Below are 56,460 nucleotides of genomic sequence, written 5' to 3' on the forward strand. Positions count from 1 at the left end.
GTCATCGAGCACCACCAGGCCGTGATGGCGCACGCCGACTGGCTCATCGATCTCGGCCCCGGTGCCGGCCGCGACGGCGGGCGCGTCGTCTTCGAGGGCACGCCCCGCGCACTCGTCGATGCGGCGGCGACGACCGACTCGGCGACGCTCACGGGCACGCACCTGCGCGCGTACGTCGGCGCCTGACGTCGGCGCCTGACGACGGCATGCGACGAGGCATCCGCTCGCTCGCGATTCACAGCCCGAAATCAGGTCGATCTGCTCTTCGCGCGCGCGTGCGCCCGAAGGGCGTAACGTCGGAATCATGAGCAGAACGTATGTCATCACCGGAGCAGGATCAGGCATCGGAGCGGCCACCGCAACGCTTCTCGCCGAGCGCGGTCACCGCGTCATCGGCGTCGACCTGAAGGGGGCCGATCTCACCGCCGACCTCTCCAAGCCCGAGGGGCGGGCGGATGCCGCGGCCGCGGCCATCGAGGCATCCGGCGGGCAGATCGACGCCGTCATCGCGGCGGCGGGCATCTCCGCACCGATCCCGCTGACCGTGTCGGTGAACTTCTTCGGCGTGACCGAGTTCCTCGACGCGCTCGCTCCGACGCTCGCGAAGGCCGACGCGCCGCGCATCGCCGTGGTGAGCTCGATGGCCAGCCTGCAGGCGAACTCGCCCGAACTCGTCGACGCGCTGCTCGCGGGCGACGAGGCGAAGGCGCTGGAGCTCGGCGCGGCGCTCGCCGAGCGAGGCCCGGAGACCGGCTACCTCAACTACCCGTCGTCGAAACGTGCGCTCAGCCGATGGGTGCGTCGCGAGTCGATCGCGTCGCGCTACGCCGGTGCCGGCATTCCCGTGAACGCCGTCGCCCCGGGGACCGTCGTCACGCCGATGACCGCGCCGCTGCTGGCCACTGAAGAGGGTCGTGCGATGGTCGACGCAGCCGTGCCGATGCCGCTCAACGGCCACTCCGACGCCGTGGTGATCGCCCGGCTCCTCGCCTGGCTCACGAGTGACGAGAACACGCACGTGACCGGCCAGACGATCTACATCGACGGCGGCGCCGACGCCTCGCTCCGCGGCGACGACATCTGGAGCTAGCCGACGCGAGCGAACGCCGCCCGGCGAGTGGTCAGCGCCGCGCCGCGCTCGCTGCTCGCACGAACGCGGAGACCGGCGCGGCCAGCCCGGCCCCGATCTCGGCGGCCGGGCGTTTCGCGCCTTTGATCTCGAATGAGTGGCCGGCGCCCTCGACCCACTCGAGCGAGGCGTTCTGGCCGATGCGCCGGGCGACCTCGTCGAGTTGTTCGTTGGGGGTCGCGAAGGGGTCGTTCCGCCCCTGCAGGAAGAGCATCGGCACGGTGATGCCCGGCAGGTGGTCGCTCCGCGGCTTCTCGGGCTTGCCCGGCGCGTGCAGCGGATAGCCGAGGAAGACCAGCCCGGCGACGGGCATGCCCTCGGCGACCGCCATCGACGCCATACGCCCGCCGAACGACTTGCCGCTCGCCCAGATCGGCTCGCCGGGGCTTCCGGCGTCGGCGGCGCGCGCGGCCGCGGCATCCATCACGGAACGCCACGTCGCGATCGCGACCGGCGGTCGATCGGGAAACTTCCGGCCCGCCTCACGGTACGGGAAGTTGAAGCGCAGGGTCGCGAGGCCGTCGTCGTTCAGTGCGCGCGTGAAGCCCGTCATGAACGGATGCTCCATGCCCGCGCCCGCCCCGTGGGCCACGACGATCGTGGCCGCCGCGCCCGGCGGGCGCGCATACACGCCGGAGACGGGCGTGCCGTCGACGTCGATGGTGATGGAGAGTTCGGCAGCGGTCATGCGCGGCTACAGGTTGAAGAGTTCGAAGACACCGTCGATGACGTTGCCCGCGCTGTCGGCGAGATCGCCGACAGCCGAGGTGAGCTCGACGACGCTGCCGGCCGCCTCGATCGCGAGGGCGATGTCGACCGTGACGTCGACGAGACCGACAGTGTCGAGATCCGTCGCGGCGAGCTCGGTGTGCTCGAGCTTGAGCTTCGCGACCCATTCGCGCTCGAGGCCGAACAGCACGGCGTAGGGCAGCAGGCGCTCGTGCAGGTGGAAGCGCGTGATCGGGTCGGACTGCTCGGGCGCCGCGGCATCCGTCGTGCGCAGCTCGGCGCCGCTCGGCGACTGCAGCATGCGCAACCGGTCGGCCTCGGCGAGGTCGATGTACTGCTTGAGCCCGGCGAGGTGTTCGCGGCGCGGCGTCGCGGCCGGCAGGAACCTCCGCCACGATGACGGGGTCACGAGCACCGTCGCGATCGTCGCGGCGACGGCGATCAGGGTCGTGACGAGCGCCGCCCAGTCGGCGCCCACGATCGTGACGACGAGGAACACCGCCTCGACCAGCAGGCCGAGGTACGCGAGAATCGTGAGGGTGACGCCCGGCCACGTCACGCGGCGGGGCGCGACGAGATCGTCACGAGCGAGGGCGTGCTCGGTGCTCAGCAGCAGGCTCCTCAGGCGACCGGCGAGCGCACGCCGATCGGCCGAGAGCCGGCGCACGCGCGTGCTCGTGTGCTCGGGACCGAAGAGCGACTCGAGCAGTGCCCCTTCTTCGGTGGTGAGCACGGCAGTCGACACGAGTTCGACGCCGATGGGGTCGCGCTTGCCCGCGCCCGCGATGAGACGGATCTTGCGTTTGACCGCGAGGTCGATGAGGGCAGCGGATGCCGCGCGCCGGTCTGCATCGATGAGCAGCGCATCGCGCAGCACCGTCGAATCGCGCTCGGGGGTGTACTGCACCACCCGCGGCGTCGCGCGTTGCGCGGCGACAGCGCGCGCGACCAGCCCGAGCCCCAGGATGAGGAACGCGGGAACGATCGCGATGATCAGCACGGCGGTCAGCACGCGCCCAGTCTAGGGACCGCTGGGCAGTCGGCAACGCGCGCGGTGCGGTGCCGGCGATGTCGGATGCTCGGCGTACCGTGACTGCCATGACGAAGCAGATGCAGCACTCAGCTCCCCACCTGGTGATCGATGAGCCGTGTCCGCGCTGCGACTCCCTCGCGGTGCGCGCGATCGTCTACGGTCCGCTCGACTTCGAAGTCGAGGCCGGCGACGCGGCCGCCGCCCTGGCACTCGACGAGGGCCCCATCTTCGACTGCCGCGAGTGCGGCTTCCAGTGGGGCGCCGCCGTGCGCGATCGGCTCGCCTGAGTCGGCACGCTCCACTCCCACCTTGTGCGCGCGCTCAAACCGCCGATTCGAACGGGCGAATGGTGAGTGTATTGACATCGACGCCCGGTGGTTGATCGAGGACCCACGCGGTTGCTCGGCCGAGGTCGTCGGGGTTGAGCATGGTGCTGTCCGGGCGGCCGCCGAGATCGTCCCAGAACGGACTGTCCACTCTGCCTGGCGCCAGGAGCGTGACGCCGACCTGGTCATCGGTGAAGGCTCGGCGAGTGTTCTCGGCAAGACCGGTAACCGCGTACTTGGTCGCACCGTAGAGATTCCCTGGCGTCGGCACCATCCCCGCCACGCTGCCGACCAGAACGATTCGCCCGCGGGACTGGACAAGCTCAGACCTGGCGTAATGAATGAGGAGTGCTGGGCCGAGGATGTTCGTCAGCACCATCTGCCGCCAGGCCTCGGGGTTGTCGTGTTCGAGCCATCCGGTCGTCGCGTGCCCTGCGTTGGCGACGGCGGCCGTCAACCCGCCGAACCGCGCCACGGTGGCTTCGACCCACATTCTGACGTCGGCATCGTTGCTGGTGTCGCCCACGAGAGGGAAGACTCTGTCTGGAGCAGGCAGCGTGTTCATTGCTGTGTCGAGGCGGGTCTGGTCTCGTCCGGTGATGGCGACTGACCAGCCGTCATCGAGGAGGTGCTTGGCAACGGAGCGGCCGATGCCGCTGCCGCCGCCGGTGATCAAAGCTATGCGTTGTGTTCCCATGATCTGGGAGGCTAAGCGCTCGAGTGCGCTCGAGGTCAAGAGAGGCGGCCGGGGATCCGGTCTGGGCGAGGCCGATTCTCGGGTTGACCGATGCCCGGACGTCAGGGGATGAGGAGCCAGCGGCCGCGCTGGCTGCCGGCAGCGACCTCGTCGTACGCCTGCGTCGCCGCGTGCAAGGGCACCAGCCCGGCCACTCGAACCTCGAGCACGCCCTCTGCGGCGAGGCTGAGCAGTCGGCTGAGTGCCGTGCTGTCGGGCTCGACGCTGACGGTGTGCACTGTGATTCCGCGCTCGGCGGGGACCGGCGCATCGGGTGCCATCCCGACGAATGCTCCGCCGTCACGCACCGCGGTCAACGCTGACCCGAGCAGCACTGCCGCGTCGAGCACCGCGTCGAACGACGGGCCGGGCACCTCGGTCACGAGTTGTGCGCCGGCGCGCGCGATGAAGTCGGCGTCGGCATCGCGGGCCAGCGCGGAAACCTTCCAGCCGGCGCGCGTGGCCAGCACGAGGGCGTGTCCGCCGACGGCGCCGGCGCCACCAGTGACGAGGAGGGTTCGGCCCTCTGCAGGGCCGAGCAGATCGAGTGCCTGGTGCGCGGCGAGAGCGGTGATCGGCAGCGAAGCGGCATCGACGAGGTCGAGGCCGTCGGGCACGCGGGCGACGGCGTCGGCGGAGAGGACCGTTTCGTCGGCGTGGGTGCCGACGCTCGGCCTGAGGGCGAGCAGGTGCAGCATTCCGGCTACCCGGTCGCCGGGGACGAGGTCGGTGACCTCGCTGCCGATCTCGATGATGGTGCCGCTGACGTCCCAGCCGAGCCCGATCGGGTCGGGCAGCCCGAGCGCGGCGCGCAACGGCCCGGTCAACACCTTGACGTCGACCGGGTTGACTGCCGCGGCGATCACCCCGATCCGGACATCGGTCGGCCCGAGTTCGGGCGGAGCGACATCTTCGAGCGCGGGCGAGGTGCTGGTGGAGTATGCGAGTAGTGCGGGCAAGTGAGCCTCCTTGTCGGTAGTGGAGACACCAGAATGGACGACGTACGCTCAACTGGGAAGAAGGAACCCAGAAGTCGGGTACATACCTGGAGGAGAGCCATGCCGACGTTGACCGCACAGCAGCACCGAGACGAGGCGAGGGGCGAGTTCGACGCGTACCTCGAGTCATGCCCGAGCCGCAAGCTCCTCGCCAGACTTGCGGACAAGTGGGTGGCCCTTGTGCTGAAGTCGCTGGCCGAAGGCCCCAAGCGTTACTCCGAGGTGTCTCGGCAGTTGGCCGGCGTCAGTCAGAAGATGCTCACTCAGACGCTCCGCAGCCTCGAACGCGACGGGATTCTCACCCGCACGGTCACGCCGTCGGTGCCGGTGCGCGTCGACTACGAGCTCACGCTGTTGGGTGAGTCGCTCGCCGGCATTCTCGGGCAGCTCAAGGTCTGGGCAGAGCAGCACATGCCCGAGGTCGAGAGCGCTCGCGCCGACTACGACACGCGGCCGTGATCGAAGGCGGGGTGTCGTAGTCGGCGTCTGATCAGCCGCCGAGGGCTTTGCGCAGCAGCGCCGTCAGGTGATCCTGCTCCTCGGCCGACAGGCGCTTCATCGCCTCGCGCGCGAACTCGAAAGCCGAGTCGAATCCGGCGCTGACCGCGTCGCCGTCCGGCGTGCGATCGATCAGTCTCGCTCGTCCGTCGGCTGGATCCGCGTGCCGCGTGACAAATCCGCGAGACTCGAGTCGGGCAACGATCTGGGTGATGTTGGATGCGTCGCACCCGAGTTCCGTCGCCAGTGAACTCATGCCTCGTCGCTGGTCGAGCCGGACGAGCACGCAGGCCTGAGCGACACTGAGCTGTTGGCTGGCCGCGGCGGCCTCATAGGCGCGGTCGTATGAATCGACAAAGTCGTAGAGCGTGTGCTCGACCTTGCTGGCGCCTGCCGTTGGCCCGGAAGTAACCGTCATTCCGCAAGTTTACAGAATCTACTTGATCCGCTCAAGTATCTGTGATGTACTGTAATTACTTGATTGACTCAACTAGTTGGGAACCGAAATGACCCACGACGCAGATGCTCGCTCCGCACCGAGGTGGCCGGCCGCCACCGCAGGTCGCATCGACGGGGTTCGAGCGGTGAACGCCGCCCGCACCCTCGTGACCGGCGGCCGAGGAAAGACCGGGCGCGAAGTGGTCCAATTGCTCACCGAAGCCGGCGCGCCGGTCAACGCGGGCACACGCAGGCCCGGCACTCCTCACGACCTGACGACCCCGGTGCGCTTCGACTGGCAGGACCGCCGTACTTGGGCGGAGGCCGTCGCCGACGTGGAGTCGATCTTCCTGATGCGGCCCGATCTCGAGAACGCCCCCGAATTGGTGGGCGAGTTCGTGGCGCAGGCGCCCGGCGCGCACGTCGTCCTGCTCTCAGAGCAGGGCGCGGGCACGCTCGCCGACTCGAGCTGGGAGCGTCAGGTCGAGATCGCCGTGACCGACGCGGCCGCGAGTTGGACGCTGGTGCGCCCATCGTGGTTCCACCAGGTGATGGACGACCCGCGGTTCTATCTGACGGCCATTCGCGACCACGGGGTGCTGCCGATCTCATCCGCGGGCGCGACCATCGCCTTCGTCGATGCGAGGGACATCGCGGCGATTACGGTGGCGTCACTCAGCGATCGCGCGCTGGCGGGGGAGGCGATCACGGTCACGGGCCCTGATGCGCTGTCCATCGCTGAAGCAGCCGCAATCGTCAGCGACGTCTCCGAGAGAGAAGTTCGCCCAACGGATCCCTCGCGAGACGAAGCGACGGCCGCGCTCGAGCCGTGGCTCGCCGGCATCGTCGGCAACATGATCGAGCGAGTTCACGAAGGTGTCTTCAGCGAAGTCACCGACGACGTTCTCCGGCTCACGCGGTTCGAGCCGCGCAGTCTGGCGACCTTCGCGAGCGAGCGTGCAGACGTCTGGCGTCCAGTCCGCGGATAGCCCGGCGCCTCGCCACCATCCGGCGCACCCGCACCGCTCAGCCCATCCGTACCGCTCAGCACAACCAGGCGACCGCCCCATGCGGCGCACGAAAGGCACGAAGATGACTTCCCACACCCAGCAGCTTCACCTCCTGAACCGCCCGGCCGGCGAGCCGCGTGAGAGCGACTTCGCCCTCGTCACGGTGCCGGTTCCCGATCTCGAATCGGGCGAGGTGCTGGTGCGCAATACGTGGTTGTCAGTAGACCCGTACATGCGCGGCCGCATGAACGATGCCCCCTCCTACATCGCACCCTTCGCGTTGAACGAATCGCTCGAAGGCAGCGCCGTCGGCGAGGTCATCGAGTCTCGCAACGCCGAGCTCCCGGTCGGAACCCGGGTGAGCCACTTCGCCGGGCTCCGCGGGCATGCAGTGCTCCAGGGCGAACACGCGATGCCGATCGACGTCGGCGAGGCGCCCGAAACCGCCTATCTCGGGCCCCTCGGCACGACCGGCCTCACTGCCTACGCTGCCGTCACCCGCATCGCTCCCGTTCGAGACGGTGATGTCGTGTTCGTGTCGGGAGCAGCCGGCGCAGTGGGCAGTGTCGCCGGGCAGCTTGCTCGGCGCCTCGGCGCCTCACGTGTCATCGGCTCCGCCGGCGGGACTGCGAAGGTCCGCACCCTTCTGGAGGACTTCGGGTACGACGGCGCCATCGACTACCGCACGGAACGCGTATCCGATCGCCTCGCCGAGCTCGCCCCCGAGGGCATCGACGTGTTCATCGACAATGTCGGTGGAGCGCAACTGGAGGCGGGGATCGGTCAGATGCGTCCGCACGGTCGAATTGCGATGGTCGGCGCGGTGAGTCAGTACAACCAGGTCGGCTCGCACGCGGGACCGAGCAACCTCTACGAAGCAGCGACCAAGGAAGTGACGTTGCGTGGCATGCTCGTGACCTCTCACTTCGACCTGATGCCGGAATACCTTGGCAAGGCGATCCCATTGCTGGCCGATGGCTCGCTACGCACTCGCGAAACCGTCGTCGACGGCATCGAGAACACTCCGGCCGCTCTGCTCGGTGTCCTCAACGGCGCCAATATCGGCAAGATGCTCGTGCGGGCAAGTTAGTTCAGACGGAACGCGGCAATGCGCGGTCGAAGGCGACGCGAACCACGCGGTTGCCTTCGAGCGCACTCGAATCTCTAGCGTGGCAGGCATGGACACAACACCTCGGACGAAGACGTGGATCATCACCGGTGCGACCTCCGGACTCGGGCGTGCGCTGGCGGAAGCGGCGCTCGAGGCCGGTGACCGAGTCGTCGGCACGGCCCGCCGCCCGGAGCGGCTCGACCCGCTGAAGGCTCGCTACGGGGAGCGACTCTCCGCCATCCAGCACGACGTCCGAGACATCGAGGGCGCTGAGGCGGTCGTGGCCCACGCGGTCGACGTGTTCGGCGCGGTGGATGTGCTTGTCAATAACGCCGGGGCCGGGCAGGTCGGTGCTGCCGAAGAGGTCACCGATGCTGAGCTGCGGGACATGTTGGATCAGCATCTGTTCGGCCCCGCCGCGTATGTACGCGCTGTGCTGCCCGTTATGCGGGAGGCACGATCCGGGGCCATCGTCCAGCTGAGCAGTCAGGGCGGGCGGAGATCGTTCCCCGCGGTCGGCAGCTACTCGGCCGGCAAGTTCGCCCTGGAAGGGTGGTCGGAGGCTCTGGCCGGTGAGGTCGCGCCCTTCGGCATCCGGGTGCTGATCGTCGAGCCGAGCCGGTTCCGAACGCAGTTCAACGCAGACGGCGTGCTGCGCGCCGCCGCGCGGAACAGTGCCTACGACGAGGTGATCGGCGCCGTGCGGGCGGATATGGTTGGGGCGGACGGCATGCAGGAAGGCGACCCCGTGCGGGCCGCCGCCGTCATCCGCCGGATGCTGAACGAGCCGGACGCTCCGCTGCGGCTCGCCCTGGGGGCAGAAGCGGTCAAGAACCTGACCGCCGTTCACCAGCGGGACCTCGCCGATCTCCGACAGTGGGCCGGGGTGAGCGAATCCGCGGATTTCCCGGGGCTGAACCCCGCCGTCCGAGCATTCTGACTGAGAAGGAGGGTGTGACAGTGCCGACGGAAGACCTGATCGAGCAGGTGCTCGACGACGAGATGATCGAAGAGCGAGACGCACCGAAGGGCATCACCGAGGTGGCTCGCCTCCTCACACTGTCCCCGTACACGCTCAGGTACTACGAACAGGAGGGCCTCGTTCTCCCCGCCCGCAACGCATCCGGCTACCGGGCATACTCGGCTTTCGATCTCCGCCGCCTCGTCTTCCTCACCCGCATGCGACTCTCGGGCATGACGATGCACGATCTGAAACGCTACATCGCGCTGGTCGAACACGGCGAGGCGACGATCGCCGAACGCCGCCGGATAATGCTCGACCAGCGCGACCGCATCGAACGAAGACTGCGCGAGTTGACGCTCGCTCTTGAAACGACCGAATACAAGATCCGCACCTATGGGGGTGCCCCCGACGGGTGACATGACGCCTTTCTGCGGAACAACGAACACGGCACATGAACAAAGGATTCCGCTCATGACTCCAGACGCCCTGGCCACGACTATCGAGGCCTGCAAGAGATTGATCGAACGACGCTTCCCGGGTGGGGCAGCCGGCGCTGCTGCCGTGCTCCTCGCTGACGGGTCGATCGTCACCGGCACAAGTCCCGACTTCGCGAACTCCAGCACGACGGTGTGCCACGAGGTCGAACCCTATTGCGCGGCGTACCGCCTCGATCAGGCGATCGTCGCCTCGGTCTGTCTGTATCGCACAGAGGAAGGGCGCTTCATCGTGCTCAGCCCGTGTGGGATCTGCCGCGAACGACTGGCCGATCATGGGCCCCGAGTGCAGGTCGCCATTGCCGAGCCCGGAGACCCGACCGTGCTGCGATGGATTTCTCTCCGCGAGGCATTGCCGCACTACTGGCTGACGGCGCTCCCAGAGGAAGCGGGAGACTGGGTCGCCTGAGACAGCAGCGTCGCTGAACGGACCTGCCGACCGGCGCTGTTCGAGCCAGGAGCCGAACGGCCCCACGAGCAGGGTCGGTTGTGGTGTCCGCCCGGAGATCAGCGCTGGAACGAGGAATGTGTCATCGCCAGGAAGACGATGTTGACGAGCATCCACCATCATTACTCGCTGCGGCTTGCCCGGCCTCGGAGTCGGAATGTGCCGACAACGAATCGAGCCATGGCCTGCGGCAGGGATGCACTCGGCCACGGGGCGTTGCCCATAGCGCCTACTGCGGTGTCAGTCACTAGCTGATCCTAGAGGCCGCGTCAGCGTCAGAGACCGTTTCGCCGGCGTTCCGGCGGGACGCTTTCGAGCAACGTCATGGGAAGGATCAGCTGGTCCGAGGTTCGGTCGAGCCGGTCAAGGAGTGCCGCGTCGTTCGTGAGCCGAGCGATCACCCAACGGGCGAACATGCACGCCGCAGCAACGACGTACGTCGCCTGGTAACGGTAGCCGTAGTCCTGGTCGTACTTGATATGGAGCTCTTCCTTGCCCGGCTCTACGAATGAGGTCACCGCTGCGTGGGTCACGTGTACCTGCTGCGAAAGGATGTGATAAGTCGTTTCCAGGAGCTTTTCCTAGTCGAGATCGCGCAGAATGCTCATGAACGGAGGCATTCGCTTACCGACGGGTGGCGGATCGAGCTTCTTCAACTCTTGAGCCAGCTCATCGCTGTTGAGCCACGTAGCAAGGTTGGAGTAGTGCTCCTTGCGTTTGTGCGCCGAGTCAACGCGGAATCGATCGATGCCGCCCTGCACCACGAAGATCCACTGCAGCGTGACGGCATGTTCGAGCGACGCCCGGGCAAGCGCGACCGCCTCCGAGCCGTAGCCCGTTCTCACGCGTACTCGGTATCCGTCGGCGTAGCGGACAGTGCGTGCGATGATCCCGTAGATCAGCAGGAACTCGTTCGCATGAGGTCTGAGTACGTCATAGCTGTCGGCGACGCGCAGGTGCGCGACGCACTCATCGATCCAGGCTTCGAGCGCTGCCTCAGACGGTTCGGTCACTTGCCGAGCATACGAAGACGCTCGGTGGGCCAGGTCACCGCTCCTGCGTGGAGCTGCTTCGAACTCTTGACGCCGGAGTCGACTCGTCTAATAATAGACCGACGGTTGGTTTATTGGCAGGGGAGGCGCGAACATGGCCCGCACGATCGACGTCAGGGCTCATCAGAGGAAGCGCGGGGCGATTCTGGACATTCTCGAGCGCCTCATCGCGACCAAGGGTTACGACCAGTTGACGATCGCCGACATCATGAGCGGCGGCGCCATCTCGAAGGGCGCCTTCTACCACTACTTTCGGTCGAAGTCCGAGGTGCTCTCGGCGCTGCTCGAGCGCCGCGTCAACGCCTGGCGGGACGTCCTCATCCCCGTCGTCGAGGCCGACCGGCCGGCACTGCCCCGGTTGCGTGAGTTCTTCCATGTCATCGCCGAGCAGAAGACGACCGACAACGCCTTCCTCCTCGAGGTGGCAGCACCGGTCTTCGCGGACGAGAACGTCCTCGTCTACGCGCGGACCCGTCGGGCAGCCGCGGAGCTGTTCATACCGCTCGTGCAGCAGTTGCTGGAAGACGCACGGCGCGAAGGATCCGTGCAGATGGATGACGCGGAGGCGACGGCCGAGGTGGTGATCTCGCTGATCCAGGACCTCTCAGACCGAATCGGCCGCGCTCTGGTGGCGATGGCGCAGGGGGCGGATGAGCCGAACCGTCTGCAGCGGATCGCAGCGGCGCACCTCGATGCTCTTCATCGTGTGCTGGGCGTCGAGCCGGGGGTGCTGGACTTCCTCGAGCCGGAGATGCTGGAGGCTTGGGCCGCGGCCGCGCAAGGCAGACAGATGGAGAAGAGACGATGATCGAAGTCCACGCGCTGCACATCGGAGACACCAAGGTGCCGTTCGGGCAGTTCTATGGCGGTACGGAGGGGGAATGGCTCGGTCTGCGAGCCGTGGCCAGCTTCCTGAGGGACAAGTCGCACTACATCTCGGTGCCGATCTACGCGTTCCTGATCGACCACCCAACGCACGGTCGCGTCCTGGTCGACACCGGCATCAACTGGGATCAGGCACACCACCACCGCGAGTACTACGACGGGCCCCTGCTTCGCGCCGCGTTCGATGAGGACGAATACCAGCTCGAGGACGGCCAGCAGCTGGTCCGCCAGCTCGCCCGTCGCGGACTCGCGCCTGCGGACATCGACGTCGTCGTGCTCACCCACCTGCACGAGGACCACCTCGGCGGGGTACGGGACCTCCTCGGCTCGCGGGTGATCGTGTCCCGCAAGAACTGGCAGGCACGAAACCTCGGGATCTTCCCATTCCGCCGGACGCCGTCGCTCAAGGGCGTCCTGACCGACCCCGAGCTCGTCGACTTCAGCTCTGGACCCTACGGGCCGTTCACAGCCAGTCAGGACCTCTTCGGCGATGGCTCCGTCGTCCTGCTGCCGACCCCGGGCCACGCGCCGGGGCACCTCAGCGTCTTGATCAACGCGGCCGGGTGGCGGCTGCTCTGCGTCGGCGACACTCTCTACACGGTGCGCCACTTGGCAAGTGACCAGCTCCGGCCCATCATGCTGGGCAAGAAGGCGCAGCACCGCCAGCTGGACTCCATCAACCGGATCCGCGACCTCGTCCGAGCCACGCCCGACCTGCTCCTCGCGCCGGGCCACGACCACACCGAATACGGCCCGCTCCTCGAGCGTGCCTTTCGGGGCACGCCCGACGAGGCCGACATCGCGTCGCTGCGGAAGTTCCTGGCGCAGACCTTCGACCCCGACCTGACCCTGCGAGAGCCGAGCATGCCCACCTTCGCCCCGGCCGTCGGCTCGCCCTTGGGCACGGTGGAGTTCCGGGACCGTCGTTCCGAAGTCGTGAAGGGCTGATCCGATGCCCCATCGCATCGATACGCATCAGCACCTCATCCCGCCCAGCTATGCCGACTGGCTGAACGAGCGCGGCATCCGCCCGGGAGGCATCGAGCTGCCCGCGTGGAGCCCGTCGCGCGCACTGCGGTTCATGGACCGGCACGATGTCGCCGCCGCAGTCCTGTCGGTCTCCACCCCCGGCGTCCACCTCGGCGACGACGTGGAAGCGCGTGCGTGGGCGCGGACGGTCAACGAGTACACCGCGGACCTTGTGCGGGACCATCCGCACCGGTTCGGGTTCTTCGCCACCCTGACGTTGCCCGACGTGGACGGCTCTCTCAGCGAAGCACAGTACGCCCTGGACGCGCTGGGCGCCGACGGGGTCGTCCTGCTGGCCAACAACCACGGACGCTACCTCGGCGACCCGCAGTTCGAGCCGCTGCTCGCCTACCTGCACGAACGGCGGGCCGTCGTCTTCATCCATCCCGGCGAGCTCCCGGCCGCACCGGTGCCGGAGATACCGTCGTTCGTCGCGGACTTCCTCCTCGACACGACGCGAGCCGCGGTGAGCCTCGCGTTCTCCGGTGCGCTCGAGAGGTTCGACGGCGTCCGGTTCATCCTCGGGCACGCCGGCGGCTTCCTGCCCTATATCTCCTACCGCGTCATGCTGGCCATGGCGCAACGCGCCAGCCCGCTCGTCCGGGCCGCGACAGTCGCCGCGCCAGATCGCATGGTCCCGCGCCACCTGTCGGTTCTGCGACGGTTCTACTACGACACCGCCCTCTCCTCGACGCCGGCGGCTCTGCCGAGCCTGCTCGAGATCGCCGACTCCACCCGGATCCTGCACGGCACGGACTTCCCGTTCGCCCCACCTGCGGCCGTGCGGTTGATGAACCGCTACTACGAACGCGCTCCCCTGAGCGAACCGATCCGGCGCTCGATCGACCACCAGGCCGCCGCCCAGCTGTTCCCCCGGCTCGCCGGCCGATTTCAGGGATTGGAGGATAGCCATGCCCAGCGTTCTGCCTCTTGAGGTTCTCGTCGTCGGGGCGGGCACCACGGGGCTCACCGTCGCCACCGAGCTAGCCCGCCGCGACATCCCGGTCAAGGATCATCGACATGTCGGCCGAGCCCGGCACCCGGACTCGCGCCCTCGGGATGCAGGCACGGACACTGGAACTGTTCGAGCTTCATGGCATCGTGGAGGCGCTGCTTGAGCGCGGTCTCCGGGCCGACCGGTTCAACGTGTTCAGTGAACGCCGGCGCATCCTTCGGGCCGACCTCTCGGAACTCCCGACCGCGTACCCGTACCTGTTGATGATCCCGCAGAACGAAGCGGAGACGATCATGGCCGACCGCCTCGCGGATCACGCCGCTATCAGGTCGATCCACCGATCGAATCGGCGCCGCCCGGCGCCGTGCTGGTCGTAGACGGACTGTTCTTGCACCGCGACGAGCTGGTCGACGCGTGGGACTTGTGGGTGTACCTGCAGGTGCCCTTCCCGGTCTCGGTGACGCGGATGGCGGGCAGCAGCATCTAGATCGACGGGCGCCACCCCCGCTGTGAGCGGATGGCACCGGTGATTCGCCGAACGATGACTTTCAGCTGCTGAGACTGCGCCGACGTCAGTGAGTCGAATACCAGCTGCCGCACGAGTTCAACGTGCCCCGGTGTCGCGGCGCGAACGACATCGTGACCTTTGCTGGTCAGCGTTGCGAGGGTGATTCGACCATCGGTCGGGTCAATGGCGCGACGAACCCGACCTTCGCTTTCAAGCCTGTTCACCGCCCGCGAAAGCCGCGAGAGCGTGCTGTTCGCGAAGCCGGCGAGATCACTCATGCGAAGGGTGCCGCCGTCGGCTTCAGAGAGCGCGAAGAGAATCCCGAAGTCGAAGTGACTGATCTCGGAATCGCGCTTCAATTGCGTGTCCAGTTCGGCGGGTAGCCACTCGAGGAGTGTCGCAACGGCGGACCAAGTCTCGAGCTCGTCGCGATCGAACGCGTCAGCTGGTTCCGGTGCGGCCATGCGTTCACCCTACGCCATGACTTGTCTAGGAAAGTAAAACGACTTACAGTCACTTGTTCGGGAAAGTATCTACGGCTGCTCTCACAGCAGGAAGAAAGGCATAACGAAATGAATCTCGAACTCGCCGACAAGACGGTGTTCGTCAGCGGTTCCACCCAGGGCATCGGCTACGCCGTCGTCGAGGCGTGCCTGGCCGAGGGTGCCTCGGTGATCGTCAACGGGCGCGATGAAGAGCGCGTGGCTGAAGCGGTCGAACGGCTCCGCGCCACGGCTCCTGGCGGGAACGTCTCAGGGATTGCGGCCGATTTCGCCCATCCCGGTCAGGTGCAAGCACTCCTCGACTCGATCGGGGCGGTGGATGTGCTGGTCAACAACGTCGGGCTCTTTGATATCGCACGCTTCGCCGACATCCAGGACGAGGAATGGTTGCGATACTTCGAGATCAATGTGATGAGTAGCGTTCGCCTGTCGCGTCGCCTCCTCGAACCCATGCTCGTGAAGGGGTGGGGGCGGATCATCTTCATCGGCACTGAATCGGCGGTCGACGTGCCGAGCGACATGATCCACTACGGGGCCACGAAGGCTGCCGCGCTCGCACTGAGCAACGGACTCGCGAAGCTCACGCGAGGCACCGAGGTCACGGTGAACACGGTGCTCGGCGGGCCGACCTACTCCGATGGTGTCGCATGCACGGTTGAGCAGATCGCATCGGCGCAGTCGATGTCGCCCGCCGAGCTGAAGTCGTCGCTCGTGCGCAGCTCTTCGCTCATTCAGCGATTCATCGAGCCTGATGAGATCGCCAATCTCGTGGTCTATCTCGCCAGCCCCCTCTCCTCGGCGACCAATGGCGCTGCGCTCAGAGCGGACGGCGGTGTGCTTCCCACAATTTGAGCGTGGGCGGTGGTGATGCCGACGCCAGTTCCGCCTCATCGCTCGGTGCCCATTTTCTGCAGCTGGCCGTGTGACAACTCCGCCACACGTTTCCGTATGCCAGTTCCCCCTCATCGGTGGATGAGGGGGAACTTCATCGGTGGATGAGGGGGAACTGGCATATCGGTCGTGGCTCTCCGGTGGATGTGGGGGAACTGCCATACTCGTCTCGTTCTGGGCGGATGAGGCGGACCTGGCATACCGATTCGCGGGAGCGTGGCCGGTGGGCGAGTTCAGTCCCGGACGGACGCGTCGCATGCGCCGCTCACTCCTCGACGAGTTCGCTGCGGATGCGTCGCAGGTCCTCCATGAGCGAGCCGATGAGGATCCAGTGTCCCGACTTCGGCGGGCTGATCACGAGGGGTGAGGTCAGCGCCGGGATCGCCGAGGTGAGCGGCTCGGGGTCGACGTCGGCGAGGTGCACGGCGAGCCGAACGTCGTGTGCCGCCCGGCGCAACTGCTCGGCGATGGCGCGCACGGTCGGCTCCTCGGCGAGCGCGTCGTCGTAGTGGTCGAAGAACGCCCGCGTCATGCCGATCACCTGGGTGACGATCGGGCCGAGGCGCTCGAGCAGCGTGCGCAGCTCGGCGAGATCGGTGCGGTGCGCGGAGCGCCTGGGGTTCAGCGTCAGCGATTCCTCGCCCGTGGCGATCGAGGCATCCGCTGCATCGCGCATCGGCCGCATGAGGCGCGCCTCGACCATGAGTCGCTGCAGGTCCGCGGGCGCCTGCGGGGTCTCGAGGGCGGTTGCGAGGCGGTCGAGGGATGCCGCGAGCTCGCTGCCGAGGAGCGACAGGTCGCGCCTGGCGGGGGCGACGGCCACCGGCGGCACGATGAGGGCGTTGACGACGATGCCGATCGCGGCCCCGATGAGGGTTTCGATGACGCGGTCGATCGCGTACTCGGGCGACGACGAGCCGAGGGCGAGCACGAGCATCGCGCTGATCGCGACCTGGTTCGACGTGCCGGGCGACATCTTCAGCGCCCACGCGATGAGCATCGCGATCACGATCGTCACGAGGATGATCCAGCTGTTCTGCCCGAAGACGAGCGAGGCGGCCGTGGCGACGACGACCCCGAGGATCACACCGATCGACCGCTCGATCGCCTTGCCGAACGACTGGTTCACGCTCGGCTGCACCACGAGCAGCGCGGCGATCGCGGCGAACACGGGCAGCGGTCCCGGGATCAGCCATCCCGCGACGAGCCACGCGGCGATCGTCGCCGCCGAGGCCTTCGCCACCTGCAGGATGGGCATGCGCTTCGAGACGCGGAACGTGCGGGTGATGCCCATGCGAGCCACGCTACAGAGTGTCGGCCGACCCGACTATCGTGGCGCGCATGGCTGACATCGACGCCGACCTCGCCCGCCTCGGCACCGAGTTCCGGCAGTGGCGCGCCGTGAACTCGTTCCGCACTTCCGACGACGTTCCGCGCATCGAGCGCCCGGCGGGCTGGGTGCCGCGATTCGCGCCCGAGGCCGTCGAGCAGCAGCGGCGCGAGCTCGCCGACTTCGTCGCACGATGGCGGGCGACGGATGCCGCGGCGCTCGCGATCCCCGATCAGGTCGATCACCGGCTCCTGGGGTCGGCCCTCGCGCGGGTGCGCTGGGAGCTCGACGTGCTGCGCAACTGGCAGCGCGACGCCGTGTTCCTCACGAGCCAGGTCCTCGGCCCGTGGTTCGACCTGCTGCTCGAACCGCCGCCGTTCGGCGTCGCCCGCCAGGCCGACCTCGTCGCGGTGCTCGCTGCCGTGCCCCGGGCCGTCGACCAGGCGATCTCGAACCTCGAGCGTGCCGGGGTCGCTGCGCTCGCCCGGGTGGCCGCAGCCGAGCTCGCCGGCATCGGGCCGCGCCTCGCCGAATCGGTTGCGGCCCTCACCGCGCACGTCGATGCGGCGACGGCGACCGCGCTCGCCGAGGCGCAGCCCGCCGCGAGTGACGCGCTCACCCGGTACGCCCGGTGGCTCGAGGCATCCGCTCTCGGCGACGAGGTCATCGTGGGGCGTGACGCGTTCGTCTGGTACCTGCGGCACGTCGCGCTCGTCGCGGCCGAGCCCGAAGAGCTCGTGCGCTCCGCCATGCAGGAGTACCGGCGTGTCGTCGTCGCCGAGACGATCTCACGCAACCGGCACCGCGACGTTCCGCCGGCGCCGCTTGTGCACGACGTGGCGGCCGAGGTCGCCGACGAGGCTACGGCAGAGGCCGAGGTGCGAGCGTTGTACGAACGCGAAGGTCTGCTCAGCCAACCCGAGTCGCTGCGCCACTACCGGTTCGCGGCGTACCCGGCCTATCTCGAGCCGGTCGCCTTCCTCGGGGTGACCGACGACCTCGCGAACGAGCGGTCGCGTGAGCGCGCCGCGGTGTCGTACGTGCCGCAACCGGCCGCCGATCTGCCCTACTTCGACGCCGCGAATGCGCGTGACCCGCGGCTCGGCATCATCCATGAGGGGGCGCACGCCCAGCAGCTCGCGCTGTCGTGGGGGCACCCGCGTGCCATGCGGCGCCACTATGTCGACTCGGTCGCGAACGAGGGCATCGCGCACTACAACGAAGAGCTCATGCTGGCCGCTGGGCTCTTCGGCGATGCGCCGCACTCGCAGACGACCGTGCACAACTTCATGCGGTTGCGCGCGCTGCGCGTCGTCGTCGACGTCAGTCTCGCGACCGGTGCGTTCACCCTCGACGAGGCGATCGACTTCTTCGTGCGGCTCGTGCCGATGGATCGCGCGACGGCCACCGAAGAGACCTCGTACTACGTGGCGACCCCGGGCCTCGCCATGGCGTACCTCGTCGGCAAACTCGAGGTGCAGCGACTGCTGGCCGACATCGCGGTCGCGCGCGGCGACGACCTCTCGCTTCGCGAGTTCCATGATTCCGTGTGGCTGAACGGCAACGTGCCGATGTCGCTGCAGCGGTGGGAGATGCTCGGCGATCGCAGTGACGTCGACGCGCTCGACGCCGCAGGCGACTGGGTCGAGACGTTCCCGGGGTAGGAGCGCGGGCGGCATCGTGCCATGATCGGCCTGTGGCCGACCGACTGATGCTCCTCGACACCGCCTCGCTCTACTTCCGCGCGTTCTACGGCGTGCCCGACTCGATCACGGCGCCCGACGGCACCCCCGTCAACGCCGTGCGCGGGCTGCTCGACATGATCGCGCGACTCGTCACCGAGTTCGAGGCGACCCACCTCGTCGCCTGTTGGGACGACGACTGGCGACCTGCCTGGCGGGTCGAGCTCATCCCGAGTTACAAGGCGCACCGTGTCACGCGGGCGGTGCCCGGCGGCGTCGACGTCGAAGAGACCCCGCCGGGCCTCATCGTGCAGATCCCGCGCATCCGCGAGGTGCTCGGCCTGCTCGGCATCGCCGTCGTCGGCGCCCCCGAGCACGAGGCCGACGACGTCATCGGCACGCTTGCGAAGGGCGCGGCGATGCCGGTCGACGTCGTCACGGGCGACCGCGACCTGTTCCAGCTCATCGACGACGCGGCATCCGTGCGGGTCATCAATACCGCCAGGGGCATGAGCAGGCTCGAAGTGCTGACCGATGCCTCGATCGTCGGCAAGTACGGGGTGCTGCCGCAGCAGTACGTCGACTTCTCGGTCATGCGCGGTGACAACTCCGACGGGCTGCCGGGCGTCGCGGGCGTCGGCGAGAAGACGGCGGCGTCACTGCTGCAGGAGTTCGTCGACCTGGGCGGCATCAGGGCTGCGGCAGCGGATGCCTCGGCGCCGATGTCTGCCGGTGTGCGGGCGAAGTTCGCGGCGGCGGCGCCCTACCTCGACGTCGCGCCCACCGTCGTCGAGGTCGTGTGCGACCTCGATCTCGGCGAGTTCGACTCGGGCCTGCGGCCCGTCACGGGCGGGCGCCGCGACGCGCTCGAAGCGCTCACGACGGCGTGGAACCTCGGCGGCTCGGTGCAGCGGGTGCTCACGGCGCTCGACGCCGTGGCCGCAGGGTGAGTGCTCATCGAGTCGCCACCCGCTGTTCGCCCATCGGCACGCACGCGCAGGCGGTGGACCCCGCATGCGTGGATTCGGAGCCGGTGCGGGCGAGCCAGTACGACGACTTCTCGAATCTCCACCCCGTCGTCGCCCGCTGACCCGCGGGTCGGGTGGGTGCAACCGGCTCGCCCCGCAACGCCGATTCGCGTCACCTTCCGACGTCCGAAATGATCAGCGGATGCCGCGAAGGGCCCCGCGGTGTTCGCCGCGAGGCCCCTCGTGTTCGTTCAGTCGCGTCAGGCGCGAGCGCGTGCTGCGCGGGTGACGCCGAATGCGGCGCCGCCGAGCAGGAGTGCCGCGAGCGCGATCAGCATGATGCCGTTCGCGTCGACACCGGTCTCGGCGAGGCCGGTCTTCGCGGCTGCCGGCGTCGTGGTGCCTGCCGGGGTGGTGGTGTCGGCCGGTGCCGCGTTCTCGTTCGATGAGCCGCCCGGCGTGGTCGCCGCGGCGACCGTGATGCCGGTGCTCGCGACCTCTTCGCCCTCGAGCAGCACGACGACGTCGTGGTCGCCGATCGTGGTGTCGGCGCCGATCGTGGCGGGGAGCGTGAAGTCGCCGTTCTCATCGGTCGTCACGGTGCCGAGTGCCTGCACCGGCGAGTGGAGCTCGACGTCGTACTCGGTGTTCGGCTCGAAGTCGGTGCCTGTGATCGTGATGGCGCCGCCGGGCACGAAGCTGCCCGTGACGGAGAGCTCGCCGGTGTTCGGCTCGACGGGGTTCTCCTCGCAGTCGGTGGGCACCGTCGCGGTGGCGAGCACGAGGTCGCCGTGTGCCGGGCCGGTGCGCACGACGACCTCACGGTCGCCGGAGTCCTCGGGGAACGAGAGGGTGCGCGTCTCGGTGGCGTTCTCGGCGACCGCGTGGAAGTGGGTCGCTGCGCCGTCGATGTACACCACGGCCGAGGTGGTCGGGTTGATGGCGTCCTCCGCGAGGGCGACGTTCGTGATCGCGAGGTCGACGGTGCCGCAGCTCGCGGCAGCGATGGTCGCGGCGGCGTTCGCTGCGCCGAGCGCGCAGGCCGAGGAGGTGCCCTCCGCGACGACGCCGGCACCCTCGCCGTCGAACGACGTGACGGTCACCGTGTACGCCTGCTCGGTGTACTTGTCGAGGTCGAACGACTGCGAGAACGACTCGCCGAAGGCCGCGCCGTCGACGACCACGTCGCCGCCGATCTCGACGGTGACGGTGTTCGGCGTCGGGTTCGCGGGCACTGCCGGGGTGACGACGACGGTCTCGGTGACGGCGGGCTGCCCCTCGACCTCGACGTGCTTCTGGGTCACGTTCGTGCGGGTCCAGAACTCCCAGTCGTAGACGACGGTGCTGCCGCTGTCTTTGTGCGCCCAGCGGTACGCCGTGTAGGGCGACGGCGGCCAGGACCAGTCGAAGCGTGTCGTCTTGTACTGGAAGTCGGTGTGGCTCACCTCGTCGACGGCGGGGGTCACGACGACCTCTTCGGTCACCTCGGGGGCGCCCGGGTCGGTCGAGTAGTCGGTGAGGTTCACATTGAGCGAGATGCAGCTCGCGGTGACCGCGGGCGTCGACGCGGTGGCCGGTGCGGCGACACCGACGACGGCGAGGCCGGCGCCGAGCACGGCGATCGTGAGCGCAGACAGCGTTCGTTTCATGCGGGTTCCTCTTTTCACGCCGAGGCGGCTCGGCTTCACGCCGAATCGGCTCGGCTCGGGGAGTCCGCGGCGAAGACTTCGGGTCGCGCGGCGTCGGACTCGTGGGGTCGAATCGCAGTCTAGGATCGCGACTCGGCCGAAACGGACGGAAACTGCCGCATCACCCCCGGACTGGGGGAGCGATCCGCGGCGTCGCGGCGTCCGCGGCCTCACCACCGGGCGGCGTCGTCAGACGTTGACGCCGCTCGGCGCCGCCGGCCCGCCGAACCAATACGCCGGAGCCGGAAGCTCGACGCCGACCGACGCGAGCGCGATCGCGGCGAACGCGTAGATCATGATCGCGATCGTCAACCCGCCGAGCACCATCGTGATCTTCACCGCGGGCGAGACCCGCACGCCCTCGCGGCGATAGCGTGGCGAAGCCATGAATGCGATCCACATCGAAACCGTGGCGAAACCCGTGATCCACACGGTGCGCAGCGCGTCGCCCTCGAGCGGCGCGGCCACGGCCAGTGCGAGGGAGCCGACCGCCATCAGCAGACCTGTGTAGGCGAAGAACCGGGCGAACCCGATGCCGCCCACCTCATCCTCACCGGTCCACCACGGGCCGTCGAGCCCGCCGGATTCCTCGGGCCGGTCCGGCTCCTCGGAATCGCCCGGCTCCCGCGCATCACTCATGCTGCGATCGTAGAGCGGATGCCGCTCCGGCCGAGCAGCACTTCTCGGAAGCACTTCTCGGAAACGGTATGCCAGTTCCCCCTCATCGATGGCACTTCACTATCGATGTCACTATCGATGGCACTTCACTATTGGTGCCACCTCACTATCGATGGCACTCACTATTGGTGCCACCTCACTATCGATGACGCCTCACTATCGATGGCACCTCACTATTGGTGCCACCTCACTATCGATGACGCCTCATCGATGAGGCGGAACTGGCATACCACGTGAGAACCCGCATGCGACCCGTCGCCGCAGCGGGAGCCTATGAACGGGAGCCTATGAACGGGAGCCGAAGAACGGGAGCTGAAGAACGGGCGCCTATGAAACAGTTTTGGGCGTGCTCACCCGCTTCTTCTCGCGCACGTACACCTCGCGGCGAACCCGGGCGACGACGTCGCCGTCGCGGTCGGTGATCTCGGTCTCGAACCACTCGAGCACCTTGGCGCCGCCGAGGGCGCGTTCGCGCAGTTCGGCGGCCTTCTCGGGCGACACCTCGAAGTGCGCGGTCAGCACCCCGCGGCCCGGCTTGACGAACTCGATCTCGCCGCGGGTGTCCCACACGAGGTAGTCACGACCGATCTGGTGCATCACGAGCATGAAGAAGTACGGGTCGGTCATCGCCGACATCGATCCGCCGAACGCGGTCTTCACGTAGTTGCGGGTGAAGAGGTTGATGTGCAGCTCGACGGTCGCGCTCGTCCAGTCGGGAGCGAACCGCTTCACCCGGATGCCGCTGAACAGGTTGGGAATCCACAGGCTCATGCCGACGGCGAGGCGTCGAGGTGTCACACGCATGCCGTCGAGTCTTGCGCGAAGCTGTGAATATCTGAAAGCCGGTTGTCGATGATCGACAAGCGTCAGCTCAAACGAAATTGACCGGGCACGCCCGATACGCTCGTGCAGTGACTCTCGCGCACTCGACACCAAGCCAGCCGCCCCCGTTCCTCGTCTCGATCGGAAACGTCCACGCCACACAGCATCACGCGGTGACGCCGGGTGGCACCTGGCCGATCGCCGACATCAACGTCTCGACCACCGATCAGACCCAGGTGACGACGCACACGCCCGCCTGGGCGATCGTCATGGTGGTGCTGTTCATCTGGTTCTTCCTGCTGAGCCTGCTGTTCCTGCTCGCCCGCGAGTCGCGCATCTCGGGGTTCATCACCGTCACCGTGTGGGGAACCGGCGGCCAGGCCTACGTCGAGCACATCCCGGTGGCGCACGAAGCACAGCGCGCCGACGTGTTCAATCGCGTGACGTACCTGCAGTCGCTCATCGGCCAGGAACGGCACCGACTCGGCCGGTGAACGACTTCAGGTCGGCCTCGGGCGATGACGGTCGAGGTGCTGCTCGCAACACCGGGCGAAGATGCATGCGCCGAGCGCCGAACCGCCTTACCATCGGAGGAGCGCACCGGCACCCCCACCCGACGTCGCCCCGAGTCGACCCTCCGCCCCGCCGGTGCTGCACACAGGAGCCCGCGTGACGACTCATCCCGACGACCACCCCGTGCTCGGGTTCGGTGCGCCAGCGGGCGAGGCCGCGCCGCGAGCCGGCCGCCGGAGCGCAGACCCGAACGGCACGCTGCGTCCGCGGCGTCTTCCGGCGCCGGAGTGGGGGAGGCATCCGCCGCACCGCGACGGGCAGCGCTACTACCTCTGCAGCGAGGAGCCGAGCGGCGAGTTCGTCGAGATCATCATTCCGGTGACCGATGCCGGTCACATCCGGTACTTCACCACGCGCGACGGCGACAGGCTGACCGAGGTCGACGAAGACTATTTCGTGCATCGCCGAGAGGGCAACGCCCGTTCACTGCTCGAGCTCGACGCCCGCGAGATGGCAGAGTTGCAGGCCGAGCTCGACTTCGTGCGCCCCGTGCTCGGTCGCGACCCGCTCGCCGAGGCGGCGGCCGCGACTGCGGATGCCGACGCTGCGGATGCCGACGCTGCCGATGCCGAAGCCGCGGATGCCGATGAAGACGACGAAGACCAGGCGATCGAGGAGCACCACCCAGTGATTGGTTCGAACCGGCTCGAGCATGCCGAGCCCGAGGCGACCGCCATGCCGGCCACCGCCTCCAGGGTCGCGTCGATCGCACCCGTCGCGCCGGCGCCGGTACCGCCAGTACCGCCAGGATCGCCAGTCGCGCCGGTCGCGCCGGTCGCGTCGGTCGCGCCGGAGCCCGAGCAGGCCGTCGATGCCGCCGCGCAGGTCGCGCTCGCGAAGGGCATCGCCTTCGTCGCCCACCACGGCCAGCTCGATCAGGTCGGCGCCGAGTACATCGATCACCCGGGCCGCGTGGCCGAGCGGTTCGACGCGCTCACCGAGCCCGTGCTCGTTGCGGCGGCGTGGCTGCACGACGTGCTCGAAGACTCCGACGTCACCGCGCAAGATCTGCTCGAGGCCGGCGTGCAGCCCGAGGTCGTCGAGATCGTTCAGTTGCTGACGCGAAATCCGGATGTCGCGGACGACGCGTACTACGCCGGCATCCGCCGCCACCCGGTGGCCCGTCGCGTGAAGCTCGCCGACATCGCCGACAACACGGCCCCGTGGCGCGTGCGCCGACTCGACTACGCCGCGCAGGTGCGCCTCACCGAGAAGTACCGGCACGCGCGCGAGGCGCTCACCTCGACCTGATCGAGCGACCCCGCGGCATCCGCTCAGCCTGACGCGGTGTCGCTCGTCGACCGCCAGCCGACCTCTGCGCCGATGTCGAAGTAGTGGCGAAAGCTGTAGATCGTCGGATGCCACGCGTTCGGGTCGACGTGGTCGGTGCCCGGCACGACGATCTCGGGTGCGGCGTGCACGCGCACGACCTCGGCCTCGACCATGAGGTACTCGCCGAGCCCCGGCGTCGCGCGTCGCACGGATGCCTCGAACTGGAGTTTGCACTCGCGCACGCGCGGCGGCGCGACGATCTCTGATGGCTCGAAGCTCAGCCCCGACACCTCGAGCTTGTCGGAGGCGTGCCGGTAGCGCTCGGCCTTCGCGGCGGGCACCGGATGCCGCCCGGTGACCGAGGCGAGCCGCTCGACGGCCGGCCAGAGTTCGGGGTGCGGAAAACTCACCGTGAGCTCGGGCCGCTCGAGCAGGTTACGGGCGCTCTGCCCGTCGGTCTCGAGGCCGAGCACGAGCATCTGCTCGAGCGCCCAGTACGACGACGCGGGCGCGAGGTTGAAGGTTCCGTCGGCGTTGACGGTGCTCACGAGGAAGACGGGGGTGCCGACGTAGAGCATCTTCGGGCGAATGGTGAGGTGGCCGAGCTCGCTCGCGGGCTGATTCGTCATGTGATTCATCCTCGCGCCGAACGAACGCCGTCTCCGACATTGTTACGGCAGGCATCAGCGGTGCGGCACGAGCGCCTGTACCTGTAGCACCGCGCAACGAAGCCTGCCGAGAACGGGTGCTCGGTTGCGCTCGCCAGTGCGGCCGCGTACTCCTCGATCACGTACCGCGCGCCCCGCGGCGCGCGCCCGTCGGGCGGATGCCGCGGCTGTTCCCTGCGCCGAGAGAGGGGTTCGGGTGTGGGATGCTTCGGCACTTCGGCACTTCGGCACTTCGGCACTTCGGCACCGAATCCGAGAACGGACAACCGCTCCCCTGTGCATCCGGCCGCCCCGAGCTGTGCACGCGGCACGAGCTCCGAGCTGTGCATGCGGCACGACCACCGAGCTGCGCACGCGGCAGCGAGACCCGAGCTGCGCACGCGGCAGCGCCGAGCGCGCATCGCCCCCTCCCAGCGGGAACTCGACGCCGGCCGACGACCGGCGCGCCTAGGATCGAAGGCATGGCCGGATTCTGGGGCAAGAAGAAGCGCGACGAGCAAGAGCTCCAAGCTCAGGATGCCGATCTGGCGAAGCAGGCGGGCACCGCACTGGTCGCCGCCGACGAGCGCATGCGCGTCACAGCCGACGAACTCGCCTTCGCCGATGCCGAACTGGGGCACGACGCGACCGCGGGGCTGCGGCAGGCGCTCGCCGCGGTGCGGGAGCACCTGGGAGAGGCGTTCCGGCTGAATCAGCTGAATCACGACGAGATTCCCGACACCGCCGAGGAGTTGCGCACGCGAAACGCCCGCATCGTGCAGCTGTGCGAGTGGGCCGATGACGTGCTCGACGAGCACACCTCCGCCCTCGCCGAGAAGATCGCACGTGCGCGTCGGGCTCCCGAGATCATCGCCGGCATGCGAGCGGATGCCGCGCGCCTCCGCACCCGCATTCCCCACGCTCGCGACACCATCGAACGGCTCGACACCCGCTACGCCCGAGACGCGCTCGCGCAGGTGGCGTCGAACCCCGCTCAGGCCGAGCAGCTGCTCGGATTCGCCGAGCACAGCGCTGGCGTGGCAGAACGCCGCAGAGAAGCCGGGCAGCGCGAGCAGGCCAACCTCGCGCTCGAGGCCTCGACGGAGTCGGTGCGCCGGGCGGCGACGCTCCTCGACGCGGTCGAGACCTTCGAGGTCGAGGCGCTGCGGGCCGAGTCGACCCTCGCGGCGATCGTCGAGGACTCCCGGGAAGATCTCGCCGTCGCGCTCAAGGAGCCGCACACCGCCGGCGTGGCCACCGCGATCACGACGCTGCAGACTGCACTCTCCTCGCTGCCGCCGGTCGGCGTCAACACCGATCCGTTCGCGCAGCTCAGTCGCCTGCGCGAGGCCAACACGGGGCTGGATGCCGCGATCGCGGCGGCCCGCGAGCGTGCGGCGCGCCCGATTCCGCCGCTCGAGCACGTGCACCACGCCATCGACGACGCCGATCGACAGTTCGCGGTCGCTCGAGACGTCATCGCCGGCCACCGCGGCTGGATCGGCGCCGACGCCCGCACCCGACTGGCCGAGTCCGAGCGCGTGCGGGTCGACCTCGACCGGTTCCTCGGTGTGCCTGCGGCGACGGTCACCGCCATCGGCGAAGATCACCGCGAGCAGGCGATGGCGATGGCCCGGCGAGTGGCGTACCTCGCGAGCGAGGCACTGCAGCTCGCGCAGCGCGACATCGACTCCTCGCGCCCGCAGGACTCCGGTCAGTGGGGCGGCGACGGTTGGGGAGGCGACGGCTGGGGCGGCGGTCGTCGGCGCGGCGGCGGGTCCGACATGATGGGCGGCATCCTCGGCGGCCTCGTCATCGGGAGCATCCTCGACGGCATCTTCGACTGAACTCCCTCGGGCGGGGTGCTCTCCGAACGAACTCACACTGTTCAGCTCTTGAGCATCGTCATCGCGAACGGGCGAGCGGCGGGATCCGACGGGGCTCCACCTTCGTCGACGAGACCCATCGCGACGAGCACGCGCAGAACTCGATTGAAGTCGAGCACCCGTGAACCCGCACCGCCCGCGTCGCGGTGGGCCTCGTCGAATGCGAACGTGCGAACCTCGCGTTCGGCACGAGCCAGTTCGACGGCGAACTCCGCGATCTTCGAGGATGTCGACGGCGAGTATCGGGGCGCGCCGGCGTTCATCAGCCGTGCGGCCAGCACGCGCCAGAGTTCGGGCGGGCGCTCCATCACTCGATCGCGCACTTCTGCGAGTGTGTGCAGGCGGCCCTTGCTCCGTCGAAGCAGTCGGAGCGCGTGCAGGTCGTCGCCGAGCTCACCGAGGCTCGACGGCTCGACGCCGTCGGGCGCGGCGGCCAGGCGAAGGATGTCGCGGATCGGCGTGGTCACCCGTTCGGCGACTTCGCGTTCGATCTCGTGGGCGAGGAGGATTCCCGCGTCGACAAGGTCCATCCGAAGGGCTCGACGGGCAGCGACGCTCGCCCCTGCGACGGCGTCGTCGAGGGAGAGTCCGTGCTTGGCGAAGCCGAGTCGGCCCGCAGTACCCGCGCCGAACCGCACCTCGAACTCGTGCTCCAGAAGGTGGAGTTGGGCCGGATCGGCGAGTTCACCGTATGCGCTCTCTGCGAGGTCGCGCGGAATCAGGCCGACTCCCGCCACGACGGTCGCCGTGGTGGCCCCGAGAGGTCGCTTCGAACTCTCGATCGCTCGAATGCGGTGGCGCCAGCCCGGTGGGGGATCCCGGTCGTAGTCGGGTTCGTGGCGACGATACTCGAACACGAAGTCGCCGCCGAGCTGCTCGACCGCCTCGGCGACCGTCCACGCGTGCTCGCAGGCGAACTCGTCAGCGTCTGGGTAATAGCTGTACTCGCGCCACGCATCCGGACGCCGATCGCGTCGCCCGAGCGGGCGGATCCGTTCTGGCGCACCGACTCGGTTCGCCGCCCCCGGCAGATCGTGCTCGTACGAGCCGTACTCGGTCATGCGCCACCCCGGCCATGTCGAGCCGAACGCGTGGGTGCCGGTTCCCGTCCACCCGAACGCGATCACGATCGCGTCGGCGAGCTGATCGAGGCGCGCCGTGCCGTCGATGGCGATCTCGCGCCATGTCTCGTGCTCGGCACGCTCGAGGTCGAGACGCAGGATCAGTTGCTGTTGGGGGTCGCTTCGTCGACGCATGGGGCAATCCTGCGCGGCCGACGTCTTCGTCGGGCGGGCCGGCGTGAATCGGTGAACTGCCGGTGCCGCCGAGCGGGTGTGGAGGACGAGTTGACCGCGGCACAGCACGCGCCGAGACGGTGATCGTGGGGTCGCGCCACGGGTGATGCAGTGATGCAGATCGGATGATGCTATGATGCACCTGTGCGCACCACCATCACGTTGACCGCCGACGCCGACGCACTCGTGCGCCGGGTCATGCGTGAACGCGGGCTCTCGTTCAGAGACGCGGTGAATTTCGCGATCATCGCGGGGCTCGCCCCTGTCGACCGATCAGCGGCCGTCGAGACCCCGACGTTCGACCTCGGCCGGGCACGGCTGCCGCTCGACCGCGCGATCGCCCTCGCCGCCGAGCTCGAAGACGAGCAGCTGCTGCGCAAGCGGGAGCAGGGCAAGTGAGACCCGGGCGTCCGTATCGATCGGGAGGCAGCGCGCGATGAGACTCGTCGATGCGAACGTCCTGCTCTACGCGGTCGATCGCGGGGCCGACCATCACCGCGCGGCCAAGACCTGGCTCGACGCGGCGCTCCGCGGGCCTCAGACCGTGCTGTTGCCCTGGGTCAGCGTGCTCGCGTTCGTGCGCCTGGTGAGTCATCCGTCGGTGTACGAGCATCCGCTGCCGGTGTCCGACGCGCTCGACGTGGTCGACACGTGGCTCGCTGCCCCCTCGGTCGTCACACCCGAGCCTGATGCACGCCACCTGGCGCGCATCCGCGAACTGCTGGGTGCTACCGGTCGCGGTGGCAACCTCGTGAACGACGCCCACCTCGCGGCGCTTGCGCTGCAGCACCGAGCGACCGTGATCACGTTCGACAACGACTTCGGCCGTTTTCCCGATGTTCTGTGGGAGCGACCGACCGCGTGAATGGCGAGGCTCGTCGCCGAGTGGTCTCGCGATTCGAAACGGTCTTGCGATTCGCGTATGCCAGTTCCCCCTCATTGAGGCGTCACACCTCAATGAGGGGGAACTGGCATACGCGTGGGCGACGCCTCGGATGCAGCATGGCGCGACTTCGCGCGCCCGGGCGCCGGTGGCGAGAGCGAGTCACCCTTGATCGGCGCGAGCGGCACCTCCAGCATGGAACCACGACTGAAAGGAACCGCAGATGGCCATCAGACTCGACAACGTCGGCATCGCCGTGCGCGACATCGAAGCAGCGATCTCGTTCTTCACCGACCTCGGGCTCACCGTGGTCGGCCGCGACACGGTCAGCGGTGAGTGGGCCGACACCGCCGTCGGCCTCGACGGGAATCACGCGAAGATCGCGGTGCTCCAGACGCCGGACGGCCACGGGCGCCTCGAGTTCTTCGAGTACATCCACCCGGATGCGATCGAGACGGAGCCGACGCTTCCGAACGAGATCGGCATGCACCGCGTCGCGTTCGCCGTCGACGACATCGACGCCGCCCTCGCGATCGCGGCGAGACACGGCTACTCCCCGCTTCGGGGCGTGGCCACCTACGAGGACGTCTACAAGCTCACCTACCTGCGCGGTCCCAGCGGGATCCTCGTGATGTTCGCCCAGGAGCTCAAGCCGGCAGCATCGTGAGCACGGCGCGGTGAGGATCGTCGCGGCGTACCGGACCTCGGCCGCCCGCATGGTCATCACCGCTATCGGGGATACGCCGACACACGAGACGGCATCCACGATGCGGTGCGTTACCGTATCCCGAGCATCGCCCTCGCGAACGCACGCCCCTCGGCCACCGGCGGACGTGGCGGGAGCGGCCAGGCGAACACTCGGTCGTGGTCGGGGCCGAACACCGCGAGCTGACCGAGCGTGTACCAGATCGGGCGCACCAGGTAGCGGGCGTCGTCTGCAGCCAGCGGCCAGTTGTCGGGCCGTCGCCATCCGAGCGCGTCGAGGCCGCGGGCGACGGCGCTGCTCAGTGGCTGGAGTTCGCCGTCACCGCCGCACGCGACCTCGACGGCCACGAGCATCGCCGCGAGGCGATCGGCCTCACCGCGTCGGCGTTCGACGAGGGCGGTGGCGATGAAGCGCCAGAGCGCAATCGGGTCGTCAGCCAGTTTCGTGCCGTTGGCGGTGCGCAGCAGGCGCCCTTTGGCGACGCGAACGAGTCCGAACGTGCGGGCCGCCGCGCGCAGCTCGCGGATCGGGCTCGTGTTGTCTTCTCGGTTGGCTGTGCCGAACCACTCGTCGATCCAGCCGAGAGCGGTCATCCCCTCGCGCACGGTGGCCGGAGGCATCCACCCCGCCTTCGTCAGGGTGAGCCCATCGGCACCGACGCGACGAAGCAGCCACGTGAACGGGCGCACCATGCGTTCGGCCGTGTCGATGTCGATGACGACCGGGTCGAGTGCGCCGGCAGCGCGCAGCCGCCGGCGCAGCACGCTGCGCAACGGCGGCGCCAGCGCGGTGAGCAGTTCGACGAGCGGCGCGGTCTCGTCGACCGGATCGTCGTCTCGGCCGAGCACGAGCCCCGACATGTCGCTCCCGAGTTCGAAGCGCAGGCGCAACTCGTCATCGACCCCGTCGCGGTCGAATGCTTCGGGGTCGAACGGTTGCGGCAAGGCATCCGGCCACGTCGTGAACGCCACCCAGCCGGCCGCCTCGGCGTGCTCGGGGGCCCGGTCGTCGGCGAGCCTCTCGACGAGCTGGTCGTAGCCGTGCACGCCGCCCGAGTCCTCGAACGGCCCGCGGCGATCGCCGCTGACGAGCTCGACGCGCCGCTCCCACTTCGGTTGCGACGCGCCAGGCGCGTCGACGCCTTCGCGCTCGATGAGCTCGATCAGGTGCCACCAGTCGTCGCCGAAGTCGTACCAGTAGTAGATGGGGCCGCCGCTCTGATCGAAGACGGATGCCACATCGGCCTCGTGCTCGTCGATCAGCTGTTCGGCGGGGCCGGTGCGGCCGAGCGCGTCGAGCGGGCCGCCGAACCGGGCGGTGAACTCGGCGTCGTGCTGCTCCTCGGCGAGTTGGTCGTCGGGCATCCACCGTCGGACCGGGCGGCCGATCTGCGGCAGCCCCCGCGCCTGCGGGTGCGGGTCGGTCTCGGTGAATTCGTGGAGGTGGCTGTCGCGCCATCCCATCGCGATTTGGATCGCGTCGTGCAGCTCATCGAGCCGCAGCGCACCGTCGACGTCGATGGTGCGCCAGATCTCGGGCGAGCTGCGGAGCAGGGAAATGCGCAGGCGGAAGCGTTCGCGTGAAGTCACCGAAGCAGTCTGCCAGAGGGGCGGATGTCCCGTGGTCGATGAACCAGGGCCGTGAATTTCGGGTCGCCGACGAGCCGGGTCCGTGCATGCCGTCCCGCCGCGGCCGGGAGGGGCGCGTGAGAACCCGGTGCCGAAGTGCCGAAGTGCCGAAGTGCCGAAGTGCCGAAGTGCCGGAGTGCCGAAGTGCCGGAGTGCCGAAGTGCCGAAGTGCCGGAGCATTCGTGCGTCGGTCGACGTGTCGCGTTCGGGCGCACCTCGCGCCTGCATGGTCATCACCGCTATCGGGGATACGCCGACACGCGAGAAGATGGAGTGCTCGTCGTGCCGATCGGCGTGCTCGTGCCTTGAACGGGCCTCGTACTTCATTCTGCGCACGGGGTCGGTGCGCTGGCCGTCGGGCGTTCGCGTGCCCCGCGAAACGCGGTGCCGAAGTGCCGAAGTGCCGAGGTGCCGAACGCCTGCGGCACAACTCGAACGCCGAACGAAGAATCCCGACCGACCCGAAGGAGCCCCATGAATCCTCTCCACCTCACGCCCGTGCAGCTCGATCGCGCCGCGGGCGCCGTGCTCGGCTCCGCCGCCGGCGACGCGCTCGGCGCGCCCTACGAGTTCCGCCCCTCGGTGCCCGACGACGTCGCGATCGTGATGAAGGCCGGTGGCCCGTGGCAGCTCGGCGAGTGGACGGATGACACGAGCATGGCCATCCCCGTGCTGCGGGCGCTCGCCCGGGGCGCGTCGCTCGACGACGAGGCCGTCCAGGGCGGCATCGTCGCCGAGTGGTGCGACTGGGCGCGCACCGCGAAAGACGTCGGCATCCAGACCCGGCAGGTGCTCGGTCGAGCGACGGATGCCTCGGCTGCCGCCGCCCGCGACGCCGCCCGTGCCGTGCACGACGCGACGGGTCGCTCCGCCGGAAACGGCTCGCTCATGCGCACCGGGCCCCTGGCCCTGGGCTACCTCGCCGATGGCCGAGAGGCCGCGCTCGCGGCATCCGCTCGCAGTCTTTCTGGTCTCACGCACTTCGAGACCGACGCGGGTGACGCGTGTGCGATCTGGTCGCTCGCGATCCGGCACGCGATCCGCACGGGCGAGCTCGACCTGCGCGGCCCGATCGATGTGCTGCCGGCAGGGCGCCGTGCGCGCTGGCACGAGCTCATCGATACGGCGGAGCGGCTGCATCCGCGTGACATCCCCGGCAGCAACGGATGGGTCGTGGCCGCGCTGCAGGCCGCATGGGCGGCGATCGTGGGCGCCGACACCCTCGCCGGGGTGCTCGAGCGCGCCGTGCGCTGCGGCAACGACACCGACACGGTCGCGGCGATCGCCGGCTCGCTCGCCGGCGCCAGGTACGGCGCGAGCGCGGTGCCGTTCGCGTGGCGGCGGCACCTGCACGGCTGGTCGGGGGCGGATGCCGCGGCGCTCGACGCCGACGGGCTCGTGAAGCTCGCCGTGCTCGCGGCGCGAGGCGGGGCGAACGATCGCGACGGCTGGCCGGGCGGCGACCGGTTCGCGACGCCCCGCACGGGCACCCTCGTGCGGCACCCGCACGACGACGGCGTGTGGCTCGGCGACCTGCGCGGTCTCGACCGGCTGCCCGCAGACGTATCGGCGGTGGTGTCGCTCTGCCGGGTGGGTGCCGACCAGGTGCCGCAGCACGTCGGAGTGCACCACGAGGTGTGGCTCGTCGACAAGCCCGGCGCCTCGAACAACCTCGACCTCGACGCCGTCTTCGCCGACACGGCCGACGCCATCGCGGCACTGCGTGCGGAGGGCCATAGCGTGTACCTGCACTGCTTCGAGGCCCGCAGCCGCACCCCATCCATCGCGGCGGCGTACTCGGTGCGGCACCTCGGGGTTCCCGCCACGCGGGCGCTCGCCGAGGTCACGGCTGCGCTGCCGCACGGTGCCCCGCAGCCGTGGTTCACCGAGGTGGTGGAGCGGATGAGCGTAAAGGAGCAGGCATGAACGGATCAGGGATGAACGACGACGGGGCGAGCGCGAACGACGTGCTCGAGGACTACTACCCGCCCGCCGACCGGTTCCTGCTCGCGCAGACGTGGTGGATCGTCAGCGAGCTCTGCCGGCGGCATCCGCACCTGCGTGCCGGCACCGTCCAGGCGCCCGACGGCTACCGGCTCGTGCTCGTCTACGACGAACCCGACGCCTACCGCGTGCAGTTCGATCTGGTGGGCGGAGCGAAGTTCAAGCTCGGCGACGAGGTGCACACCATCAGCTGGATCGAGATGATGGCGCCTGGCAACGCGCACGAGATCGTGAAGCGCATCGAGGTCGAGTCGGGCCTCGGCGTGCCGATGAACACACCCGCGACCACGGCGCGCTCGATCGTGTACCGGGTATTAGCCGCCGCGCTCGCCGCGGGAGTGAACGACCGGCACGACTGGTATGCCGAAGAGGTGGCTTTCGACTTCGACACCGATTTCGAGCGGCATCCGGTGTTCTCGCACTTTCCGACGATTCCGGATGCCGCGGGCGGATACCTGCGCGCGCTGGCTGCGCAACTTGCCGTCGAAGAACGGGGCCAGGTCGTCTTCCAGGCGCCGATGATCGCGCTCATGCGCAACCACGTGCCGGCCGTCGTGTTCGACCTCGCGGGCGTCGCACACACGCTCGACGGCGCGAAGGAGCTGCTGCCGATGTATCGCGAGATCAACGACAACCTCACGCTCACGATGATGCAGATCGTCGGGCCATGGCTGCCCTGACGTATTGACAACCCCCTCCGAAAGGAACGCAGAACCCTATGACCAAGAAGATCGTCTACATCGACCTCGACAATACGCTCGTCGACTTCCGCTCGGCGCTGCCGCGCCTCGACCCGGCGCGTGACCGCGACACCGACGAATCCGATCTCGACGACATCCCGGGCATCTTCGCGCTGATGGACGCGATGCCGGGCGCCGTTGATGCGTTCAACGCACTGTCGAAGGAGTACGACGTCTACATCCTGTCGACGGCGCCGTGGAACAACCCGTCGGCCTGGAGCGACAAGTTGCTCTGGGTGCAGAAGCACCTCGCGACGGATGCCTCGGGCCCCGCGTACAAGCGCCTCATCTTGTCGCACCACAAGCACCTCAACCGCGGCGACTACCTCATCGACGACCGCGCCGCGCGCGGCGCTTCGGAGTTCGAGGGCGAATGGCTGCAGTTCGGCGTGGCGCCATACGAGACGTGGGCGGATGTTACGGGGTATCTGTTGGCGAATGGGCAGTCGCGAATCGACGCCGGAGTCGACGAATGATCGATCCAGCTCTGACGCCTTAACAGCAGGCTTGCGACACCGAAGAATACCTCGTGGTGCCCGAGCCGATCTGGCATCGAGATCCGGTCATGTGCCGCCTGCGCGAAGTTGTCGGCGAGGACGGCGACCTGTACTTCTGTGCGTTCGGTCTGAACGGAGCGGATCGGGCTGCCTGGCGCGGGATCAGGTTGATGTCCATGGATCCCGACAGCGGGCGATTCGAGCTGATGACTGCTCGTGGTGAGAGCCGGTTTTTCCCCGCCGAGAGCGAGGTCGCATCCGTCTGGTGGCTCGGGCGGATGCAGGATGAGCTCTGGCTCGCCATTGTCCCTCACGAGTTGCACCGTCGCTCGACAGAGTTCGTAGTCACGGATATCGATTCGGGCACGGTTTCGAATGAAGATCGGGCCGCATACCTGCGGTATGTGGGTGGCGCGAACCCTCGAAACCAACAGATGACTCGGTGGACTAGGACGGATGCCGACTTCATCATCGCGTTGGGGATGAACCTGTGATGCGCTCGGCCCCGAGTTCACCGAGCAGCACATCCACCCGCGCCCAAGCGGCGGTTTCGTGCGCGGATTCGTCGGCGTCTCGAGCGAGACGCATAAGCAGGTCGCGCACGTGGAGTTCGGCCGGCGTCAGCGCGTGTGCGAAGTCGGGGTCCAGAAGGTAGGAGTGCCCGTCGCTCGCATAGGCGAGCACGATGTCGAGGAAGATCTCTAGCTTCCGGGCAGCGTCGGCACGCTGAGCCGACGGATCCATGGAGGCTGCTTCCGAAGGCGACATCGAGATGAAGTCCAATCGACCCTGCCAGAGCTTCTCGTCGAGCGGGTCGGATGCAAGGGTGAGCACCGTGCCGAGGTGCGCCTTGCCGTCGACTGCGCGTTGTACATCGTGTGCGATCTCGTGGAAATGGTCGTCGCGCAGCCCGAAGCCCACGAACAGCAGGTGTCGCGTCATGAGCGTCGCCTTCACGAGCGCACTGAGTGCCGCACGACCGGAGTTGAACCCGAGGTAGTCGTCGCGGGTGAGCACGATCGTCTCCGGATTCGTCACGCTGCCGTGCAGCTTCAGAAGCCAGTCATCGCGCACGGATGACTCGTCGGGAAGCACGATGCGTGGTCGGCCGGCATCCCTTGCGGCCTGCTCGAAGAGGGTGTCGTAGTTCAGCGTGATGGCCTGCTCGGAGTCGAGTGAGGCGAGAAGCGCGGGGGCGAGCCCGTATCGTTTCCGTTCGACGTGCTGTGCGACGGCTGCGGAGAATGCGTGTTTCGCGGTGCCATCACGTGCCTCGAACGCGGCGCGGAGAAGGGCCGCCTGATCGAGCGGATCCCGATTCGAGAGCTGTTCGCGTTCGACGTCGTCGAGGCCGGCGTCGTGGGCGAGCCTTCGGAGAAGCTCGCTCCAGACCGGAGCGCCCGCGGACACGCTGACGCCCGAACCCATGAAGGGCACGAGTCTGCCCGCCTTGGCATGGTCGCCGAGGGTGCGGGCCTTCTCCACGAGTGCATGGTCGAGCCCTTCCCATCCATGCTCCGTGCGTCGCACGTGTTGTGCGAGCGCGTACGCCTTCTCGTCTCGAAGCACGAGCGCCACGTCGACGCCGAGGCGCTCGGCCGTGGAACCGGCTTCATCGAGAAGTACTCGCAGGATGTCGCCGCGCAACGCCGAGCCACCGCCGCCCTGAGCGCCGAAGAACGGCATCGCGAGGAGCCGCGTGGGTCGCTTGGTGTAATGCGGAGCAGCCGCTCCGGCCTCGATAAACGCTCGCACCGCGGGTCGAAGGTCGTCGGTCTGACGAACGCCATACAACGGCACGGTCGTGAGGATCGGCACCGGATCACCTTCGTGCGTGTCGAGCCTGGCAGCGAGGATCTCGTCTCGGTCGATGGCACGACGTGCGGCGGCTGGGAGGCGCCCCGCGGCATCCGGAACTGCACTGAGCCACGCATCGGCCACCTCCATCCGCGAATCGCTCGGAAGCAGCCAGGCGTCGCAGGCGAGGTTCGTGATGTCGCCGCGGATGATGAAGACGTGACTACGTGGTGCGCTATCGGGCATGTAGGGAAATACCTCGTGATGGTGTCTGTGGGCCGGCCATAGTGCGACGGGATCGGCCCCGCTTTCCTGGGCTACTGGGCGATCGCCCGATCCGTCGAGGACTCGTCGGTCAAGAGTGGGTCGGTGCGTCGCTCGTCTTCGGGCAGCTCCATCGCTGCGGCAAGCAGATTGCCGAGTCGGCGGGCGTCGTCGAGCCCTTGCCCCTTGCCGGCCCAATCGTCGAAGGTGAGCCTGACGTTCTCGTCCTTGGTGATGACGTCCAGCACAGGGCCCTGTTTGTCGCGTTCGCGGAATCGCACGTAGCGAATGTCCGAGAGGGGGAACTCGCGCTCGATCATGCCCTGCTTGCGCACCGCGCTCTGCGTCGAGATGAAGAAGTGTTCGGGCGTCACGCCGATGTAGGCGTTGTCACCGACGAGGCGGTCGAGATTGACGTCGGCGAGGGCCAACAGTCGGGCTTCGCCGGGCACGACCCAACGAAGAACCCGCAGAACCTCGTCGGGCGTGGCCTCTTTGAACACCGCCACGGGCGGATCCAGCGGATCAGGTCGAGTGTGGACACGATTGCGGAGTGCCGCGACTTGCTCAGACAACGCCTCGGCCATGGCGACGGCGTCGCGGATGCTCCGACGCTTGGTGGTGAATGGCAGGCTGCGTTCACCCGGCAGCTCCGCCATCAGACGGCACTGACGTTCGATGTCCGCGAGGAGTCGCGCGATGTCGCTCATGGCCTCGCTGTGCTCGCGTTTCGTCTCGGCAACGAGTTCGGCGAGAAGTCGTTCATTCTCGACGGCATTCGCCTCGTCACGGATGATGTGGGCGGCGCGCAGCACCTGCGAGCGATGCCAAGACCCTTCGGCCATGAGCACGCCGTGCGTGTCGGCGATGATCTGCTCGATGTTCTTCTGAATGTAGACGCGACGGCCCGCGGCGTCAGCGTCGAGCGCCTTGAGATGCCCTCGGACGAGCGACATGAAAAGGTGTCGCTGCTTGCGCAGGTCGGCATCCTTTGTCGCGATGGAGGCGAAGATGTGGTCATTGACGGCGCCGACCGCCTTGGCCTCACGTACGGCCCTCACCGTTGTCTCGTGCAGACCGAGCAGTGTCGCCCACTGGTCCTCGTGAAGCGCTCGGAGGACGTCCCGAGTGAGTTCGATGTTCTCGTCGATTCGACGCGAGATCGACTCGAGCTGCATCTGTATCTGCAGGAGCGCAATCGCCGGACCGAGAGCGGTGAGCATCGCAGCGCTCTGCGCTGCGACGACCGGCGCGTAGCGCGCCTGGGCGACGATCTTCCCCGAACCGTCGACGATGGGGCCCAGATTCCAGCCGCCTGACGTCATCGGTTGGAACGTCTTGAGCAATTCCACGCTCTCGGGCGCCAGACGCACCAACCCCTGAGCTGAGACCGCACCCTGGGCACCCTGTGCCGCCACATTGCCGATGCCCGAAGCGATGGCGAGCTGATCGGTCAGGGCCTTGCTCGTTTGGGCGCTCATCATCTCGAAAGGCGTGAAGTCGAGGTCGGCGGGCGGCTGGTCCGCGAAGAGCACGGCGAGGCCGGGCTCGATCTCGACCAGGCTGACCATCGAGTCATCCCGAGTGGTCGCTACCGTTGCGCTTGGTGCTTCTTCTGACGCGGACATGCGAGCTCTCCTTGTTCGGCTGAAGTGATCGTAGTATGCAGACGCGCGTGGTTACGCCGCGAACTCCGGACGCGCCGACGTGGAGTCCTCACGTCGTAGGGACGTTCGCCCGGGCGACGGCTGGCTGACGCCACCGGAAGCGCAGTGCTTGCCTTCCAACTCGGTGCGGTGAGGCGGCATGCCTTCCGTGGCGCGCGGTCATCGGCGGTATCACCGCCTCGATACGTATTCCCGCAGCGCTGCGACCGTTGTGAATACCTCGTACCCGAGGACTTTGAGCCTTTCGACAGCATCAGGCTCGTCTCGTTCCAGCAGGACGGGTTCTCCAATACCTTCCTGCAGTCCGTTCGCCCAAAGGGCGTCGGCGTTGCAGAGAATGACGCCCGTGTCGTCATCCACGACCTCCGTCCCCATATCGGGAGCGGAGTAACCCTCCGTGACCATCCAATCGACGAGGTCTTTCAGCTCGGTATCCTCGGCGTCGCGCTCTTCCTCAGCCAACGTGACAGCCGCACCACGCACGAGCTCGGACTGTGCTCCGTGGCCGGACTCCAGATCCTTCAGGAAGTCATTCATCGCCTTTGCGAGCAGTTCGCGACGCGACGCTAGGAACTCCCGGAATCGTTCCACGTTCCACAGTTGCGGATCCTCCGGCACCCATTGACTCGAAAGGGCTCCGGGAAAATCGGCCTCGACTCGCGGCATGTACTCGGCCGGAGGGGTGGCGCTCATGCTGATGTTCGTGTGCTTCGTTAGGAAGCAGAAGTTGGCGACGGCATTGACTTCGCCGCGGCTGTATCCCGCTGCATAGAGCAGGGCTTTCGGGAAGATGTGGTGCACATCCAAGGAGGTGTTGTGCCCAAGCAGAGAGCTCGAGAGAGCCACCCCGGTTCCGAAGTCGCGTGCAATGTGAGTCCGGGTCAGCAGGTAGAGGGTCGGATAGAAGCGAGATCCCATCGAGTTTCCTGCGAAATCACTCTCTCGAACCGCGAGGTCACCGCGTGACTGGCGAAGCGTCCCGAAGAGCCCGTCGACGCCATCTCTTTCGACCGCTTCGAGATCTTGAGCCAATGCTGACTCCGATGAGCCTGCATATCGTCCCCACATTCCGGTGTGGATGTACCAGGCCAAGAGTCGGCTCTGCGCCGCGGCATCCGGAAGCTTGCCTCCGTGGAGGTGGGAGTAGCGCGCCAGAAGAACGAGAGCGTACTTGCTGAACAGCACTCGATCGTGATCGAGTCCCAGGCGACCCGAAATGACGTCCAACCAGCCGCTGACATACCGCTGCGCTTTCCTGAGGCCTTCCTGCACATTGACGATCGGAGTGTTCGCAAGCGCGGTGAACGGTGCGTTGCCGGTGACGATGCCGTTGACGACCCGAAGGAGCCAATCGAGCTTGAAGGTGAAGCCCGCCTTTCGCCAGAGGTCAAGGACAGCGTTGAACTCTTGCCGTGCTTCTGGCCACGAAGCACACACCTTCGCAAGAGCCAGGTCACCCTTCGAAAGCTTCGTCCCACCCGAATTGACACGGTTGAAGATGTCGACGACTATGTCGATGGTCTTGTCCGGGCCCACGACTTCTTCGATATGGAAATCGCGCTTGTCGATGTTCGCGAGCGCCATCAGGCGGTTGAAATACTCGGCCTGCTGCTTTGCGTCACCGTCGGCGAGCTGCATCATCGCCGGTAGGAACGCGCCGGGGCCCTCAAGGAAGAGCCTGCTCACGTCGACCCACGCAGGGTCCGACTTCATCTTTACGGGTGCATAGAACTCAAAGTTCTGATCGGCGACGTTGAAGTACAAGTCAATGAATGCTTTGGCGTTTCCCTCGAAGAACTTGGGTGCAGCGCCGCGGATAACCCCGTAGAGGGAGGTCACACGTTGCTGCCCGTCGAGAAGCAGCTTCACCGTTCCATCCGTGGAGACACCGCCACGGGCACTCGCGCCGGCCGCAGGCGTGATCCACGTCATGAATCCGCCGACGGGGTATCCCCGGTAGAGCGATGTGAACAGTCCTCGAACTTGATCGCCGTTCCAGACGTAACCTCGCTGAAACTCAGGAAGTGCGATATCACCGGAATCGACCTGATGCAGAAGATCGCTGACCTTCACGACTTCACCTCTCTGTAACCCGACTCTGTAACCCGGCGCAGTGCAATGCGAGAGTAGCGGGGCGCGCCTTCCCGTCGCCTACTCGAGGCGGGCGGCCAATACCATGCCGATCGCCGCGCCCAATGGAATAGGCACGGCGTTGCCGATCTGTCGAGCGATGGCGGTCTTCGACCCCACGAACTTGTGGTCATCGGGGAACCCCTGGAGGACGGCGGCCTCGTAGTGAGTGATCGCACGATCGGCCTGGGGGTGCAAGTATCGCCCCTTCTCCGGCTTGAAGAACTCGGTGCGGATCGTGACGGACGGTCGGTCCCAGTGCAGGCGACCCATGACGTCGCCTGAGCCGGACTTGTGCTTACGCCAACAGGGGGCGAGGAGCTCGTCGGGAAGGTTGAACCGGTTTCCGCCAGGCGGGATGGCGGCGAATCGGTCGAGCGAGATCTGTCGATACTCGCGGTCGAGGTGAAGTTCAGCGGGACGATAGGAACCAGAGAACGTTCTGCCGCCGAAGTCGAGCGTACGAGCGGGCAGCTCGGTCTCCGTCGGCGTCCAGGAGATCCCGTCGAACGCCTCTTCAACCGTGCGATGTGCTTTCAAATGAGTCGGGGTGGGGAATCCGGGGAACAAGAGATCCCGATGGAACCCGATGACGACAGCCCGCTTGCGTGCCTGGAATGCGCCGAAGTCCGCGGCATTGAGCACCGCATGACGGAAGTCGTACTCCTCGAGAATGCCACCGCGAGATGTCGCCGATTGGAAGTCGGCGAACTGCGACGATTTGGCGAATGCCGCGACGTTCTCGACCACGAAGTACTTCGGCTTCGCGCGACGAATCGTCTCTGCGTACTGGCGCCACAGCAAGTTGCGTTCATCGTTGACATCTTGTTTGCCCAGGGTGGAGAACCCCTGGCACGGAGGACCGCCCACGACGACATCCACTTCGGGAACCGCCTCATTCGCGAGCCAGTCCTGGATGCTGCCGGCATAGACGACTTCGTCTCCGAAGGTGGCTGCGTAACTCGCGGCGGCCGCGAGATCCATCTCTACTGCGCGAACCGTTCGAAAGCGAGGTGATGCGGAATGGAAACCCGCGGTCAGCCCACCCGCCCCGGCGAAGAGGTCGAGCACACGGATGAGACCACGCCCGTCGTCGGCGGTGAGAGGATTATGGGGGGCCGTGGGTTGCATTTCCCTGAGTCTAGCCGGCGGCTACGACCTCCTGTGTCGCACCGCGGGCGCGGCCGAGATGCAGATTCTGGAGGGATGCGATGGGCGCACCTGGCGCCTCGTGGGCGTCATCCGAAAGTACGCGCCGGTCGATGGTCGCCAATCGTGGGCGCGATACGAATCCAGAGCTCGTCGTGCGGCGCGTGCTGCACGCGGCGGGGATGCGGTATCGCGTGAATGCGACCCCCGTCCCAGGAGTTCGGCGCACCGCGGACGTCGTCTTCACCCGGGTGAAGCTCGCGGTGTTCATCGACGGGTGCTTCTGGCACGGCTGCACAACGCACTACCAGCGGCCTGCGAAGAACCAGGCGTACTGGGACGCCAAGGTCGAGGCCAACCGTCGACGCGATCGGGAGACCGATGCGCTTCTCCGTGCGCATGGGTGGACCGTACTGCGGATCTGGGAACACGATGTGCGTGCCTACCCCGAAGGAGTCGGCACGCACATTCGGTCGGTCTATGAGGAGCTCAGGACATCGCACGCACCGAATCATCGAGTGACGACTCGACCAGCGACTGGAAGTAGCCCTGCACTCCATCGCCTCCCACCAGCATCATCCGGTCCAGGAGTAGATTGAAGCTCTCGCATGACGTCTCCGGGGCGAGAAGGCACGCGTGGCACGCCGCGAGATTCAGCCCGTCGATGCTCTGCGGATCGGATTCGGAACACACTGGGTCGTTCGCACACCAAGCGACCTGCTCCAACGAACGAAGAACGACGCCGGGCAGGTAGTCGGCCTCGCCTTGCCGTGCGAGACCACCGAGGGTGCCTTCGACATCGGTCGACGTCGTGTAGATGAACACGGCGTAATCGCCTGCCCCCTCGCAATAGATGCGCTCGTGGAGCGACGGCGCAGAGTACCCGCTCACGAAGGCGAGCTCTCGCATAACTGAGTGCGCGAACGCGTGGAGGAGGAGGAACTGAGGGCTGGTTTCGTGGAGTCGGCTCCCGAGGAGCGACCCGTTCTGGTTGTCGGTGATTCGTATCGCCCGCTCCTGAACGGTCGGCTGTGCCGCCCACTCGTCGACCGCGGCCGGATCGAATCGGATGAAGATCCCCTCGCCGTATCCTTCGACGGCCGGGTACCAGCTGCGCTCCAGCGGTCGCTTCGGCACCGACGGCACCAGGCTCGCCTCGGGGCTGTACCGCCGGAAGCCTAAGGAGGCCCTGACCTCGCGCAGCCGGTCGACGAGAACCACGTCGCCGATCCCTTCCGGCGTCGAGGGCGATCGAGGCTCGACGCGAGTAACGAAGTCCTCGACCGGCGCGGATCCGTCGAGGGCGGCCATGAAGGCCTCGAACTCTTCGCTGAGCAGCGATCGCTTGGTGTCTTGGAGCGTAGGTTCGTCACTGGTCAGCGCGACGATCCGGCGGCGGATCGTTGAGTCGGGGATATCGAGGAGGTTCACGAGCTCATCGACGAGCATGTCGATGATCGCTTCGTTCCCCGTCTGGATGGCCTGCCAATACGGGTGCTTTCGGATCTGCTCATCGAGTTGCTCTGCTCGACCGTCGACCTCGGGAATGTCGATTGCCGAGACGACCTCGCCGAAATGCAGGCTCGTCGCACCACGCTGCAAGACTTCGAGCGGTTTGCCGCAGTTGCCCCACTCCCGCTCCCAGGGTTGCGTTCCGCGACAGGTGAACCCGTCGCGCGCCAGCACATCACCGCGCAGGTCGCCGAGCGATCGGATCGTCTTGCACGCATCGCACGAGACCTCGAGGGCGCTCAAACCCTCATGCGCGCCCCGAGACGGTTGGAATCGCAGGCGGTCCTTGCGGTCGCATTCTCCCGATCCGGCGCGGTGCACCCAATCGGGCCACGGCACATCGGCGGCGTGGCTCTTGGTGGCGCAGACCGTGACGAATCGCATCGGGACGAGCCTGCCGTCGCAGTCGGGGCAGAGCGGCGCGTAACCCGTTTCCATGCTTCGCATCCATCGTGTCATCCGTCGGCATTCCTGACAGAACAACCAAGCGGGGAATCGCGCGAATTCGAGCCCCGGTGTCTTGGGATCGTCGGGTTCGCCGGAACTCGGCGCGGCCCACAGCTCGTCGACCTTGAGCTTCACCGCGAGCCGATCGCAGTACACAGGATTGCGTACTTTCGATGGCGGCCATTCATCACCGGTCATCGCCATGAACGATTCGCCGAGGATGTCGACGAGCGCACCGGGCCCGAACGGGGAGATGGTCTCCGACAGGCGGATCGTCCGGATCACCTTCGATTTCGTTGCCATCAGCGCTCTCCATCCGCTCGCACCCGCACGACGCGGTCGACGGACCGCATCGAGTTCATCGTCGACCAGCCCGCGCCAGGCTCGGTGAACTGCTTGAGCAGCCGCTCCGCAGGTGTTCGTGATCGGTACTTGAGCGGCGTGCCGTTCAAGGCGGTATCCTCCGCTCGGATCTCCCAATCCTCGACCGCTCGCGTCAGCTCATCTACGACGGCCTCCGCCTCGCGGGCATCCGCGACCCTCACGTGTCTACTGAGTACGGAGACCGCCTTCTTCACGACCGACGCATCGGACTCGAAGCGCGACGCATTGTCGTTGAGGTTCAGCCCTGCGCCATGGCGCATGAGGATGACGAGCGCCGCTCGCAGTGCTCGCCGCCGTGCCTGGAGCGACCAGGGCGTCACGGTTCCGGGCTCGACGAAGCGGTAGTACGCCCGGTGGTAGGCCGTGAACGACTCGAACACGGAGCGATCGCGCGGCTTGCCCGATCGGTACATCGTGACCACGAGGCCAGGCACCTTTCCGCGCCCGACCCGGCTGGTCGCCTGGATGTACTCGGACGTCGATTTGGGCTGACCGTTGACGAGCATCAAGCCGAGCCGGCCCACGTCGATGCCGACCGACATGATGTTGGTCGTCGCGAGCGCATCGAGCGGGTGGCCTTCGCCCCCCGGGCCTTCGCCGAGTTGCTCCAGGATGCGGAGGAGATCGTCAGCGGAGACGTTCCCGTTGAGCTCCTCGATGCCGTCTTTCGCCAGCGTCCGCGTTGCCTCGGCCTCGTCCGTTACCGACTTGCGGTCGAGCGCGGCGCGCACGTCGTCGCGCAAGATGGTCACCGTACGGCCGAGTTCGCGCAGGCTGTTGTGATAGACGACGAGTGTCCAGTATGCGTCGAGTTCAGCCCCGGTCATCCCGAGTGCCACCGGCGCGCTCAGCATCTCGGTCGCGATCTGGCCGAGGGCCCACGAGGGGGTGTGGGCTTGCGGCATGATGCCGACGTACATTCGGCCGGCACGATCGGGGTCGGGCTCTGCGAAGTAGCTGTCATCGGCATCGAGACCGCTCGGTGGAAACACGGCGACTTCGGACGCCATGAGCTCTCGGATCTGGTCGGCTGACGCGCGCGTCGTCGCGGTCGACGCGATCACCTTGGGCATCGAACCGTTCCATGACATGAGCCCGCGAATCGCCGCTTCGTAGATGCCCACGATCGTGCCGAGCGGGCCCGCGATGAGGTGGAGCTCGTCTTGGATCACCAAAGACGGCGGATCGTGCGGCACTCCGCCGAGACCGAACATCGATGCACCATCATCGATCCACGCCAGCCGGGCGAACTTGTCGACCGTCGCGACGAGCATGGTCGGCGGATTCTCGAAGATGCCCTGGTCGACGACCTGCACCGGCAGGTTCGCATGGAACGGGCACTCCGCGTGCGGGCAGAAGAATTCGAACGAGAACTTGCTCGCCCTCACTCCGTAGCGCTCGTCGTATGAGGTCTGACGGTCAGGCATGATCGACGTCCCGCACCAGCTGCACTGCCGGAACTGGAAGGGGTTCTGTGGTGTCTTCTCCTTCCGCACCCGCTTCATCTGGTCGGCAGCCTGTTCGTACGTGTTCGGCGTCGTGGTGTTGCCGAGCCACAGTCCGATCGAGAACGACGGTGTGCCCTTCAGGCGGTCGTCGACTTCTCGCAGCAGCTCGAGCGCGCAGATCAGCGTGGCTGCTCGCTGGAATTGCTGGGCCGTCAACAGTCGCATCGTGTACCTGGTCAAGACCGCGGTTCCGCCTCCGTGGATGCTGCGGTCGAGCCGGCGCCGGATCATTTCGATGGCGGCAAGCCCGAGGTAGGCCTCGGTCTTCCCGCCACCGGTGGGGAACCAGATGAGGTCGACGAGTTCTCGGTCGGTGTGTTCGGCGTCGGTAGTCGACGCGAGCGAGAGAAGGATGAAACCGAGCTGGAATGGGTGCCACCTCGGTTCGCCCGCCGCGTCGGGTTCAGGTACGGGCAACAGCGGCACGCCGACCATCCCGGCGTGATCGCGAGTCCATCGCTGTTGCAGCATCTGGCTGCGCATCGCCCGGTTCGCCAAGCGGAATGCGGTGAGCACCGTGCCGCCGTGCTCCAACAGTCGGATTCCCTCCTCCATACGATCCCGAGCGCCACGCATCCGATCCAGGATGTCTCGGGCCGGGTCATCGAATCGCGGTGCGAGTGTCTCGGCCTCTCGTTCGCGGTCGGCGATCCACGTTCCGTATCCGGCGAGGAAGTCGCGCAGTCCGCGACCGAGATCGGCGGCACCTACGGACTCATCGCTGAGCCAGGCAAGCTCGAGCCCACGCAGGTCGCTGGCGCGCGCACGCACGGCCGGAACTTCCTGACGTGGCACGGTCTCGGTCGCTGCATGACCGGGTTCGTCGGAGTCGTCCCACACGACCGCGGTGCCGTGACCGATCGCGTACGTCGGCTTCGAGCGGTACCGCAACTCGAGTTCACGGTCTTCTCGCGACGAGGTCACCGGGTTGCTGGTCGGGTAGGGATGCAGGCGCCCTTCTTCGACATCGCAGCGGATACGCACCTGGAACAGACACTTCTCCGGATCGGACTTGGCTTTTCCGGCTGCCGCCGTCTCGGCGTTCGAGACGGCGATCGTGGTGAGTTGCTTGTCGCCGACCGAGCGCGTTCGCCACGCGAGCCTTCCGCGCCCATCTAGCACACTGACGTTCCCGTGCGGCGTTGAGGGTACGCGAATGCCTGTCTCCGAGACATCCCGGCGTCGCCACGATTCCCGATCAGAATCGTCGTCTCCCTCGGCTTCGGGGGCATAGACGCCGGCGTCGATGGAGACGATGAGGTCGCGTCCATCGTGGATGAACGAGAGGCCCATCGACTGCGGTGCCCAGCCGAACGCACCCACAAGACTCAGACCAGGGTCGTCGTCTTCGTCGGTCGGGTCACCGCTGACATCGATCTCGTCGTCGAGCAGCTCGGTGCCGTCGGGCGCCTCGCGGTGAAGCACTCCGGCCTCGATGTCTTCATCGAGTACGGCGGGAGCAGCTTCGGCCACGCCTTCCTCGACCGGATACAGCGTTCCGACGAGGTAGGCGTACACCGGGTTGCGTGGCAGCAACTCGTCGGCGCCGCCGATGGGGCCGAGCCACATTCGCCGCAATTGGTCGACGAACTCGTCGCGTGCGTCGTTGCTCATGCGTTCTGCATCTCCCACAGGTAATTGAATTCGGTGAAGGCCAGCTGTTCGCCGAACTCCTCGAACGTATCGGCCACGTTGACGATGAGACACCGCTCCTTGCCGCCGTTCTTGGGGCCACGCAGCCCCCGGCCGATCATCTGGTGGTACCGATTGGGGCTGAACGTCGGGCGTGCGACATAGAGCGCCCTCACTTTCGGTGCATCGAAGCCTTGGGTGAGCAGGTCGCAATTGACGAGCACCTGCGTCTTGCCCGAGCGGAAGTCTTCGATGACGCGTCGCCGTTCCTGCGCCCGCATGTTGCCGTCGACCGCGGCTGCTGACGCGCCTTCGAGCGTGAGCAGCGCTGCGATGGTGTGCGCGGATGCCACGGATGCCGAGAACACCAGAATGGGCCACGACGTGTCGTGGGTCAGGATGTCTTCGACGAGTGTCTTGTTCCGGTCCATGTTCTGACCGATACGGTCGAGCATCGACTTCGTGACGTCCTTCATCGTGTTGAACCCGAGCAGGTCTTCGGCGTTCGCTTCGACTGCGGTTCCGTCGAGGATGTAGTGATCGACCTCAGCGAGCACATCGGCGCGTCGCAGCTGGCCGATGGGGTCGTCGGGATCGAGCGATTCGAGCTTCTTGTTTCCGAAACGCTCGGCGAACAGACGGTTGAGCTCGGGGTTGCGGCCACGGTAGGGCGTCGCGGTCAGCCCGAGCAACGGCCTCGCGGTCTTGGCCCTGCTCTGCCCGCCCCGCCCCGCGGCGATACCGAGCCAGCGCAGGATCGAAGTGTAGGTGAGCGTACCCGCCCTGTGTGCCTCGTCGATGATCACCAGCGACGCCTTCGCCAGCCACGGGTACGCTCGATCGTCGTCCTTGATGCGCGAGTGCAGCTTCGCGTCGGTGGCGATCACGACCTGCAGTTCTTCCCGTGACTCGTCGAGCTCATAGTCGCCCCAGAACCGGCTCAGGTCGAGCACGCGTTCGTCGCCGATCGCGCGCCAGACATCCGCCCATGTCTGAATCGCCTGTTCACACAACTCCTGGGATTGCGCGATCCACAGCACGGGCCCGTTCAGCTCGTCGGCGACCATCATCCGAACCGCGGCCTCGACCGTCACCCGGGTCTTGCCCGCGCCCGTCGGCAAGTACAGCAAGCCGCGTTGTCTCTGGCCGTCGGTCCCCGTCTCAAGCACATGGGTGCGGATGTCGCCGGCGAGCTGTTCCTGGAAGTCGTGCAGCGGCGAGAGATCGATGCGTCCGAGTACTTGCTGGAGGGCTGGGCGCTTGACCTCTTTGGCGCCAGCGTAGCCGGTCGCGAACCCGAGGCCGGCGACGAACGCTTGGGCCTGATCAGACCCCGCCCATTTCGTCGGCGCGGCCAGGCCGAGGTCCTCGAGGATATCGCGGAGATACCAGAGGCTGTCATATCCGCGAACTCGCCAGTAGAGTTCAGCGACCTCGACATCGTCGCGCTTTCCGTTCTTCTCCTCGACGGCTTCGAGGAGCCCTTGGGGGAGCGCCCCCTTCAGCACTCCAAGCCCGAACAGCATCAGGAGCTTCTGAGGCACCGCGCCGGTGGCCATCACCTTCGCGATGAGTTCATTGCGCCGCATCCGGTCGTCTTGATCGAGGATGGCCGCGATGTCGTCTCGGGAGAGTCCGAGGTCGAGCTGCTTCGAGATCTCCCGGAGCTGCCCATGATCGTCGAGCGTGTCGTCAAGGATCACGACCTCGTCGTCGCGGTGGCTCATCAAGCGCTGGTCGATGGTTCCTGCAGGTGTGGTCACGCGCCGCAGGATCGCAGGGCTGGTGCGGATACTGACCCGCCCGAGGGGAGCCGTTACATGGCCGGGCAGGCTTGGAAACCGGTCGGTCAACGGCATCTCGTCTCCGCCGTCACGGATCTTGAATTGCCGCGAAAGTGCTTCGTTGCTTGAACGAAGCCCCCACGACTTGGCGAGCTCAGCTGCTCCCTCGACCGTTCCATCGAGGTAGGCCACGCCATGCTCATCGAGCATCGCCCGGTCTTCATCTGAGTCGGCGAGCACCACATCGGCGGGCCGGTGCAGCATGACGACTCCGCGGGAGACCGCGGGGATGCGGCTCGGGGTCTCGATGGTGCGTCTTTGCGCCGCCTCTGCCGCGAGCTCCGTCACCGTGTCGGCTGACTCGACCCGTTGCCCGGACCGAGTCAGCGCGGTAGAAAGGATTCGATCGGGCACCTGGTCGAGCGTTCGGGGGAGAGGGATGCACATGCTCGTATCCGGATCGGCGATCGGAAGGAAATCACCGTAGCTCCGCATTGCGTTGCTGACGGCGTCGTCCACGCGTTCCAACCCGGTGGTTGTGACGATACGCCCGTACTTGCGGATTGCCCACCAGCCGGGCGAGTCGATCGTGATGTCGGCGACATGTGCCGTGCTGTCGAGGCGAACTGACACGACCTCGGTCAGGGACGGCAGGACACGGAGCAGGGCGTTCGTCCAGGCGGTGATCGCCGGTTCGTTGCCCTGGAGTTCAACGAGGAGTTGCAGCGGGCCGGCACTCACCAGGTCGGGGATCCCGATGCTCCGAGACGTGTGTCCTTCCTTCTGGAGCATCCTGCGGATGACTTCCGACTGCGAGTCGCGGTACTCGGAATAGACGGCCTCGTGCCAAGGTTCCCAGTCCGGGCTGGCCTCGGTGAGCGCCCCGGCCGACTGCAAGAGGTCTCTCCGCCCCCGATGGAGGTCGCCTGCGTGACGAGCGGCGAGCGTGGGCGCCCAGGTGTCGATCGCGAATATCTCGTGGGCGGGGCGCCACAGGCCGGCGGCCGTTTGTACCAGGACGTCGAGACCTCGGTCGCGTAATCCGTCGAGTGCCGTCGAAGCGGCGGCCGGCGTTGCCTGGAGCAAGGCTGTCCACAGCTTCCCCCAGTCCTCCTCACGCCAGGACGGCCTCGTCCGCGCCGCAAGAGCCGTTGCGATCTGGTCGGTCGATACTGTCGAGAGGCCAAGGGCCTCGAGGAGCCCTCGCGCCTCCCCGTTCGCAAACCGCGCGTCGATGAGGGGGACGCCATCGGGTGCCGGGGCGCCTTCCCGCGGTATCAAGATGCCCTTGCGCGCCGAGAGTCGCTCCCAGGTTCCGCCCTCGACCGGGATGATCCTGGCCGACTCGATCTGGTCCGAGAATCCTGCATTGCGGAGAACCTGATAGATGCGCAGGGCCGCGGCGACGGATTCTTCCGTGCGTAGGTGCCCGAGCTCTTCGAGCCACTCTGTGGCGTTCGTCTCGGCCGGCGAGGGTTTCTTCTCGGCGTCGCGAAGCAGAATTCGCAGTCGTGAAATGCGCTCCCTTCGCGTCGTGAAGGCGGACCAATGAGGAATGGTGTCACGTGTCACAATCTGCTGCCACGATCTCATGGCCTCGGCGGGGACGTGTGGCACGTCAAGGCGTGGGAGGCTTCGGTAGTGGTCCCTGGTGCGAAGCGTTCCGTTCCGGTCAGGGATGATCGGGCGCTCCCGGGCCAGTTCGGGAATTCGATTCGTCAGCCAGCGGTCTGCAGCACTTCGATACTCGTTCTGGCGGGACGGAAACAGGTCGAGGTGCGCAGCCGGGTCGTCGTCTCGCGCTGATCGCACGACTACGTCGAGGAACAGTTCTGCACAGACATCAAGCATTTCGCCGTTGAGTGCACTGGTCGCAAGCAGGGTGGTCCGGTCGTCGTTGACCTGCCACGGCGCGTTGAAGATGCCGCGGGCCGTGGTCTTGTCGCGCAGCGGAAACCAGGCCCAGAGTTCGCCGAGATCCGTCTGGCCGTGCTTGGGGACCGAGTACGAGACGGTCATCGTCTTCCGCGCCATGTTTGCGGTGAGGGTCTTCAACACGTCTTCAGTTGGTCGATACTCGCGCTCAGCGTAGAGCCACGGCGTCGGCTCGCTCGCGGGCCCGGTCAGTATGACCTCGCCCGACTTCAGATCCCCTTCGCGGCGATGCGTCACCGGGATTGGGACACCGCCCTTGCCTTCTAGTACGACGTTGAGTCTCGACACCGACTTCATGAACAGGAGCGACTGGGTCTTGAACTCTTTGAGCTCCTCGCGCAGCCGCTGACCGTCGCGCATCAGCGGCAGCTTGATGATCGTGGTCGCCCAGGTCATCAACTCTGCGAGGTGTGCATCTTCGGTACGTGCGGCGTCTGCGTCGATGAGGCTCGGCACTCTCATCAACGGCACACGGCCGTCGGGCGCCGCCATGCCGCCGAAGAGTTCAGCGGTCTCAGGAGCGTTGAACTCGAAGCTCACCGAGCGGCTGAAGATCTGGGGGTGGTCGGAGACCCCGAGAACAGACTTGAAGCCGAGACCGAAGCGCCCGATGCTCTCTTCGTCGCGCTTGGGGCTCAGGAATGCGTGGCAGACCGCTCGGATGCCTCCTTCGTCGAACGATACGCCTTCGTTGGCGCAGTACAGATTCCCGTCGGCAAGTCGGAACTCGACCGCCCCGGCCGATCCCGACGCGGTGAGCGCATCCACGGCGTTCTGCAGCAGCTCGCTGATCTGACGGTCGCCGTATCCGCCCGCACGGAAGCTGTCTTCTTGATTGACATGTTCTTCGAGGAGGTCAAGATTGACCTCGTACGTGCGAAGAGCAATAGCCTGCCGCTCTTCGACGTAGTCGCGCAGCCGGCCGCCCGCGCTGTTCCATTCCATGGTTCTGCCTTCCGATGTAGGGCTCGCTGGGCTTCCATTCGGCTCCGAAGAGCGCGGGAGGGCCGACCGTGCGAACTCTGACCGGTCAGCCGAGTGACGTTACAGACACGCACCGACATCCGCCCTCGGATGCCCGTCCTGGCATCCTTTCAGCCCGAGGCGAAGGCTGAGGGAGTCCTCGACGGAAAGGAGCACCCCCAACTCGGGGGCCACGTCCTCCCCGGCACCGAAGGTGCACGATGCCCCCAGCTAACATGAGGGGGCGGCCAGTCGCGGATCCGGCGCCGCGTACCGAGAGGAATCGATAGGTGCCGAGTCCCTACGCATCGGCGGCGACGGCAGCGCCCGAACACACCGCAGCGCCCGAACTCAACGTCGCCCCCGGCTCGGTCGTGGTCGTGCGCGACGCCGAGTGGATGGTGACCGCCGCGACGCAGACGCAAGACGGGCTGCTCATCCGTGCCCAGGGCCTCTCCGAGCTGGTCCGCGACACGACGGCGTCGTTCTACGAGCACGTCGACGACATCCGGGTGCTCGACCCTGCCGCGGCGCGGCTCAAAGCCGACGACTCACCCGGCTACCGTCAGGCGAAGCTTTGGCTCGAGGCGACGCTGCGCAAGACCCCGATCCCGCTCAACGAACCGGGCCTCACCGTCAGCACTCGCATGCTCTCCGACCCGCTCGGCTATCAGCAGGCCGCGGTTCGTCGGGCCCTCGATCCGCAGAACCTGCGCCCGCGCATCCTGATCGCCGATGCGGTCGGACTCGGCAAGACGATCGAGATCGGCATGATCCTCTCCGAGTTGGTGCGACGGGGGCGCGGCGAGCGTATCCTCATCGTGACGCCGAAGCACGTGCTCGAGCAGATGCAGTACGAGATGTGGACTCGCTTCGCACTGCCGTTCGTTCGGCTCGACTCGGTCGGCATCCAGCGAGTGCGACAGAAGCTGCCCGCGACGCGCAACCCGTTCAGCCTCTACAAGCGCGCGATCATCTCGATCGACACGTTGAAGCAAGACAAGTACCGGGCGCACCTGCGCAAGCACAAGTGGGATGCGGTCGTCATCGACGAGTCGCACAACATCACGGGGGCGACGCAGAACAACGCGCTCGCGCGGCTGCTCGCCCGCAATACCGAGGCACTGATCCTCGCGAGCGCGACCCCGCACAACGGCAAGAAAGATTCGTTCGCCGAGCTGATCCGACTCCTCGAGCCGACGGCTGTGTCGCCGGACGGCGACATCGACCGCGACGAGCTCGCCCGCCTGGTGATCCGCCGGCACCGCCACAGCCCCGAGGTGGCCGAGGAGGTCGGCGGCGATTGGGCCGAGCGCAAGGATCTGCAGCATTTCGCGGTGCCCGCGAACGACGTCGAAGATGCCATCGCCGACGAGCTCGCGGATGTCTGGCTCTACCCGGCCACTGGTTCGAGCCCGTACTCGGGCGACAACAAGGGCCTGTTCCCCTGGACACTCGCGAAGGCGTTCCTCTCGTCGCCCGCGGCGCTGCGCGAGACGACGACGGAGCGCATCCGTCGGCTGGGCTCCGAACCGACCGGCGCCCAAGAGAAAGAGCACGAGGCCCTCGAACACCTCGCCGCGCTCGCCGCTGAGGCCGAGGCGACGGGTTCGGCGAAGTACGACCGGCTCGTCGCCTATCTCCGCGAGATCGGCATCGCCGCGAACGGCACCGAACGGGCCGTGATCTTCTCCGAACGCGTCCCCACCCTGAAGTGGTTGCGGGCGAAGCTGCAGAAAGACCTGAAGCTCCGCGCCGACCAGATCGAGGTGCTGCACGGCCAGCTCAACGATCAAGAGCAGCAGCGCATCGTCGAGTCGTTCAAGCAGTCGTCGTCGCCGATCCGCGTGCTCGTGACGGGCGACGTGGCGAGTGAGGGCGTGAACCTGCACTCGCAGTGCCACGAGCTGATCCACTTCGACATCCCGTGGAGCCTGATCCGCATCGAGCAGCGTAACGGCCGTGTCGACCGGTACGGCCAGCGGCACCGCCCGCAGATCACGACGATCCTGCTGACCCCGCGCAACGAACGCTTCGCGGGCGACGTCAAGGTGCTCACCCGCCTCATGGAACGCGAGCAAGAGGCGCACGAGGCGCTCGGCGACGTCGCCTCGCTGATGGGCAAGTACGACGTGGCGGCCGAAGAAGATGCGATCGCGCGGGCGCTCGCGAAGGGCGTCGACGTCGACGAGATCGTGCCAGGCATCGACGGGCTGTCAGCCGATGCGGATGACCCGTGGCTCGAGTTGCTGCTCGGCGTGGCGGCTTCCGAATCGGGTGAAACGGCCGAGCAGGATGCCGCCGGCACGGCCGGCAGCGCTGCGGCGGGTGCATCCGGCCTCTTCGCCGACGACGAGGCGTACCTCGGCGCGGCGCTCGAAGAGGTCTTCACCACCCCGGCGGCGGCACCGGGGCCGCAGGGCGGCGGCGTCGACTGGCGGCGCCACCCGGGCCACGGGCTGGTCGAGTTCACCCCGCCGCGCGATCTTGCGCAGCGACTCGGCGTACTGCCCCAGAGCTACCTGCGCGATCAGGGAGTGACCGAGCACTTCAAGCTCGCGGTCACCGAGACGCTCGCGAAGAGCGTGCTGCAGCAGGCGATCGACGACCGGTCGAGCAGGTCGCTCTGGCCCGAGGCGCACTACCTCGGCCCGCTGCATCCGGTGCTCGAATGGGTGAGCGACCGCGCGCTCGCGAAGCTCGGCCGCAACGAGGTGTTCACGGTGCGCGGTGACGTCGCGTTTCCGACGGTGCTGCTCATCGGCACGTTGACGAACCGCCGCGGGCATGTGGTTGCGTCGTCGTTCCTGACGGCCGCCGTTCCCGACGCGGGCGACCCGGAGTTCGTGCTGGTCGAGCCGCACGCGAGCGCTCGCGACGCCCTCGATGAGCTGGGCCTGCTCGGCACGTTGACGAATCCGGGCGCGGTCGGCGACATCGAGGAGCTGCAGCGGCTGATCCGCCCCGCGGTCCGCCACGCCGACGCGTTGATGGCCGAACTGGCACAGGCAGCGGCGGGCGACGTCGAGTCGAACGTCGACCGGTGGTCGCAGCGGGCGCAGCGGTGGGAACACGAGGCCGACGCGCTCGTGCAGCGCGGCGACCTCAGGCAGCGCCGCCTCACGGTCGAAGAAGAGCAGACGATCGCCGAGTCGATGAAGCCGAGTCGGCGATTGGTGCGCCCGCTGTTGCTGGTCGTGCCGAACGAAGCAGGGGAGAACTGATGGCGTCGGACGCCTTCATCGTCGGCGAAGGCTGGATCAGCGAGCACTACTTCAACACGTATGCGACGAAGCAGTCCTTTCAGGCGCGCGTCGCCGCGCGCCGCAAGGAATGGGACGCCGTCGCCGAATCGGGCCAGGAGTCTGTGCGCGCCACGTTCCTTGCGGTTCGTCCCGAGCTCGTGCGTGCGTTCGCCGACCTCGAAGACGACGGCGAGTCATCGGCCGCCGACGCCGCGGCCCGCATCAGCACCGCCCTCACCCGCGGGCTCGGCTTCGACGACGGGCTGTACGAGCTCGACCGACGCGGCCCAGTTTCCTTCGTGCGGCAGCGCGGGCTCGACGAGCCGGCGAAGCTCGTCGTCGTCGATGCGAAGCACGTCGCCGACGTCGAAGACCTGTTGCAGAAGGATGCCGCGACGCTCGCCGAACCGTTCGTGCCGGCCGACGACGAATCCGTCGCGATCGAGTCGGCACCCCGCGCACTCTCCCGCCTGTTCGCCGCCGACGATGGCCCGGCGTTCGCGCTCGTCGTCGCGGGGCGGTGGCTGCTGCTGACCGACCGCGAGCGGTGGCCCGAGGGACGCTGGCTCGCGATCAACCTGCAGCTCGTCGTCGAGCGCGACGAGCAGAAGAAGGCCGGCGAGCTCGATCGGGCGATCGCCTGCCTCACTGCCGAATCGCTGCTGCCGGATGCCGAGGGCACGGTGTGGTGGGAGTCGGTGTTCGACGACTCGGTGAAGCATACCGTCGGCGTCTCGAAAGACCTTCGCGAGGGCGTGCGGTCGTCGATCGAGATCATCGCCAACGAGGTCGTGCGACGTCGTGCCGCCAAGGGGCTTGAGCCGCTGCCCGCCGAGGAGGCGCAACCGCTCGCCAAACAGGCGCTCCGCTACCTCTACCGCATCCTGTTCCTGCTGTACGCCGAGGCATCACCCGAGCTCGAGGTGCTGCCGATCGGCGCGAGCGAATACGAAGAGGGCTACAGCCTCGACCGCCTGCGCGAACTCGTGCTCGTCGAACTGTCGGCC

52 protein-coding genes and 1 pseudogene (2 of these 53 cut by a window edge) are annotated in these 56,460 nt (G+C 67.3%); 29 read left to right on the forward strand and 24 right to left on the reverse strand.

Annotated features, from left to right (window positions below; all coding sequences use genetic code 11):
• Positions 1-186 carry the 3' portion of an ATP-binding cassette domain-containing protein gene (locus FHG54_RS04035; RefSeq protein ID WP_139416129.1) on the forward strand. Its footprint begins 2,130 nt before the window's first position, so 186 of the gene's 2,316 nt are visible here — the last part of the coding sequence; the start codon falls outside the window, past its left edge; the stop codon is at positions 184-186.
• Positions 187-304: 118 nt separating this feature from the next.
• Complete coding sequence (locus FHG54_RS04040) at positions 305-1,090, forward strand: SDR family oxidoreductase (RefSeq protein ID WP_139416130.1); 786 nt, start codon at positions 305-307, stop codon at positions 1,088-1,090.
• 31 nt (positions 1,091-1,121) lie between these two features.
• On the opposite strand, the gene FHG54_RS04045 is transcribed toward FHG54_RS04040, so the two are convergent.
• Positions 1,122-1,817: an alpha/beta hydrolase family protein gene (locus FHG54_RS04045; RefSeq protein ID WP_139416131.1), complete on the reverse strand. Its 696-nt coding sequence runs from the start codon at positions 1,815-1,817 to the stop codon at positions 1,122-1,124.
• A gap of 6 nt (positions 1,818-1,823) precedes the next feature.
• Complete coding sequence (locus FHG54_RS04050) at positions 1,824-2,870, reverse strand: DUF2207 domain-containing protein (protein ID WP_139416132.1); 1,047 nt, start codon at positions 2,868-2,870, stop codon at positions 1,824-1,826.
• An 86-nt stretch (positions 2,871-2,956) separates the two neighbouring features.
• On the opposite strand from FHG54_RS04050, the gene FHG54_RS04055 reads away from it, so the two are divergent.
• Entirely contained in the window at positions 2,957-3,178 is a 222-nt protein-coding gene (locus tag FHG54_RS04055; protein WP_139416133.1) for a hypothetical protein, read from the forward strand.
• 34 nt (positions 3,179-3,212) lie between these two features.
• Here FHG54_RS04055 and FHG54_RS04060 read toward each other — a convergent pair whose 3' ends face one another.
• Both FHG54_RS04060 and FHG54_RS04065 read right to left on the reverse strand, forming a co-directional pair.
• Positions 3,213-3,914 carry an SDR family oxidoreductase gene (locus FHG54_RS04060; protein ID WP_139416134.1) on the reverse strand — a complete coding sequence of 234 codons (702 nt, stop codon included), beginning with the start codon at positions 3,912-3,914 and terminating at the stop codon, positions 3,213-3,215.
• A 101-nt stretch (positions 3,915-4,015) separates the two neighbouring features.
• Positions 4,016-4,912, reverse strand: a complete 897-nt coding sequence (locus FHG54_RS04065; RefSeq protein WP_139416135.1) for an NADP-dependent oxidoreductase — start codon at positions 4,910-4,912, stop codon at positions 4,016-4,018.
• 99 nt (positions 4,913-5,011) lie between these two features.
• On the opposite strand from FHG54_RS04065, the gene FHG54_RS04070 reads away from it, so the two are divergent.
• Positions 5,012-5,410, forward strand: coding sequence for a winged helix-turn-helix transcriptional regulator (locus FHG54_RS04070; protein WP_139416136.1), 399 nt, complete (start codon positions 5,012-5,014; stop codon positions 5,408-5,410).
• Between the two features lie 31 nt (positions 5,411-5,441).
• On the opposite strand, the gene FHG54_RS04075 is transcribed toward FHG54_RS04070, so the two are convergent.
• Positions 5,442-5,867, reverse strand: coding sequence for a MarR family winged helix-turn-helix transcriptional regulator (locus tag FHG54_RS04075; RefSeq protein ID WP_139416137.1), 426 nt, complete (start codon positions 5,865-5,867; stop codon positions 5,442-5,444).
• A gap of 88 nt (positions 5,868-5,955) precedes the next feature.
• Between FHG54_RS04075 and FHG54_RS04080 the strand changes: the two genes are divergently transcribed.
• The 5 genes from FHG54_RS04080 (at position 5,956) to FHG54_RS04100 (ending at position 9,875) form a co-directional block, all read left to right on the forward strand.
• Positions 5,956-6,876 carry an NAD(P)H-binding protein gene (locus FHG54_RS04080; protein WP_139416138.1) on the forward strand — a complete coding sequence of 307 codons (921 nt, stop codon included), beginning with the start codon at positions 5,956-5,958 and terminating at the stop codon, positions 6,874-6,876.
• 103 nt (positions 6,877-6,979) lie between these two features.
• Positions 6,980-7,987: an NADP-dependent oxidoreductase gene (locus FHG54_RS04085; protein ID WP_139416139.1), complete on the forward strand. Its 1,008-nt coding sequence runs from the start codon at positions 6,980-6,982 to the stop codon at positions 7,985-7,987.
• Between the two features lie 88 nt (positions 7,988-8,075).
• Positions 8,076-8,948, forward strand: coding sequence for an SDR family NAD(P)-dependent oxidoreductase (locus FHG54_RS04090; protein ID WP_139416140.1), 873 nt, complete (start codon positions 8,076-8,078; stop codon positions 8,946-8,948).
• Positions 8,949-8,962: 14 nt separating this feature from the next.
• Entirely contained in the window at positions 8,963-9,388 is a 426-nt protein-coding gene (locus FHG54_RS04095; RefSeq protein ID WP_232333688.1) for a MerR family transcriptional regulator, read from the forward strand.
• Between the two features lie 55 nt (positions 9,389-9,443).
• Entirely contained in the window at positions 9,444-9,875 is a 432-nt protein-coding gene (locus FHG54_RS04100) for a cytidine deaminase (protein WP_139416141.1), read from the forward strand.
• 314 nt (positions 9,876-10,189) lie between these two features.
• On the opposite strand, the gene FHG54_RS04105 is transcribed toward FHG54_RS04100, so the two are convergent.
• Entirely contained in the window at positions 10,190-10,432 is a 243-nt protein-coding gene (locus FHG54_RS04105; RefSeq protein ID WP_139416142.1) for a hypothetical protein, read from the reverse strand.
• A 63-nt stretch (positions 10,433-10,495) separates the two neighbouring features.
• Positions 10,496-10,927: a hypothetical protein gene (locus FHG54_RS04110; protein ID WP_139416143.1), complete on the reverse strand. Its 432-nt coding sequence runs from the start codon at positions 10,925-10,927 to the stop codon at positions 10,496-10,498.
• A 133-nt stretch (positions 10,928-11,060) separates the two neighbouring features.
• Between FHG54_RS04110 and FHG54_RS04115 the strand changes: the two genes are divergently transcribed.
• The 4 genes from FHG54_RS04115 to FHG54_RS04130 all read left to right on the forward strand — a co-directional run bounded on the left by FHG54_RS04115 (position 11,061) and on the right by FHG54_RS04130 (position 14,212).
• Positions 11,061-11,774, forward strand: a complete 714-nt coding sequence (locus FHG54_RS04115) for a TetR/AcrR family transcriptional regulator (protein WP_139416144.1) — start codon at positions 11,061-11,063, stop codon at positions 11,772-11,774.
• Positions 11,771-12,799, forward strand: a complete 1,029-nt coding sequence (locus FHG54_RS04120) for an N-acyl homoserine lactonase family protein (RefSeq protein WP_139416145.1) — start codon at positions 11,771-11,773, stop codon at positions 12,797-12,799. The genes FHG54_RS04115 and FHG54_RS04120 overlap by 4 nt, the downstream gene beginning before the upstream one ends.
• 4 nt (positions 12,800-12,803) lie before the next feature.
• Entirely contained in the window at positions 12,804-13,814 is a 1,011-nt protein-coding gene (locus tag FHG54_RS04125) for an amidohydrolase family protein (RefSeq protein ID WP_139416146.1), read from the forward strand.
• An 86-nt stretch (positions 13,815-13,900) separates the two neighbouring features.
• On the forward strand, positions 13,901-14,212 hold the full coding sequence (locus FHG54_RS04130; protein WP_139416147.1) for an FAD-dependent monooxygenase: 312 nt from the start codon (positions 13,901-13,903) through the stop codon (positions 14,210-14,212).
• A 106-nt stretch (positions 14,213-14,318) separates the two neighbouring features.
• Here the strand turns inward: FHG54_RS04130 and FHG54_RS04135 are convergent, their stop codons facing one another.
• Positions 14,319-14,807, reverse strand: coding sequence for a MarR family winged helix-turn-helix transcriptional regulator (locus FHG54_RS04135; RefSeq protein ID WP_139416148.1), 489 nt, complete (start codon positions 14,805-14,807; stop codon positions 14,319-14,321).
• A gap of 108 nt (positions 14,808-14,915) precedes the next feature.
• On the opposite strand from FHG54_RS04135, the gene FHG54_RS04140 reads away from it, so the two are divergent.
• Positions 14,916-15,698, forward strand: a complete 783-nt coding sequence (locus FHG54_RS04140; RefSeq protein ID WP_139416149.1) for an SDR family NAD(P)-dependent oxidoreductase — start codon at positions 14,916-14,918, stop codon at positions 15,696-15,698.
• A 304-nt stretch (positions 15,699-16,002) separates the two neighbouring features.
• Here the strand turns inward: FHG54_RS04140 and FHG54_RS04145 are convergent, their stop codons facing one another.
• Positions 16,003-17,031: an FUSC family protein gene (locus tag FHG54_RS04145; protein WP_139416150.1), complete on the reverse strand. Its 1,029-nt coding sequence runs from the start codon at positions 17,029-17,031 to the stop codon at positions 16,003-16,005.
• 47 nt (positions 17,032-17,078) lie between these two features.
• Here FHG54_RS04145 and FHG54_RS04150 point away from each other — a divergent pair, with 47 nt between their 5' ends.
• The gene (locus tag FHG54_RS04150) at positions 17,079-18,731 is read left to right on the forward strand and encodes a DUF885 family protein (protein ID WP_139416151.1); all 1,653 of its coding nucleotides are present in this window, start codon (positions 17,079-17,081) and stop codon (positions 18,729-18,731) included.
• A 32-nt stretch (positions 18,732-18,763) separates the two neighbouring features.
• Complete coding sequence (locus FHG54_RS04155) at positions 18,764-19,699, forward strand: 5'-3' exonuclease (protein ID WP_210415467.1); 936 nt, start codon at positions 18,764-18,766, stop codon at positions 19,697-19,699.
• A gap of 278 nt (positions 19,700-19,977) precedes the next feature.
• Here FHG54_RS04155 and FHG54_RS16280 read toward each other — a convergent pair whose 3' ends face one another.
• From FHG54_RS16280 to FHG54_RS04170, 3 genes are all read right to left on the reverse strand, one after another.
• Positions 19,978-21,366 (reverse strand): hypothetical protein, encoded by a 1,389-nt coding sequence (locus FHG54_RS16280; protein ID WP_168197095.1) that lies wholly within the window; start codon positions 21,364-21,366, stop codon positions 19,978-19,980.
• A gap of 228 nt (positions 21,367-21,594) precedes the next feature.
• On the reverse strand, positions 21,595-22,044 hold the full coding sequence (locus tag FHG54_RS04165) for a hypothetical protein (protein ID WP_139416152.1): 450 nt from the start codon (positions 22,042-22,044) through the stop codon (positions 21,595-21,597).
• A gap of 366 nt (positions 22,045-22,410) precedes the next feature.
• Positions 22,411-22,887, reverse strand: a complete 477-nt coding sequence (locus tag FHG54_RS04170) for a DUF4442 domain-containing protein (protein WP_139416153.1) — start codon at positions 22,885-22,887, stop codon at positions 22,411-22,413.
• Positions 22,888-22,994: 107 nt separating this feature from the next.
• On the opposite strand from FHG54_RS04170, the gene FHG54_RS04175 reads away from it, so the two are divergent.
• Positions 22,995-23,399: a hypothetical protein gene (locus FHG54_RS04175; protein ID WP_139416154.1), complete on the forward strand. Its 405-nt coding sequence runs from the start codon at positions 22,995-22,997 to the stop codon at positions 23,397-23,399.
• A 175-nt stretch (positions 23,400-23,574) separates the two neighbouring features.
• Entirely contained in the window at positions 23,575-24,729 is a 1,155-nt protein-coding gene (locus FHG54_RS16670) for a hypothetical protein (RefSeq protein ID WP_233437867.1), read from the forward strand.
• A gap of 23 nt (positions 24,730-24,752) precedes the next feature.
• Here the strand turns inward: FHG54_RS16670 and FHG54_RS04185 are convergent, their stop codons facing one another.
• Positions 24,753-25,379: a flavin reductase family protein gene (locus tag FHG54_RS04185; RefSeq protein ID WP_198169783.1), complete on the reverse strand. Its 627-nt coding sequence runs from the start codon at positions 25,377-25,379 to the stop codon at positions 24,753-24,755.
• 500 nt (positions 25,380-25,879) lie between these two features.
• Here FHG54_RS04185 and FHG54_RS04190 point away from each other — a divergent pair, with 500 nt between their 5' ends.
• Positions 25,880-27,244: a hypothetical protein gene (locus FHG54_RS04190; protein WP_139416156.1), complete on the forward strand. Its 1,365-nt coding sequence runs from the start codon at positions 25,880-25,882 to the stop codon at positions 27,242-27,244.
• Positions 27,245-27,285: 41 nt separating this feature from the next.
• Here the strand turns inward: FHG54_RS04190 and FHG54_RS04195 are convergent, their stop codons facing one another.
• Complete coding sequence (locus tag FHG54_RS04195) at positions 27,286-28,539, reverse strand: plasmid pRiA4b ORF-3 family protein (RefSeq protein WP_139416157.1); 1,254 nt, start codon at positions 28,537-28,539, stop codon at positions 27,286-27,288.
• Between the two features lie 183 nt (positions 28,540-28,722).
• Here FHG54_RS04195 and FHG54_RS04200 point away from each other — a divergent pair, with 183 nt between their 5' ends.
• The 3 genes from FHG54_RS04200 (at position 28,723) to FHG54_RS04210 (ending at position 30,128) form a co-directional block, all read left to right on the forward strand.
• Complete coding sequence (locus tag FHG54_RS04200; protein WP_139416158.1) at positions 28,723-28,977, forward strand: antitoxin; 255 nt, start codon at positions 28,723-28,725, stop codon at positions 28,975-28,977.
• A gap of 37 nt (positions 28,978-29,014) precedes the next feature.
• On the forward strand, positions 29,015-29,443 hold the full coding sequence (locus tag FHG54_RS04205; RefSeq protein WP_139416159.1) for a TA system VapC family ribonuclease toxin: 429 nt from the start codon (positions 29,015-29,017) through the stop codon (positions 29,441-29,443).
• A gap of 241 nt (positions 29,444-29,684) precedes the next feature.
• The gene (locus tag FHG54_RS04210; RefSeq protein WP_139416160.1) at positions 29,685-30,128 is read left to right on the forward strand and encodes a VOC family protein; all 444 of its coding nucleotides are present in this window, start codon (positions 29,685-29,687) and stop codon (positions 30,126-30,128) included.
• A 110-nt stretch (positions 30,129-30,238) separates the two neighbouring features.
• On the opposite strand, the gene FHG54_RS04215 is transcribed toward FHG54_RS04210, so the two are convergent.
• Positions 30,239-31,756, reverse strand: a complete 1,518-nt coding sequence (locus FHG54_RS04215) for a plasmid pRiA4b ORF-3 family protein (protein WP_168197096.1) — start codon at positions 31,754-31,756, stop codon at positions 30,239-30,241.
• A 513-nt stretch (positions 31,757-32,269) separates the two neighbouring features.
• On the opposite strand from FHG54_RS04215, the gene FHG54_RS04225 reads away from it, so the two are divergent.
• From FHG54_RS04225 to FHG54_RS04240, 4 genes are read left to right on the forward strand one after another with little or no spacing between them, the layout of a single operon-like run.
• The gene (locus FHG54_RS04225; RefSeq protein WP_139416163.1) at positions 32,270-33,721 is read left to right on the forward strand and encodes an ADP-ribosylglycohydrolase family protein; all 1,452 of its coding nucleotides are present in this window, start codon (positions 32,270-32,272) and stop codon (positions 33,719-33,721) included.
• Positions 33,718-34,479, forward strand: coding sequence for a TY-Chap2 family putative peptide chaperone (locus FHG54_RS04230; RefSeq protein ID WP_139416164.1), 762 nt, complete (start codon positions 33,718-33,720; stop codon positions 34,477-34,479). The genes FHG54_RS04225 and FHG54_RS04230 overlap by 4 nt, the downstream gene beginning before the upstream one ends.
• A 38-nt stretch (positions 34,480-34,517) precedes the next feature.
• Entirely contained in the window at positions 34,518-35,015 is a 498-nt protein-coding gene (locus FHG54_RS04235; protein WP_139416165.1) for a 5' nucleotidase, NT5C type, read from the forward strand.
• A gap of 56 nt (positions 35,016-35,071) precedes the next feature.
• Positions 35,072-35,530 carry a hypothetical protein gene (locus FHG54_RS04240; protein ID WP_139416166.1) on the forward strand — a complete coding sequence of 153 codons (459 nt, stop codon included), beginning with the start codon at positions 35,072-35,074 and terminating at the stop codon, positions 35,528-35,530.
• Here the strand turns inward: FHG54_RS04240 and FHG54_RS04245 are convergent.
• The 4 genes from FHG54_RS04245 to FHG54_RS04260 all read right to left on the reverse strand — a co-directional run bounded on the left by FHG54_RS04245 (position 35,505) and on the right by FHG54_RS04260 (position 42,025).
• On the reverse strand, positions 35,505-37,079 hold the full coding sequence (locus tag FHG54_RS04245) for an SIR2 family NAD-dependent protein deacylase (RefSeq protein WP_139416167.1): 1,575 nt from the start codon (positions 37,077-37,079) through the stop codon (positions 35,505-35,507). The genes FHG54_RS04240 and FHG54_RS04245 overlap by 26 nt on opposite strands.
• 71 nt (positions 37,080-37,150) lie before the next feature.
• A complete protein-coding gene (locus FHG54_RS04250; protein ID WP_139416168.1) occupies positions 37,151-38,668 on the reverse strand; it encodes a hypothetical protein in 1,518 nt (505 codons plus the stop codon).
• 267 nt (positions 38,669-38,935) lie between these two features.
• Positions 38,936-40,837, reverse strand: coding sequence for a GmrSD restriction endonuclease domain-containing protein (locus FHG54_RS04255; RefSeq protein ID WP_139416169.1), 1,902 nt, complete (start codon positions 40,835-40,837; stop codon positions 38,936-38,938).
• A 78-nt stretch (positions 40,838-40,915) separates the two neighbouring features.
• On the reverse strand, positions 40,916-42,025 hold the full coding sequence (locus FHG54_RS04260) for a DNA cytosine methyltransferase (protein WP_139416170.1): 1,110 nt from the start codon (positions 42,023-42,025) through the stop codon (positions 40,916-40,918).
• Positions 42,026-42,156: 131 nt separating this feature from the next.
• Here FHG54_RS04260 and FHG54_RS04265 point away from each other — a divergent pair, with 131 nt between their 5' ends.
• Positions 42,157-42,642 carry a very short patch repair endonuclease gene (locus FHG54_RS04265; protein WP_233437934.1) on the forward strand — a complete coding sequence of 162 codons (486 nt, stop codon included), beginning with the start codon at positions 42,157-42,159 and terminating at the stop codon, positions 42,640-42,642.
• Here FHG54_RS04265 and drmB read toward each other — a convergent pair.
• From drmB to FHG54_RS17105, 4 genes and pseudogenes are all read right to left on the reverse strand, one after another.
• Positions 42,533-44,305 (reverse strand): DUF1998 domain-containing protein, encoded by a 1,773-nt coding sequence (gene drmB / locus FHG54_RS04270; RefSeq protein ID WP_139416172.1) that lies wholly within the window; start codon positions 44,303-44,305, stop codon positions 42,533-42,535. The two genes, FHG54_RS04265 and drmB, sit on opposite strands and share 110 nt — an antisense overlap.
• Positions 44,305-47,508, reverse strand: a complete 3,204-nt coding sequence (locus FHG54_RS17045) for a helicase-related protein (protein ID WP_338025704.1) — start codon at positions 47,506-47,508, stop codon at positions 44,305-44,307. The genes drmB and FHG54_RS17045 overlap by 1 nt, the downstream gene beginning before the upstream one ends.
• Positions 47,505-51,737, reverse strand: a complete 4,233-nt coding sequence (locus tag FHG54_RS04280; protein WP_168197097.1) for a DEAD/DEAH box helicase — start codon at positions 51,735-51,737, stop codon at positions 47,505-47,507. The genes FHG54_RS17045 and FHG54_RS04280 overlap by 4 nt, the downstream gene beginning before the upstream one ends.
• Positions 51,738-51,857: 120 nt before the next feature.
• A pseudogene (locus tag FHG54_RS17105) lies at positions 51,858-52,190 on the reverse strand (hypothetical protein); the annotation flags it as partial.
• 308 nt (positions 52,191-52,498) lie between these two features.
• Here FHG54_RS17105 and FHG54_RS04285 point away from each other — a divergent pair.
• Positions 52,499-55,432 (forward strand): helicase-related protein, encoded by a 2,934-nt coding sequence (locus FHG54_RS04285; RefSeq protein WP_233437868.1) that lies wholly within the window; start codon positions 52,499-52,501, stop codon positions 55,430-55,432.
• 215 nt (positions 55,433-55,647) lie between these two features.
• On the opposite strand, the gene FHG54_RS16680 is transcribed toward FHG54_RS04285, so the two are convergent.
• Complete coding sequence (locus tag FHG54_RS16680) at positions 55,648-55,809, reverse strand: hypothetical protein (protein WP_233437869.1); 162 nt, start codon at positions 55,807-55,809, stop codon at positions 55,648-55,650.
• A 21-nt stretch (positions 55,810-55,830) separates the two neighbouring features.
• Between FHG54_RS16680 and FHG54_RS04290 the strand changes: the two genes are divergently transcribed.
• On the forward strand, positions 55,831-56,460 hold the start of the coding sequence (locus FHG54_RS04290) for a DNA methyltransferase (RefSeq protein WP_233437870.1). 3,672 nt of this gene lie beyond the right edge of the window; only the first 630 of its 4,302 coding nucleotides appear in the window; the start codon lies at positions 55,831-55,833; its stop codon lies off the right edge, out of view.

Source organism: Agromyces laixinhei (genome assembly GCF_006337065.1).
Lineage (GTDB): Bacteria > Actinomycetota > Actinomycetes > Actinomycetales > Microbacteriaceae > Agromyces > Agromyces laixinhei.

What these genes read in the sequence shown, in the direction of transcription:
- FHG54_RS04040 (WP_139416130.1), top strand. Translation starts at nt 305, where the DNA reads ATGAGCAGAACGTATGTCATCACCGGAGCAGGATCAGGCATCGGAGCG.
- FHG54_RS04045 (WP_139416131.1), bottom strand. Translation starts at nt 1,817, where the DNA reads ATGACCGCTGCCGAACTCTCCATCACCATCGACGTCGACGGCACGCCC.
- FHG54_RS04055 (WP_139416133.1), top strand. Translation starts at nt 2,957, where the DNA reads ATGACGAAGCAGATGCAGCACTCAGCTCCCCACCTGGTGATCGATGAG.
- FHG54_RS04060 (WP_139416134.1), bottom strand. Translation starts at nt 3,914, where the DNA reads ATGGGAACACAACGCATAGCTTTGATCACCGGCGGCGGCAGCGGCATC.
- FHG54_RS04070 (WP_139416136.1), top strand. Translation starts at nt 5,012, where the DNA reads ATGCCGACGTTGACCGCACAGCAGCACCGAGACGAGGCGAGGGGCGAG.
- FHG54_RS04075 (WP_139416137.1), bottom strand. Translation starts at nt 5,867, where the DNA reads ATGACGGTTACTTCCGGGCCAACGGCAGGCGCCAGCAAGGTCGAGCAC.
- FHG54_RS04080 (WP_139416138.1), top strand. Translation starts at nt 5,956, where the DNA reads ATGACCCACGACGCAGATGCTCGCTCCGCACCGAGGTGGCCGGCCGCC.
- FHG54_RS04085 (WP_139416139.1), top strand. Translation starts at nt 6,980, where the DNA reads ATGACTTCCCACACCCAGCAGCTTCACCTCCTGAACCGCCCGGCCGGC.
- FHG54_RS04090 (WP_139416140.1), top strand. Translation starts at nt 8,076, where the DNA reads ATGGACACAACACCTCGGACGAAGACGTGGATCATCACCGGTGCGACC.
- FHG54_RS04100 (WP_139416141.1), top strand. Translation starts at nt 9,444, where the DNA reads ATGACTCCAGACGCCCTGGCCACGACTATCGAGGCCTGCAAGAGATTG.
- FHG54_RS04115 (WP_139416144.1), top strand. Translation starts at nt 11,061, where the DNA reads ATGGCCCGCACGATCGACGTCAGGGCTCATCAGAGGAAGCGCGGGGCG.
- FHG54_RS04120 (WP_139416145.1), top strand. Translation starts at nt 11,771, where the DNA reads ATGATCGAAGTCCACGCGCTGCACATCGGAGACACCAAGGTGCCGTTC.
- FHG54_RS04125 (WP_139416146.1), top strand. Translation starts at nt 12,804, where the DNA reads ATGCCCCATCGCATCGATACGCATCAGCACCTCATCCCGCCCAGCTAT.
- FHG54_RS04130 (WP_139416147.1), top strand. Translation starts at nt 13,901, where the DNA reads ATGTCGGCCGAGCCCGGCACCCGGACTCGCGCCCTCGGGATGCAGGCA.
- FHG54_RS04135 (WP_139416148.1), bottom strand. Translation starts at nt 14,807, where the DNA reads ATGGCCGCACCGGAACCAGCTGACGCGTTCGATCGCGACGAGCTCGAG.
- FHG54_RS04140 (WP_139416149.1), top strand. Translation starts at nt 14,916, where the DNA reads ATGAATCTCGAACTCGCCGACAAGACGGTGTTCGTCAGCGGTTCCACC.
- FHG54_RS04145 (WP_139416150.1), bottom strand. Translation starts at nt 17,031, where the DNA reads ATGGGCATCACCCGCACGTTCCGCGTCTCGAAGCGCATGCCCATCCTG.
- FHG54_RS04150 (WP_139416151.1), top strand. Translation starts at nt 17,079, where the DNA reads ATGGCTGACATCGACGCCGACCTCGCCCGCCTCGGCACCGAGTTCCGG.
- FHG54_RS16280 (WP_168197095.1), bottom strand. Translation starts at nt 21,366, where the DNA reads ATGAAACGAACGCTGTCTGCGCTCACGATCGCCGTGCTCGGCGCCGGC.
- FHG54_RS04165 (WP_139416152.1), bottom strand. Translation starts at nt 22,044, where the DNA reads ATGAGTGATGCGCGGGAGCCGGGCGATTCCGAGGAGCCGGACCGGCCC.
- FHG54_RS04170 (WP_139416153.1), bottom strand. Translation starts at nt 22,887, where the DNA reads ATGCGTGTGACACCTCGACGCCTCGCCGTCGGCATGAGCCTGTGGATT.
- FHG54_RS04185 (WP_198169783.1), bottom strand. Translation starts at nt 25,379, where the DNA reads ATGACGAATCAGCCCGCGAGCGAGCTCGGCCACCTCACCATTCGCCCG.
- FHG54_RS04190 (WP_139416156.1), top strand. Translation starts at nt 25,880, where the DNA reads ATGGCCGGATTCTGGGGCAAGAAGAAGCGCGACGAGCAAGAGCTCCAA.
- FHG54_RS04195 (WP_139416157.1), bottom strand. Translation starts at nt 28,539, where the DNA reads ATGCGTCGACGAAGCGACCCCCAACAGCAACTGATCCTGCGTCTCGAC.
- FHG54_RS04205 (WP_139416159.1), top strand. Translation starts at nt 29,015, where the DNA reads ATGAGACTCGTCGATGCGAACGTCCTGCTCTACGCGGTCGATCGCGGG.
- FHG54_RS04210 (WP_139416160.1), top strand. Translation starts at nt 29,685, where the DNA reads ATGGCCATCAGACTCGACAACGTCGGCATCGCCGTGCGCGACATCGAA.
- FHG54_RS04225 (WP_139416163.1), top strand. Translation starts at nt 32,270, where the DNA reads ATGAATCCTCTCCACCTCACGCCCGTGCAGCTCGATCGCGCCGCGGGC.
- FHG54_RS04230 (WP_139416164.1), top strand. Translation starts at nt 33,718, where the DNA reads ATGAACGGATCAGGGATGAACGACGACGGGGCGAGCGCGAACGACGTG.
- FHG54_RS04235 (WP_139416165.1), top strand. Translation starts at nt 34,518, where the DNA reads ATGACCAAGAAGATCGTCTACATCGACCTCGACAATACGCTCGTCGAC.
- FHG54_RS04245 (WP_139416167.1), bottom strand. Translation starts at nt 37,079, where the DNA reads ATGCCCGATAGCGCACCACGTAGTCACGTCTTCATCATCCGCGGCGAC.
- FHG54_RS04250 (WP_139416168.1), bottom strand. Translation starts at nt 38,668, where the DNA reads ATGGTCAGCCTGGTCGAGATCGAGCCCGGCCTCGCCGTGCTCTTCGCG.
- FHG54_RS04260 (WP_139416170.1), bottom strand. Translation starts at nt 42,025, where the DNA reads ATGCAACCCACGGCCCCCCATAATCCTCTCACCGCCGACGACGGGCGT.
- FHG54_RS04265 (WP_233437934.1), top strand. Translation starts at nt 42,157, where the DNA reads ATGGTCGCCAATCGTGGGCGCGATACGAATCCAGAGCTCGTCGTGCGG.
- drmB (WP_139416172.1), bottom strand. Translation starts at nt 44,305, where the DNA reads ATGGCAACGAAATCGAAGGTGATCCGGACGATCCGCCTGTCGGAGACC.
- FHG54_RS17045 (WP_338025704.1), bottom strand. Translation starts at nt 47,508, where the DNA reads ATGAGCAACGACGCACGCGACGAGTTCGTCGACCAATTGCGGCGAATG.
- FHG54_RS04280 (WP_168197097.1), bottom strand. Translation starts at nt 51,737, where the DNA reads ATGGCGGCGCCCGACGGCCGTGTGCCGTTGATGAGAGTGCCGAGCCTC.